Origin of the sequence: Methanobrevibacter sp., assembly GCF_045220775.1 — an archaeon.
GTDB lineage: Archaea > Methanobacteriota > Methanobacteria > Methanobacteriales > Methanobacteriaceae > Methanocatella.
Map to the genome: position 1 here is coordinate 1 of NZ_JBGUWC010000024.1, position 55,535 is coordinate 55,535.

Sequence of the window (55,535 nt, forward strand, 5' to 3'; positions counted from 1 at the left end):
GGGGTTATGGTGTAACCTGGCATCATCTGGGACTCCAGTTGTCTTTGAAGAAATATACGCGTAACTGAACAGTATCCGTTGTGATGAACAATTGGAGTACTGAGGCAAGAGAAATCCCAGGATCGGGGTTCAAATCCCTGTGACCCCATTTTTATACAAATCTTTTTTTCAAAAATTTTAATTACTTCTGTAACAATATTATCTTTTATGTCAGAGATTATTTTTATCATGGGATATAATTACGATTCGAATTGTTATTTAATTAATGAAAACACTTTAGTGGATACTGGAGCGGGTCAAAATAAGGATTATTTGTTCTCAAAACTTCGTGAAAATGGTGTTGAGCCAGAAGACATTGAATTGGTTGTAAACACTCATTGCCACTTTGACCATATTGGAGGCAATCACTTTTTCCCTAATGCGAAAATCGCTGTTCATAAACTTGATGCAATCCCTATTAGAAATGAAGATACTTTAGGCACAGCGGGATCTGCTTTTGGTTTTGAGGGTGTAAATAATTCAAGAGTGGATATTGAACTTGAAGAAGGCGATAAAATTGGCGATTTTGAAGTTATTCATACTCCTGGTCACACTAGTGGTGGAATCTGCTTGTGGGATGGTGAAAATCTAATTTGTGGCGATACGATTTTTGCTGGTGGCGGAGTTGGTCGAATGGATATTGGCGGAAATTATGAGGATATGAAAAATAGCGTTGAAAGATTAACAAAATTAGACGTTAAAAATATCTATCCTGGCCATGGCCCAATAGTAGAAAAAAATGGAAAAGACCATATTAAATTGTCTTATTCCTTTTTATAATTATTTTTCTAGTTTTTTGGAAACTTTTTTAAAGTTTCCTCTTTTTACAAGAACGGTTACTTTTTCTCCTCTTGTAATTGTTTTATCTGGCAGAGGAATTTCTAATTTTCCATTACTGTCATAAGTAGAGATGATAATGTATTCCTTAGTAGGGGTGATTTCTTTAAAGCGTTTTCCTACAATTTTGTCGTTAGTTATTGTCATATCTAATATTTCAGCATCCCCTTCACCGAGGGTCATTATCTCTGCAGCGTTTGGTCTTGTAACTAATTTTTGCAATTGCGCTGCAGCAGCGGTTTCCGGGCTTATTACATGATCAATTCCAACTTCCTTAAATGCTTCTTCATGGTCAGGGTTACTTACACGGGCAATGATATGCGGGACATCATATTTTCTAACTAAAATACATGATAGCAAGTTTGCCTCGTCATTACCTGTTGTTGCAATGAAGTAGTCTGCATCCTCAATATTCGCTTCTTCAAGTAATTTTGAACTTGTTCCATTTCCATAAATAACCAATGCATCAAGTTCTGCTGCAACTTTCTCACACAAGGTTTCATCATTTTCAATTAATGTAATGTCTTGCCCATTGTCAATCAATAAGCTTGCAAGTGCGCGTCCTACACGGCCTCCGCCCATAATTATAATATACATAACAGTCCCCCTTTACTAATGACTAATCAATATTTATTTTTATAGATTATAAATTTTATCATTTGAAAACTTCGAAAAATGCTCTTACAGTAATTAATACAGGGTAAATTTCTAACCTTCCAGTCCACATGTCAATCATGCACACTACCTTTACAATTGGATTTAAGGTAGTATTTATTATTCCTAACTCCAGACCGTTATTTCCCTGAAGGGACATTGCTGCAAATAAACTGTTGAATGGGTCGTATCCGAATAAGCATAATAAAGCCCAAGTAAACATGATAAACATCAAATATAACGTAATGTAGTTTCCAGCTTGGGATATTGCTTTTTCATCTATTTTACGTCCATTTAATTTCATGGACACTACCCTTCCTTCAGGGGATAGGATTTCTCTGACATGCTTGTATATTCCTTTAAAGAATGTTATCATTCTAACAAGCTTTATTGCACCTACAGTGGATCCGTTAGACCCTCCAATTAACATTAAGCACATTAAACATATTATCATGAATGGCGGCCAACTGGCCATTACTTCTACTGGCGAAACACTTGCTCCGGTTGTAGTGATTGCAGACACGACAGTAAATAATAGCTCTATCGGAACTATGTTTGTTAAAAAGTACAGCATTAATGTAACGAACGCAATTAGACAGATTATCACTTTGAATTGCAAGTCTTCAATTAATGATTTTCCTTTACTTTTAATAATCTTGTAATGAACTAAGAAGCTTGTTGCGCCCAGTATCATCAGGACAATTGTAATGAAGTAGATTAAATCGCTTTGATAGAAGCCCATATTTGCATTTTTAACATTCATCCCTCCTGTTGAGATGATGGTGAATGTATTGCAGATTGAATCGAATAAAGGCATTCCCGCTAGGATGTATAACACAATTCCCAGAACGGTATAAATGGCATAAATTTCCAGTGTTTTTTTAAGAGTTGATTTAATACTTGGTTCGAGACGCTCTTCACGGGCTTCTGAGTTATATAACTTGGATGTAACTGATCCGGGTTTTGTAAAAACACCAATAACCATAACTACAACCCCTAAACCACCAACCCATTGTTCAAGAGCTCTAAAAAATAGTATGCTGTGAGGCAATACTTCAACATTTGAAAATATTGTAACTCCAGTACCGGTTAAAGCGGATACACTTTCAAAAACAGCATCAATGTATGAAATGTTTGTTGCAAGCGTTATAACAAGCCCCCCAATAAGGCCTGCCCAAAACCATGCAAAAGATGAAATCATCATCCCATGCTTAAGTCGCATTTTTTTGGTACGGGTATTCTCAAAATATTTAGTTAAAGCAAATCCAAAAATTATTGAAATGGCTCCAGGAATTATGAAACTGATAATATCAAATTCAAAATAAATCAAATCGATTATTAGGGGGATAAGGCACATCAATCCAATCCCAATCATAACATATCCTGAATCTTTTGCAACAATCAACAAATCGCTTTTAGTAACATACCTCATTATTCTAATAATTTGAATAAATATCTATATAAATTTATAAGTATTGAAGATTATAACTATTATAAACTATGGATAAAAAAACAGTGATTCTCTTGATTGTAAGTGTTCTTGTCCTTTTGGGAATGCTATACTTTGTGGGAATTGACGAGGTTATTGCGGCTTTAAAGATGGCTGATTTGAATCTTATAGCTTTAGCTATTGGTGCTCAGGTTTTTACTTATTTTTTATACACTTGGCGTTGGAAAATCCTCAATAAGATTGCAGGAATTGATGCAAGCTTTAAAAAGTTGCTCCCAATGGTTTTAGTGGGTCTTGCAGTTAATAACATCACTCCTTCCGGACGTGGCGGTGGAGAACCTGTAAGGGCATATCTTCTGTTTAGAGATACAGAAGGAAGTACATTTGACGAAACATTTGCCGCTGTTGTTGCTGATAGGGCATTGGATACATTCCCATTCGTATTATTGGCTGCAATCACAATCTCTTCCATGGCGTTGTTTTTCGATTTTGATATATGGCTTTTGGCCGTAATGGTTCTTGCAGTAGTGGTTATATTGATGCTACTTTTTGCAATTATTTATATGTGCATTAATCCTGGCTTTGGAATGCGAGTTGAGGGTTGGATTCTTGCCCTTGTGAGAAGATTCTATAAGAAAAACTCTGAGTCTGTAGAAAATTCAATTCATGATGCAATAGTTGGTTTTCAACATACTATGATTGTATTGATGTCAAATAGAAAAGGTTTGGCTTATACTCTCACATTATCTTTTGCGATATGGATTTTTGAAATCCTGAGGGTTTATTTGGTATTTTTAGCATTTGGTGCAGATATTAACCTAATCGTCATTGGTGAAGTATTTATTGTGTCCTGTTTGGTAGGTATGATTCCGCTTCTTCCGGGTGGTTTAGGTACAGTTGATGGATTGATGATTCTTCTTTACTCTGCAGCAGGCATTCCAGCATCAGTAAGTGCAGCGGCCACTGTTATTGAAAGGCTGATTTCATTTTGGATGGCTACAATGTTGGGTATGGCTGTTTTACCATATTTCGGATCTTCCGTTTTAAATAATATCTCATTAACAGGTTCACCTGAAGAAATTGAAGAATCTGTTGAAAGCCAACCAAATGATTAAATAGAAAACTTTATTTTTATTCATAATCATAAATTTTATTATCACAAAAAACAATTTTTTTTTGAAAAAATTTTTGGTGAAATTATGGAAATTAATGGCGTAGAAATTAAAGATACTTATGCAGAAGGTTTTGGAATTAAGGTAACTAGAATCTTAGTTACAGCGGCAACCGCAAGATTAGCAAAAATCGCAGCTACTGAAGCAACTGGTTACGGAACTTCTGTTATTGGATGTCCTGCAGAAGCAGGTATTGACTGCTATGTACCAGCTGAATGTACTCCTGATGGAAGACCTGGTTATGCAATTATGATTTGTCAAGGTAGTAAAAAAGCACTCGACCACGAATTGATGGAAAGAATTGGTATGTGTGTCTTAACTGCTCCTACCGCAGCAGCATTTAACTTACTTGAGTCAGAAGAAACTTTAAAAACAGGTAACAAATTAAAATTCTTCGGTGACGGATTTGAAAAAGAATGTTGCATTGACGGAAGAAAAATCCACTCCATCCCAATCATGTCCGGTGACTTCTTAGTGGAATCAGAATTCGGATACAAAGATGGTGTAGCTGGAGGAAACTTCTTCATTTTAGCAAAAGACCAAATTACTGGTGTTAAAGCTGCAGATTTAGCAGTTAAAGCTATTTCTCAAGTTAAAGGTGTAATCACCCCATTCCCTGGAGGTATGGTTGCATCTGGTTCTAAAGTAGGATCCAACAAATACTCCAAATTCTTAAACGCATCCACTAACGAAAAAATGTGCGTAACCTTAAAAGGAGAAGTAGACTCTGATATCAGAGACGATGCTGATGGTGTATTTGAAATTGTTATTGATGGTGTAGATGAAGAATCTGTAAAAGCAGCTATGAAAGCAGGTATTGTTGCAGCCTGTTCAGTCGACGGCGTACTTGAAATCAGTGCAGGTAACTTCGACGGTAAATTAGGTGCTTACATCATGAACTTACAAGACTTATTCTAGAGAGTTCAACTCTCTTCTTTTTTTTACTTTTTTTCGCCTTAGGGACTTATTATATATTTTATACTCATTTTTATAATATTGCTTTATATATTAATTGCAATTATAATTTAATTGTTATTCAATTAAACTTGGATATTCGTTTTTAATAAAATTGGAAAAGATATAATGGCTGATGAGAGTTCCGTGTCTAATGTTCAAAAAAATTATTCTGAAGTTATTAATAATAATCCCGTAATCAAACATTATGTTAAGGGAATGTCTCGCTTTTTGATATTGTGGATCATTAAGTATAATAAGTGCATTCATGGCTATGGGATTTTAAAGGAATTGGATAAGTTTTTTGAAATATTCATAGATGAAATGTCACTGAAAAAGTCAAATCCCAGTAATATCTATCCTATATTAAATAAAATGGAAGAATCTGGCATAATCGACAGCGAATTAAGAACTAAAAACAATAAGAAAATCAAGTATTTCAAAATCACGGAAGATGGGGAATATGTCTTAAACTACATTTATTCCCGATTCGATATCATTCACAATTCAAATCAATGGAAATTGCTGTTCAGTGATATGGATTAGGTTTAGAAATTTTTACAAATCTAACTTTTTTTTAAAATAGTATTATTATGTTAATAATACTGTTTTAAATTTATTTATGAATAAAGATATAATAATATTTGTGAGTTAATGAAAGAATATTATTAATATTTCTTTCCCAAAATATTGTTAAAAATGAGTGAGGGTTTGAAATAACTTTTTAACCATTAATTAAATCATTATTTGGCATACTTTTTTCTCTTGCTTGTTTTTATAATTTTTAGATTAGTGATTCGTATGAAGTTTAGTTTAAATAATACAATAAAAATTTTCTTAGTTATTTTAATTCTTTTTTTATGCATTAATATGGTTTCAGCTTCGAATATTACTGATGAAATTTTAGAAATAGATTATACTTTAAATGATGAAGATTCCATATCAAATGATGTTGAACAGCTAAGCATATCTGAGGAAAATCAACTTGAAGATACTTATAAGCCTATAGGAAACACTTTTAATGATATTCAAACAGCAGTTGATAACTCGAAATCAGGGGATATAATAGACCTTGAAGGTGAGTATGTTAGTTATGGTAATTCAATTATAATTAATAAAGATTTAACAATTCAAGGATCAAATAACACGGTTCTAAAAGCAAACGGTGGATCTAAGTGTTTTCAACTTATCAGCTATTCAAAAATCGTTTTTAAAAATTTAAAAATTGTAGATGCTAATCAAGCTATAGTCTCTGATTATAGTTCTGAATTTAGTTATAAAAACATAACCTGTATTAATTGTACTTTTATCAATAACGCCCATATTGAAAGTAGGTGGGATGAAGGTGGTGCTATCGAAACACATAATTCCTTGACAATTATTGATTGTAATTTTATTAACTGTTCTTCAAGTTTTGGTGGTGGAGCCGTATATTGTAATGATGGGTTCTTTAGTGGTTCGAATTTTATAAATAATTCAATAAGAAATTATTCGCAATTTAATCATAATTATGGAGGAGCTATTTTCGGCAATGAATTAACTGTAGTTGGTTGTAACTTCTTTAATAATAGTGCAGATCGGGGTGGGGCTATTTTTTGTGAGCAATATGAGTTGAATATCACTAATTGCAAATTCATTAATAATCATGCTAAAGCTTTTGGTGGGGCGGTATGTACATATTCAAAATTTGCTCCCAATTCAGGATATCAATTTGCTATCGCAAATTCTGAATTTTTGAATAATTCTGCAGATTATTTGGATACTGATTTGGTTGAATCTTATAAGATGGATTATTTAGATTTTGGATCTGGAAGCTTTTCTACTTATCATCATACATACACACAATTGAAATACTTAATTTCAAATTGCAGTGGTTTATATGTTACTCATTTAACTTCTGTCATTATCACTGCTCCGAAATTAACCGCTTCTTATAATTCTGGAAAAATTTTTAAGTTTACCATCACTGATAAAAAAACTAAAAAAGCCATGAAAAATTTCCCAATTTGTGTTAAAATCACAGTACCTAAAAAATTGTACAGTTCATGGCGTAAACTCGAGAAGAATTTTGATTTTGATACATGTCTTCAAGAATCAGCTAAATATTGGGTTATTTGCACAACAATTTACACTAATTCTAAGGGTATTGCAAGTTTAAAATTTAATCATGCTGTGGGTTCTTATAAAATTGAAGTATTCCCATCTTATGTAAACTATTCTGCAACTAAGATATCTTCAACAATTAAAATTAATAAAGCCTCCACAATCATCAAAGCCCCTAAAATAACTGTTAAATATAAAAAATCCAAATATTTCAAAGTAACTGTTAAAAATAAAGCAACAAAAAAAGTTGTAAAAAATATAAAAGTCAAAATCAAAGTTTTCACTGGTAAAAAATACAAGATTTACACAGTGAAAACTAATAAGAAGGGTGTTGCTAAAATAAACACTAAAAAATTAAGAAGAGGAACACATAAAGTAGTTATAACCTCTGGAAATTCAAAGTATAAAATTTCTGCAAAAAGTACAATTAAAATAAAATAATTGTGCTTGTTTTACTTTCAAGGTGAAATAATGTTTAAAAAATTTTTAATTGTTCTAATACTTCTTATCTTAAGTATTGGAATGGTTTATGCAAGTGATAATGTAACTGACGACTCGGTTGCGGATAATGATATTAAGATTGAAGTAAATAATGTTGATATGTGCTATAAGGAACAATCCCAACTGGCAGGTTATGTAAAGGATAATGATAATCACCCGATTGAAAATAAGACTGTTGACATTACGATAAATGGCAAGACTTATTCTAGGATCAGTGATGAATCTGAAAAAGTTAGTCTGGACAGCAATCTTAAGGCAAACAGTTATGATGCAGGCCTCCCAATAGATAATGCTACTTATATAAATTCAGGTGTTAATGTTAATAAAGCGCCAGTAACAATTAAGGCAAGCAATCTGAACGTTTATGTTGATTCTAACATATTTTTCAAGGTTAAATTAGTTAATAGTGCTACAAACAATCCCTTAAAAAATGTTAAAGTGTTGTTTAGAGTATATTCAGATAAGACAAAATATAAGGATTATTACTCAACTACTGATAAAAATGGGATAGCTAGCTTAAATAAGAACTTAAAGGTCGGCACATACACTATTTATACCTATGTTAAAGATCCATCAGTAGTTTCCAAGAAACTCAAATCAACTTATAAGGTTAAAGCCACTGCCGAGACAGGATGCTGCTCTTTTTATGTTCACGTAAGTAATTCCGAAGGTGTTGCAGGTTTTAGAAGAGATTCCACATATGCTGCAGATTTATACCTTAAAGTAGGCAAATGGTATGGCAGGACTGCAATAAAACAGTATAAAACAGCCCATACATATTTTTTCCATTCAATTACCACATCAGATGGATGGATGATGGGAACTGGAGGGGCAGATAATCCGAGCATCAACAAGGCCATTTCTAATCTTGCGGGCAAAATGGTTAAATCAGGCAAAATCAAAAAGTCTTATCTTAAGAAAATTCAAAGATATGAAAGAATGTTGGGAATAGGCCATTTTGCAATCAAAGCTCCTAATGGAAAATATGCAGTTGTATGGAAAAACGGCATTAAGATGGGCAAATTAAAAGCAGGCGAATATATTTGTGTTCCAAATTCTCCGTATTGCTTCCGACATGGTAATTTTGCAAAATTTAATACGGATCCTGCAAAAGCAGCTCTTAAAATCGGGGCTAGTGATGTATTTGGTGTAAACAGAAGGGACATCACAATTTACCACTGGAAAGCTACAACCAACAAGAATTACAAAACCACTTCAAAAGTCACTGTTTATGCCGCCAATGACAATGGTCAATTGATGGGAAGATACACTCCTCATTTGAAAGACAATATCCACTTTAAAGGCAAATTTATCAGTAAAAATAAGCTTCCGAAAACACCTAACATGATGAAATTAGGAAATCACAGTTTTGGAAATATTGATAAATTAATTAAAACTCCAACAACTATTAATGCACCCGGTGTTACTAATGCATTTAATACAACCAAATACTTTAAATTAACAGTTAAAAATAAAAAAACTAAAAAAGCACTCAGTGGAATTAAAATCAATGTTAAATTAGCATCTAATAATTTTACTAAAACATATGTTCTTATGACTGATAAGAATGGTATTGCCAAATTGGATACTAAAGACTTGGTTACAGGCAACTACAGTGTGGTTATAGCTCCTGCAAACAATAAATATTTGATATCTGGTAAAAGTACAATTACAATTAACTAATTGTACTTATTTTATATTTTTTCTGGTTATTTTAGCTATTTCTTTATTAGTCAGGTTTTTACCGATAATCTCTTCCTGTTTTTCTAAATCTTCCACCAATCTATCAAAAGTAGCCCTATCCGGCCCGGAAATCAGATGGGAATGAATATTATTCACGCTATCATATAAGTTTTCTAATGCTTCTTTTGCGGTAGCATGTGTTTTCAGATAATGATCATATTTTTTGCCGTCTTCCAAATCCATTGTTTTAATTTTACGGCTTAGAGGGGTTTCAATCCCCGGAAAATGATAATCTATTGTTTCTAATGTGCATCCATGTTTGACTATTACTTCAAATTCATCCAAAAGTTCTTCAGGGGCGTGTCTTACAGTCAATCTTAAGACATGAGGACGTGTTGATTCGTAATATAAGTTTTTCCCACCGATAACTTCCGGCGAAACGATTTTATCAGCACCAGCTTTTCTGAGACGTGGAATATTTTCCAATTTGCTGGCCCTTGAAACAATCCATGTGTCTTGGTTATTTTCGCGTATTGTTAAGACAATGAATAGATTGCTTACATCATCACCGATACTTATTATCACACTATTGCATTTTTCTCCAGCCAATTCTGAAATCAAGTCGTTTTCGGTAGCATCCGCCTGCAGCACAACAACAGAATCGCTTTCTTCAATACTCTCACAGACATCTTCATCTTTGTCAATCACTATCACGTTCTGATTTCTTTGTGTTAATTCTTCAAATACTATTTTTCCCACTCTTCCAAAACCGCAAAGAATATAATAATCATCCATATCGTCTATTGTCTTCATTTTTTTAGCACCCTTTGAATATTCGCTCATTTTTTCCTGAAAACTGGTTAACATTAAATTAAATACATAAGCAAATATTGCAACCCCTCCGATTGCTAAAGTGGTTGCAAATATCTTTTGAATTCCAGTATGTGGAGTATAATCCCCATAACCTACTGTAGCCATTGTAATGACTGCATAATAAATAGAATCAATAAAATCTAAACCCATTATAAGATGTGAACCGACTATTCCATAAATAAACAGTATTAAAATTAATATCAGTCCGCTTGCCACAAATCTTGTAGGTAATTTTGTTAAAAGTTTTAATGTAATTTTTCGCATATAATTTTTCCTTAAATTTAAGATAATTATATTTATATATTATACTTATATTTTAACTTAAGGTGATAATTTGGATCCTATTGATATGATGGTTACAGACCACAATTGTGAATATTTAGGTTTATCAAGGCTATGCCTAATGGAATCTGCTGGAAAGTCTTTGGCTGAAGAAGTAGGTAAAATTGCAGTGTATACATTTTCAAAACCAGTAAAAGTGGTGATTTTCACTGGTTCCGGAGGAAACGGTGGTGATGGTTTTGTTGCAGCGCGTTACCTATTAAACAGAGGCTATGATGTTGACATTTACATGTTGAAAGACAATATTCATTCTCGTGATGCAAAAACCAATCTTGAAATATTGCTGAATATGAAACCACGTCTGTCCAGGTTAAACATTTTTAATTTGAAGACATTTGAGGACATTAATAATTGTGAAGTTGCTAAATGTGAAGATTCAGAATTTATTATAATTGATGGTCTTTTAGGAACCGGAATTAAAGGAAACCTTCAAACCAACATCAGAAGAGCCATTGAAATTATCAACGAATCAAAAGGAATCAAAATAAGTGTTGATGTTCCTTCAGGAATGGATCCATTAACTGGCAATGTTGATGACTTGGCAGTAATTCCGGATTATACAATCAGTTTTCACAAAATAAAGACCGGAGTTAGGGATGCGGATGAAGAAGATGTTGGAGGTCTTGTGGCAGCGGACATTGGCATTCCATTCGAAGCGGAATACTTTGTTAATTTCGGAGACTTTTTAAGGCTTAAAAATAGAAATCCAAAATCACACAAGGGAAACAACGGTAAATTACTTATTGTTGGAGGAAATAAGGATTATGCGGGGGCTCCGGCCATTGCAGGGATGGCTGCAATTGGTGCCGGTGCAGATTTGGTTCATGTCATTGCACCTGAAAAGGCTGCCGAAGCCATCAAATCAACTTCGCCGGATTTGATTGTCAAATCTCTTGAGGAGGATAAGTTATCACTTAATCATGCTGATGAAATTTTAGAAGTCGCACAGGATATGGATGCTGTTTTGATAGGTCCTGGTGCCGGAATTGACGATGATACTTCTAAATTATTCAATGTTTTAGTCACAAAAGTCAAAAAACCAATCGTTTTAGATGCTGATGCTTTAAAGCAAGTTGAAATTTCACTAATTAAAAATCGTGATGACATTATATTGACACCACACATTTCCGAGTTCAAATCAGTCTTTAAAGTAGATAAAGACTTAAGATTGGACATTGATTCTTATGATTTTACAAAAGTGGATGAAAATATCACAGACTTTCAACAAATCACCCGTCAGATTAAGGGTTCTGTCATTGTTAAAGGCCAATATGATTTGATTTTATCTGGAACCAAATTTAAGATAAATAAAAGTGGCAATGCGGGCATGACTGTCGGTGGAACCGGTGATGCGCTTGCAGGCATTGCTGTAAGTTTGCTTTCACAAGGCATCAATGCATTTGATTCGGCCAGTTTGGGAGTTTTCATTAACGGTCTTGCCGGCGATGAGGCATTCAAAGAAAAGGGAAACGGCTTTTCAGCAACAGATTTGGTATCCTATATTGGAAATGTGATTAAAAATGGATTATGTTAAGGGAATTTTCAAAGCAAGGCCAAACAGGTTCGTTGCGGAAATTGAAGTCGATGGCAATCTAGAGATTGCCCATGTTCCAAATACGGGAAGATGTAAGGAACTTTTGGTTGATGGTGCAGCGGTTTGGCTTAAACCGTCCGACAATCCAAACAGAAAAACAAAATATTCACTTCATTTTGTAGAGAACAAAGGAGTGTTGGTATCACTTTTCTCACAGCAAGCCAACAGTATTGTATATGATGCAATCGTAGATGGTAAAATAAAGGAGCTTTCAGGTTATGATTATCATCAAAGAGAAAAAACGGTTGATAATTCAAGAATCGATATATACTTGGCAAACCGTGAGGATGATTGCTGTGGAATGAACTTTCTTATTGAGCCCTGTTATGTTGAAGTTAAGGGTGTCACATTAATCGTTGATGGTGAAGCAAGATTTCCGGATGCCCCTACTGAACGTGGTGCAAAGCACCTAAAAGAACTAATTAAACTTAAGGAAGAGGGAAATAGATGTGTTGTGTTTTTCCTAATCCAACATCCTATCGGCAAGTTTTTCAGGCCGAACTGGGAAAATGATCCTGTATTCAGCCAAACCCTAAACGAAGCTTACGATGCGGGTGTTGAAATTTTGGTATATAGATGTGACAATCACCTTGAAGGCATTGAATTCGTTCCGGAATCTCTAGATTTTGATTTGGGACAAAGTTTCGCCGATGGCATCGTTAATGACAAGTGATGCAAGATTATCGTAAGGTGTTTCACTTTTGTTAATTAATACTAAATTTTTTCCTTTAAAATAGTTTATTAGCCCCGCAGCAGGATAAACCACCAGGGATGTTCCTCCAATTATCAAAGTTTCTGCATTTTGAATATAATCGATTGCAAAGCTTAAAACGGCATTGTTTAAAGGTTCTTCGTATAATACAACATCAGGTTTGACAACCCCTCCGCAATCACACCTTGGAATCCCATCACTTTCTAAAATATAATCCAAGCCATATTCTTTATTGCAGATTTGACAATAATTTCTGTGAATGCTTCCGTGAAGCTCTAAAACTTCCTTGCTTCCTGCTTTTTGGTGAAGCCCATCTATGTTTTGTGTAATAACAGCCTTTAATTTTCCTGCCTTTTCAAGATTGGCTAATGTGATGTGGGCAGGATTAGGCTCTGCATCTTTAAAAATAAGATTTTCTTTATAGTAATTGAAAAATTCTTCAGTATGGTCTAAATAATAGCTGTGTGAAACTAGATTTTCAGGAGTGTCACCATATTTTTCTAAGCTTTTAAAAATTCCGCTTTCAGATCTAAAATCCGGAATTCCACTTTCAGTTGATACGCCTGCCCCTCCAAAAAATATGATATTGTCTGAAGAGTCAATAATCTCTTGTAATTTATCAATTTTAGACATAATTTTATTTATATTTTTGATTAATATTAATTTTTTTTCTCAATTTGTAAAATAAAGTTTTAAATATTTTACTTAATATATTATTAATAAATTGTTACTAACTTAATGAGGAGATTCATGGAAAACAATAATTCAAATTTGGACTGGATGGTCTACTGGTCATTTAAAGGTCATAATCCTCGTAGCAGCCAGGTAAAACTTATCAACAAGATTAATTGGGCTATTGGAGAGGGTTATAAAAATATTATTTTGGAAGCTGGTACCGGTACTGGCAAATCTGCAATCGCAACCACTCTGGCTAATATGTATGATGATTCTTATATCCTCACAATGACCAAGCAACTTCAAGAGCAGTATATGGATGATTTTGACGATATGCTTGTTGAGATTAAAGGCAAAGGGAATTATAAATGTAATTACAGGGGATCTTGTGATTTTTGCATTAAGGAAGAATACAACTTAAGAAAATGTGATGATTGTGATTTTAGACTTGCTTTAAAGAGGGCTAAAGAGTCTGAAAATGTAATTACTAATTATGATTTTTTCTATTATATGGGAGTTGCAAATAAACTCTTTGATTCTCGGGAATTGCTGATTTTAGATGAAGCTCATAATTTAGAGCGTAAGATGTTAATGTTGTCTTCGCATGACTTAAACAGGGAATATATTGCAACTAAATTTGGTATAGACATATTTGCTCCAATCATGGATGGAAGCAAATCCATGACAAATTTAAAAAAGAATTCCCAGTATTGGATTGATTTATGCGATGAATTAGTTTCAAAATGTAAAGATAACATCAAAGAGATAGAAGGGGAACATAAAAATGATGTTCAAGTAACATTGGATGAATTTGAAAATAACCCTTCCAAATTTTCTAGTTATGACTTTATTGAAAAACAGAGATTGGAAACGGACATGAAGAGGTTTAACTCGATTAGTGTTGGCTTAACAACTAATGATTTAATTATTGATTTGCCTAATGAAAAAACCATCAAAGAAAATAATATGGACATATCCGCCGAGTTTAAACCGTTTTCAGTTTCTGATGATACTCAGGAGTTGCTTAAATTAGGAAATATTCGCATATTCCTAACAGGAACATTGGGCGATAAGAACAAGTTCTGCAAATGGAACAATATTGACCCTAATGAAACCTATTATATCTATGAGAAAAGTCCATTTGATGTGGAAAAACGCCCAATTTTCATTGATTTTGTTGGAAGAATGAGCGGAAAGCGAAGAGGAATTCCAAATTGGAAAAACAAAAAAGCCATTTCAAAAATTAAAGAAATTTTAGATAAGCATAGTGATGAAAAAGGTGTAATCCATACTTCAAGCAATGAACAGGCATTTTGGATTATGGAAAACTTGATAGATTATCCTTTAGTTTTTGTCGGTGGCAAGGACAGGAATGAGGTCTTAAGGGAATTCAGTGAAAATAAGGAGCGTAAAATCCTAATTGGTGCATCAATTAAAGATGGTGTTGACTTTAAAGGGGATTTATGCAGATTCCAGATAATATTTAAAGTGCCTTACCCTCAGTTAAACGAGCAAGTCAAGTACCGTAAGGATTTAGACAAATCATGGTATTTTTATCAGGCAGTAATGGCATTGATGCAGGCATATGGTCGTGGAATCAGGGATAAAGATGATTACTGTGTGATGTACATAATCGATTCCGATTTTGAAAAATTATTTGATTTTAATAAGAATTTTTTCAATGAATACTTCGCCGAAGCGATAAAAAAATAAGTAAAGTGATAGCTTGAAAGCTATCTGTTTAATTTTTGGAAGTTTGCTGCTTGAAGACCGTGGTATTTAATCATACCTTCAACTTCTCTTTGGTCAGTTTCTTTGTCTTCAAAGGTAATCTGTTCAATGCTGTGTAAGCTGAATGGAGATTTTCTGACTATTGGTTGGATTGAACCTTTAAAGAGTTTCATTACAACTTCTCCGCTTACTCTTTCTTGCATTTTGTCGATTGCTTGGTCAAGATCTTCTCTTAAAGGCTCTTGCCATAATGCACAGTAGACCAAATCAGCATATAATGTGGACATGTATTCAGCAAATCTTAACTCATCTGTGGTTAAAACCAATTCCTCTAAAGCTTGGTGAGCCGGAATCAATAGTTTTGCACCAGGGGTTTCATAGATTTCTCTGCTTTTAAGACCAATCATTCTGTTTTCGATGGTATCCACTCTACCGATACCATGGGCTCCTGCAATTTCATTTGCTTTTCTAATCAAATCAACCAATGGCATCATTTCACCGTTTATGGCTACAGGAATACCTTCTTCAAATTCTATAGATACCTTTTCAGGTTCGTCTTTAGCATCTTGCCAGGATGCGGTCCATTCATAAATGTCTTCCGGAGGTTCGTTTGCAGGGTCTTCTAAGACATCCCCTTCAATTGCTCTTCCCCAGAGGTTTTCATCAATACTGTAAATTTTATCATAGCTTAATTCGATACCTTTGGATTCTGCATATTCTTTTTCTTCAGTTCTTGTTAGATTCATTTCTCGGATTGGTGCAATTACATCTAAATCAGACATTGCAAGAATAACTGCTTCAAATCTGAACTGGTCGTTTCCTTTACCGGTACATCCGTGTGCAATAGCTGTTGCTCCTTCTTTTTCAGCTACTTCAATGATTTTTTGAGCAATTAGTGGTCTTGCAAGTGCAGTGCTTAATGGGTATCCTTCATATTCTGCATTTGCTTTAATTCCGCGTGAGATGTATTCGTTAGCAAATTCTTCTTTGGCATCGATGTTGTAGTGTTTTAGTCCACCGATTTTTGATGCCATTGTTTTTGCTTTTTCCATTTCTTCTTCGCCTTGTCCAACATCTACGCATGCAGTAATTACTTCTACATCGTATTTTTCTTCTAATAATTTAACGCAAACAGAGGTATCTAATCCGCCACTGAATGCTAAAACTACTTTATCAGCCATAATTAATCACCGTTAAATAATTTAAATAAGAATAAGTTTTCATTTAATATTTTATTGTTAATACTATTTATAATTTAAAAAATATATGGCAGAAGAAAAACTCTTAATTGAGGAGATAATTGAGGTTGAAAGTTATATGGAGTTTGAAAAATAAATCTCAATTAAGAGTTATGGACTAAGTATTTTTCATACTTATTTAATAGTTGAACTTCATGGTATATAAAAGTTTAGGTATACCTAAATTTTTATCAGCAAGTTTTCATCTTCAACAAATTTAATCAACCTTGCATATGTTGGGTTGCTGATTAGGGTATCCTTATGTCCTATTATGATTAGTTTTCGTTTAGCTCTTGTAATTGCAACATTTAATCTTCGCAGATCCCTTAAAAATCCAATATTTTCATTATCATTGCTTCTGACTGTAGAAATAATTATTATTTCTTTTTCCCTTCCCTGAAAACCGTCAACGGTCTTGACCTCAACAGGGGTTTTGTCTTGTATGATTTTAACTTGATCTGCATAAGGACTAATTATTCCAATATCTTCCTCACTAATTCCTGCAGCCAAATAATCATTAGCCAAATTCACTGCTATATCTGCTTCTATTCTATTTATAATTGATTTTGAATCTTTTAAGTGAGACTCGCCGTAATCGTCAATGTTGGAGGTGTCAATAAAAAGCAATGGCTCTTCATTGTTGTCAACTCCAAGGAGGTCATCTAGAGTTATTCTATCAACACTGGAATCGCTTTTTAGGCTGCTGTTATAGAATTCCCTGTTTGGAAACTCCATAAGTGTTTTATTCATTCTGTATTGGACGTTCAATAATTGGGATTTAAACGGATATCTTCTAATCAACTCTTCGAACAATGTTTTTTCTAATGGATGCGCCTTTTCACTGATGATTGTTGGCGGAAGTTGCTTATGGTCTCCTGCAAGAATGAATCTGTGTGTTTTGGATATGGGGATTAGGATGCTGGGGATTGTAGCTTGAGATGCTTCATCAATGATTGCAACATCAAATTTAGTTCTTGCAATTGATTCAAGAGCTGCAGAGGAGTTTGTTGATAATATTACATTGCTCTGCTCAATGATATCACGAATCATTCTGTTTTCTATTCTTTTTATTTCATTATATGTTTCATCAATCTCTTGATTGATTGCAATCCATTGTGCCATTGATTTCATTTGGTCGGGGCTTATTCCACGACCTCCTTTTCCTTTTGAGGCATTATACAGTATGTCATAATCCCCATAACCTCTCCTATACTGAGGGGTCGGTTTTGTGTAAACTTTTCTTTTTTCTATTAGTTTGTCAATTTTTTTGTGAATCTTTTTAGTTTTTTTGTTTAATTCATGATTTTCAACTTTATATGCTAAAGTTTGTGTAATATTGTGCTTTGAAACTCTTTGAGGATGACCTAATCTTGTTAAGTTTAATTTTTTATTTTCCATTAGTCTCTCTAGGATATTGTCGACGGCAGCGTTGCTTTCAGCTGTAGCCAATACTTTATGTCCCTGTCTTGTTTCTTGGGATATTAGCTCGACCAGGGTTCTGGTTTTTCCGGTTCCAAAGGGGCCATGAATCAAAAAGAAGTTTTCGCATGAAAGTGCATTTTCAATGGCTGTTTTTTGAGATTCATTTAATGATTGGTCAATATATGAAATGTAAGGCACGGGTCTGTTTTTTTTAGGATTCCTATCATTCAACATATATTCCAGGGCATTTTTTCCTTTTAGACTTAAATGGTTTAGATTATCTTCCATTCTCCTAAATGTAATGTCATTAGCATATAAGTCAATGCGAACTTTCTTTTTCAATGCCCATTTAGGAACCCTTTTATCGAATGCGACTTTTATAAATCTAACTCCTTTTTCTGTTACAGTGCCTGTCAAATCACTTCGCAGCGGATTGTCTGTACTGATTAAAACCATGTCTCCAACTGATATTTCTGTTTCAATTTTCTCAGACCTTCCGAATTGAACAATTTGCATTCCAAGTTCTGTTCCTTGGCGTTTTCCTTTAACTTTGTTAATGGCTCTCCCTAATTCTTCTCTTTTTTGTCCTGACATTGTACTGATTTCACGTGTCATCAAGTCAATTTCAGCATCTCTTTCATAGTTGACGAGCGTAATTAAGTTTTTAATATACTTTTTCATTTTCATACTTATTTTTAAATAAGAGTTTCACAGTATAATTAATTATGTATTTTGAAAAGATTGAGCAATTTGGAAATTTTGAAATGGGATATATTTCCGATTTTTCAGGAGGCTATATTTCAAGAAACAGAAACCTTTTTGAAAAATTGCAATTAAGCAAATTGACTCAATTTATTTTGGAAAAATCAGTTTTCGGAACACCTATTTTTAAATTAGGTGATGGAGGAAACAAAATACTTGTTCTATCAGGAATTCATGGAAATGAACTGTCTCCACAGATTGCAAATGTTAATTTGTTAAATGAACTCGTTTTTAAAGAGTTTAACCATACATTATATTTTATCCCATTTGCATCCCCAAAATCAACAATGAATAATGAGAGAACATTCAATTCAATGGATTTAAACAGATCCGCCCATATTAAAGATTCTTTAAGCAATTTGATAATTCAGGCCATCGTTGATTTGGAAATTGATTTTGTAGGTGATTTTCACTCTACTGCCTATAATTCAAATCCCGGTTTCGAATCAATCTTTTCATCAAAATCTCCAACTCCTGAAAGCTTTTTAATTGCAAATTATATTGCTCGTGATGTGGGTTCTGAAATGATATCAATTGATTATGCGGGTTCCTCTTATAAAGGCGCTGTTGAGGATGTTTGTAATTTAAAAAGAATTCCGGCAATTACTGGTGAAGTATTGTGCCCATTCGGTAATGTTGCAAGAGGCAGTGTTGAGAAGTCTTTTTCTCAGATGGAAAGCTTCTTGTCTTATTTTGGAATTTGATTACTTTTCAAATGCTCTTGGATTAATTACTTTTAATGATATGATAAATACTTTTAATTAAGGTGATTTTAGTGTCGTCTTATAAGGGTCATTCGATATTTGCATTTCTACTTGCATTGATGTTTTTTCATAGTCCTCTACTAATTGCTTTGACGTTAATTGGTGCAAATATCCCTGACTTTGATCATGAATTCAAGATAGAGCATGTTTATAAGATGATTATTTTGGGGTTAATAGTGTTTATTTCGCTGTATATCCTCAAATTACCTTATTATATTGGTTTAATCATTGTTTTTCTAGGAGCTATATTCTATTTTTCAGAGCACAGGAGTTTTACCCATTCGATTTTTGGAGTTTTGACATTAACTTCGGCCGTTAGCTTAATACTGATTTGGGGTTTGGAGTTGATTATGAGCATTACAACATTGGATAACAATTATCTGATTTTAGCCATTTTGATTGCACTTTTAAGCTTTTTGTTTTTAAATAAAAAGCTGTTAATGGTTTTCTTGCCATTTTTCTTCATCAGTTTATTTTTAATTCCAAATGGTGATGTTTCATATATTGAAATTGTTTTAGGATTGCTTTTAGGGCTCTTTTCACATATGGTTTTGGATTCATTTACGCCAGCAGGAGTTAAGATTTTTGCTCCAGTTTCTTCAAAAAAAGTTTATAGGAACTTTGGATTATGCATAGTATTTATTTTGGTTGCTTTGGCCATAATAATCCATGCACCATTTCTTTTTAATCTATTTGAGGATTATATCTATATTGCTGTAGGTCATATTGTATGAATTTGCATATAATTTTTCTATCCATCAACATCTTATTTTAATTTTGATTTAGACTATAATTTTTTCTTTATTTTTATTATTTCGATACGGGATTGTTCATTTAATTTTTTCAGAAATTTTTTTAATAAAAATTTGCCAATTAATCATATTTTTAAAAAAATGCATACATTTATAATAAATAATCATGATAAATATTAATATTATTATATAGTCAATATTTTTTGACTTTTATTTAAATAATGAAATGGAGCTTGTTTAATGTTTTTGACTAGAATTGGTTATGGAATTATTTATTTCTTAGACCTTATTTATGAAATCATTAAATCAACAATAGATGTTGCATTTAATGGTGTTATGAGGAGAAATATTGATCCTGTAGTTGTTGACATTGAAACTGTTTTAGAGAGACCGGTTTCACAAACAATTTTAGCTAATAGTATTTCTTTAACCCCTGGTACCTTGTCTGTTGATTTGGACAGTGAAAATAACATTATCAAAGTAGCTACTATTTCTCCAAGAAGTAAAGAGGACATTATTCCTTTTGAAAAGTATATAAAGAAAATGTTAGAATAGAGAGACTCTACATTTTCTAAGTAAAATAATCGAGTGAGATAGTATGGATATATTGTTTATTTCAAAATATATTGTGGTTTTTGCATTAATGATAATGATGCTGGCTGCTTTAAGAGCAAGTGCATATAAATCCACATCAATGGGGCTTTTAGGAAGCTCTGTAGTAGTAAATGCTTTTGCTGTAGCATTACTGCTTGTCGGCGATTTATATAATCTTGGATTCTTTAGAGATATATCATTAGCTTTAATATTCTTTGGTTTTGTAGGCACAATTGCGTTCGCTGTTGTTTTGGGAGGTGATGACGGATGATAGAATATGTTCAATCAGCCCTTCTTATCATAGCAGCTATTTTGACTATAATCTCTGCAATTGGTTTTCTCAGTTTGGGAAAAGAAACCAAGAATGTTGTCTATGCAAGGATTCACATTATAGGTATTTTTGATGTTGCATGTATTATTGCAATGATTGCAATAGGCCAATATCTGCTTGCTGGAATTTACTTCATTCTAGCGCCGTTTATAGCACATGCAATCGCTAATGCTTATTGGAAAAAAGAAGATAGAGAAAATAATTTAGATTTACAGAATGTTGAAGTGGAAGTAGATGAAAATCATCCGTTTTTCCATCCGAAAGAAAAAATGCAAGCTTTAGAGAGCGAAGATTCAGAGAAACTTAAGGCGGATGAAAGATTTTCAGTTACTACATTAGAAATTGACGAGGATGAGTAAGATGTTAGAGTTTGTATTATGTATAATTATAGTTTTAAGTGCAATTCTTGCTCTTATTCAGAAAGATTTGCTAAAGACAGCAATTTTAACAGGATTTTCAGGTGGGGCTCTTGCAGTTCTTTTCCAAATATTATTGGCGCCTGATGTGGCTTTGACTCAAGCCATTGTTGGTGCAGCAATCATTCCTGTATTCATTGCTTTAGCCGTTAAGAAAACTCAAAGGGAGGATAGCTAATGGCACAGACACAACTTGCGATATTATTGACATCAGTTGCGTTGGTCGTTATAGGACTTTACTCAGCAATTTTTGTGGATAATATCATAAAAAAGATAATTGGTATTAGTTTTATCGAAGAAGGTGCTAATCTGTTCATTGTTGCCATTGGTTATAAAGCTGGTGGTGTCGTGCCGATTTTGATGCCTGAAATGGACACATCATGGTTCGCATCAAATGCTGCTTATCCATTGCCTTTCGGTTTAGTACTTACCAGTATTGTAATCGGTGCAAGTACTTTGGCGGTCATGCTTGCTTTAGTAATGGTTCTTTATAGAAGATATGGTACTTTGAGCACAAAAGTGATGTTGGCAGATACATCAAAACAGGAGGAATACAATGAATGAATTAATCCCACTTATGGTTATTGTTCCTTTGATGTCTGCATTGCTTATCAGTGCTTTTTCAAAGTTCAACAAGGCAACAAAGATTTTCGCATTTGTTGTAGCAATATGTCTTCCGTTGATTCCGTTGTTGTCCAATTATGGCCTGCATTACTTTGGAGGATATGAGCCTATCCTGGATAATGTGACAAGTTTCGTATATCATCCTGCAATTACCTATTCATTTACTTTCTTGCAACAGATATTCATTGCAATGATAGGTCTTTTAACATTTTTAGTTATATTCATCTATTTAACTAAATATAAGGAAGTTTCCGGACCATATTTATTCTTATTGTTCTTAGGTACAGCTGCAGTTACCGCAATGCTATTGACTGATGATATATTCCACATGTTCGTATTCTTTGAGATACTGGCGCTTGCACAGGTAGGTATTGTTGCAGCTTCTTCAATTGATTACAGTTATGAAATGGCTTTAAAATATATGATTTTAGGATCAATCGGTTCTCCAATCATGCTTTTAGGAATTGGATTCCTATTGGCTTTAACAGGTAGTGTAAATGTTACTGATATTGTCACTGCTGTTCACAATGGTTTGGTTGATGCTACCTCTCCAGTATTTTTAACTTCACTCGGATTAATATTCTTTGGCTGGTTATATGCCTCAGGGCTACCACCTTTCCATACTATAAAATCTGGAATTTATTCAAAAGCCGAACCTCATGGAGCAGCATTGCTTCAGTCATTTACAGTCATATCCATGATTTCAATCGTATTGATTATGCATAGGATTTATTCCACATTACCAATATTTGAAGTCCTCATAGTATTCTTCTCTATCTTGGCTATGATATTGGGTGTCTCTCTTGCACTTACCCAAACAGACTTCAGAAGAATGATTGGATTTTTAGCTGTTGGTGAGTTAGGTTTCATCGGTTTAGGTATCGGTCTTGGAACCAATTATGCGATAACTGCAGGGTTGTTCCAAGCGTTGAACGAAATTATAATTACTGCATTATTATTCATTGGATTTGGTGCAATCGTCAATGCAACAAATGAAGTGGATACACGCAAGCTAGGAGGGCTTCTGGCATATCATCCGAAAGTAAGTATCATGCTTTTGATTGCTGGTTTGGCAATGGCTGGTGTTCCTCCATTAAGCGGATTCCAATCCAAATTAATGCTTGTTCAAGCATCTTTAAGTTGCGGATTCCCTGAAATATCTATTTTGGCAATCATGGTAAGTATAGCCACATTTGTAGTATTTGTAAAAACATTCTATGTGATGTTTTTAAGACCAAAACCAAAAGAATTGGAAGTTGAAGGCAAGGAAGTTCCTCGTGCAATGATTTTTGCAATGGGAGTATTATTAATTCTTGTTATAGGATTAGGTCTGTTCCCGGACATGGTTGTAAACGGAATTTCTAGCTTTGTAGGAGGGATATTATGAAACTGTATGATCAGATATTCGATGTTGTAAAACAATTCAAAAAATTGTTTTCACCAGGCCCTGTAACCAATGCAGATGTTTCAGGAAGCATCACAGCAGAGATATTCCTGATTGTATCATTAGTTCTATCTGCAATACTGCTAAGGCATGTCAATGTTTTGCTTGCCGGATTGGTCACATTAATATTGGCAATCGTTTTGATTTCTAATATTCCGCTTATTCCTAAGTTCAAGATTGAACAGGAAGATTCATTGGAGAAGATGATATTCTACGCAGTCATAACACTTTCAATTATTGTCGTATTCATGTACTGGGGTGGTAATCTTGTCTGATAAAACAACAATTCGCAATTTGATTGCAGCAGTGCTGGCGGCAATATTTTCTGTTACTTTATTTGATGCAGTATTCCATCTAAGTAGCATGATTAACCCTGGTGTAAGCAATATTTACAATGCTTTGGGAACTCAAATAGCTCCAAACCTTGTAACAGTTGTCATTTTTGATTTCAGAGCATACGATACATTAGGAGAATCAATCATATTGTTAACTGCGGGAATAGTAGTATTACTTATATTTGGTAGAGGATTATTGGGGGATAAAAGATGAGTCAAGGCAGTGTAATTTTAAAATTAATATCTTTACCAATTTCAATCCTTTTAATTTGTTTAGGTATAATGACCATCCTTGGAGGACATATCACTCCTGGTGGAGGTTTCCAAGGTGGTGCAATGATAGCTAGTGGAATTATATTGTCTGTTCTTGTTTATGGAATCGGCAACTCTCCATTAGAATTGTCCCACTTGTATATTGAAGTATTCGAGTCAATTGGAGCATTAGGTTTTGTCATATTTGGTTTAATAGGGTTATTCGTAGGAGGATTTTACTTATACAATTTCGGAACAGATTTGTTAAATGTTGTTCCGGCAGCAATTCAAACTGCTTTCCACTATCCTGATGTAACCAATGCGGGAATTATTCCATACCTCAATATATTTGTTGGTTTGAAAGTATTTGTAGGTTTATCCTCAATTGTAATAGCATTTGCAGGATTTAAGAAAATAGTAGAGGAGGGTGAATGATGTTAAGTTTAGGACCAATAATATTTGGATTAATATTGGGCGTTGTCATCGGATCACAAATTAAACTCAATCATGTTGACGCAAAATTCACTACAGCATCATTTATCGTAATACTGATTGCAGGAATCATTGTAGCATGGCAATCTGGTAATTATCCGTTTTACACAGACTTGCCGATTTCCACTGCATTCTTATCTGCATTAATAGGAATTTTTGTAGGCAAACTACTATTTGCAAGGAGTAAATAAGGAGTTTTTATAATGTTTTTAACAACTAATACATGTGAAGGAAAAAGAGATTGTATTAAACAGTGTCCTACAAAAGCTATTAGATACATCAATGGAAGGGCTTTCAGTTGTCTTACTTGCGGAATATGTTATAAAAACTGTCCTAATGGAGCAATATTCCAGAATAGCTATGGTGGATATGTTGTAGACAGGGCCAAATGTAACGGCTGTGGAATGTGCATGTACAATTGTCCTACAAACAACATTACAATTGAAGACGGAATCGTTTATGGTATCTGTTCACGCTGTGGAGTATGTGCAGAGACCTGTTCAAATCGTGTTGACGGATACGAACTCGAAAAGGCAAAACAACTTACATTGATTGAGTCATTAATGATTTTGCATCCTCCGTTGGATAATGTTCCACACAAAAAAGAATCTGAAGTTAAGGAAGTCACTAGAAATTACTTCGGAACTGACACAGAAAAATGTATTTTATGTGGAAGATGTGAAGAGTATTGTCCGTTAGGTGCCATTCATGTAAAGATTGATAGGGATGAAGGCATTTGTCGTGAATGTAGAATCTGTAGTGATGTTTGTCCGAACGATTCAATGAATAAGCATCAAATTGTGAATAAAAGTTCATGTACACTTTGCCTTAACTGTATGAAGGCATGCCCTAACAATGCAATTTCTGTCGAGGACTTTGAGATTATCGTTAATAAGTTAAATCAAAAACCGTCAGGTTCAATTGTTTCATGTTTAAACTGCGGATTATGCGCCGATTTATCTGAAAATGAGTCGCTTAAAAGGGTTGAAGGCAAGCTAAGATATGATCCTTCAAGCGATACTGAAAATACAACTCATGAAATCGCAATTAATTCATGTCCAATCAATACATTGCGTGAAGACGATGAAATGTTTATCTATGATGAGTTTAATGATGAAGAATTGCCTGCATTGGCAGGATTTTGTGTATCATGCGGAAAATGTGTACAAGTCTGTGATGAAGCGGGCGCACGCCAGTTCATGACTCATTCATGGGATGGACAAGTATCAGACGATTGCATAAGCTGTGGAATCTGTGTTGAAGTATGTCAGGAAGACGCAATCACATTGCATAGGGGAACAATCGCTGTTGATTTGGATAAATGTATCCTATGTGAAAACTGTGCAGTGCATTGTCCGGTTGATGCCATTCCAAAATCAACATTGTATAAAAATGAAATCAAGGATGGATTTAATTTCATTGAGCAAAAATTATGTATGCACTGTGGATTATGTCATAAAACCTGTTCATATGATGCAATCGAGGAAATTGATGGTGAATTTATAGTAAACGAAGAGAAATGTACATATTGTGGAGCATGTAAGAATGCATGTCCTGCAAGAGCATTCTTATTCGAAAGAAACTTTAAAGATTCAATAGAGGGTATTTAAATGAGGAACTTAATTAGAATAGCTTTGGAAGGAGCTTTTACCAACTTTAAAAGAATCTTTTTTGCAGCTGATAGGGTTACAGATATGGAGTTGAGAAGACAGATATCAACACTTTCAGTTGAAGTGGATGACAGAGTTGATGAAAAAGCTTGTATTGGATGTTCTGGTTGTGCTAATGTATGTCCAACAGGAGCAATTGAAATGAAACCCTTAGCAAATCCTGTTACATTAACTGAAAATTGGACTAAAGATAAAGTACCTGAAATTAATCTTGAAAAATGCGTAGTATGTTACTATTGCCATGATTTCTGTCCTATATTTTCATTGTATGGACAAAAAGGAACCGTACATCCAAGTTGCGTTGGTGACCAGGAAGTTGAAATTTCAGAATTCCTTGATCAACCATTTAAAATATCTGATGCCAAGCTTAAGGTTATTGCACAGTACTTATCAGATAATACTGTATTAAAAAATAGAGAGGAAGGTGATTAGATGGGAATTAAATCATTTTCAAGAGCAAGAGCAATACATGTCATGTTGGTTTATACTGGTGGATGTAATGGATGTGATATTGAAATTGTAAACTCCATATTATCACCTAGATTTGATGCTGAGCAATATAACGTGTTCTTAACTTGGAATCCTCGTGAAGCGGATGTACTTGTCGTTACAGGACCAGTTACACATTTGAATAGGAAACCATTAGAGAAAATTTATGAAGCCATTCCTAATCCGAAATTAGTTGTGGCTGCAGGAAGTTGCGCTTTAATGGGTGGAGTTTATAAGAATTGTTATGGTGACATTCCTTCTGAAGAAATTGAAGGGCCAGTTGAAAATATCATACCGGTGAATGCAAAGATTCCTGGTTGTGCCGTAAGGCCTCAGGATGTTTTGGCTGGAGTCGTATCACTTTTACCTATATTATTGGATGCGGACTGAGAGGGGGATTAAATGGATAAAAAAGTACCAAGAAGCAATATAATTGAAACGGAAATTCCAATGGGTACAGTTCACCCCGCTGCATTGGAGCCATATAGGGTAAGGTTTTTTGTTGAGGATGAAATAGTGCAGGAAGCCGAAATCACTATTGGTGTTAATCATAGGGGTATTGAAAGAATCATGGAAGGTTTGCCGGTTCAAAAAGCAAATGCGCTTACAGAAAAAATCTGCGGAATCTGTTCCAATTCACATATATGGAATTCATGCAGAACCGCCGAAATAGGTTTGGGCATTGAAATTCCAGAAAGAGCGGAATATATTCGTGTGATTATGGGCGAACTTGAACGTTTGCATTCACATTTCCTGTATTTGGCTCACGGTTGTGAAGTATTGTCCCATGAAACATTTTCAATGAGAGTATTCTACTTAAGGGAAATTGTTATGGAACTGCTTGCAATGATTGGAGGTAACAGAGTTCAATACGGTTGTTCTGTCTTAGGAGGAGTAAGGCCAAGATGTGAATTGGATGAAGCAAAACTATTAAGGCTAAAAGAGGACATGGATAAAGTTGAGGAAGGCCTTACAGATTTCGCTAACAGGTTCACAGCAGATCCAATTGTAATGTCAAGGATTACTGGAATTGGAGTATTGCCGCAAAAACAAGCTATTGAGCTAGCAGTAACCGGGCCAACTTTAAGGGCTACCGGTGTTGCAAGGGATTTGAGAACAACAATGTTCGAATATGATAATTTTGATTTTAATGTAGTTACCCAACCTGACGGGGATGTAAAATCCAATTTATTGATGAGGGCATTGGAGTCTTTTGAGTCAATAAAAATCATCAGACAAGCTATTGCAAACATTCCTGAAGGCAAACTGGTCAATCATGACTGGGAAATGGTTGATACTGATATAACTCAAAGTTACATTGAAGTTCCAAGAGGAACCTTATATCATTCTTATGCACTTGAAAGTGGAAGAGTAAGGCACTGTGTTATAAGAACTCCATCAATGGCAAACATTGGTGCAATGCAATATGCTTGCATTGGAGATCAAATCACAGATGCCCAATTATGTATCGTACAATGTGACCCTTGTTTCACTTGTACGGACAGAGCAATTGAAATAATTAGGAGGTAGAACATGTTTGAAAATACATTAATAAATTCAGTCCTTGCAGTAATTCTTACAGTGCTAGTCTGTTTTGTAATTTCAACACTGCTTCCAGGAATCGAAAGAAAATACATTCATGCAAGAATTCAGCAAAGAATTGGGCCGCTGGTAATTGCTCCGGGAATCATGGCTCCATTGAAATTCATATTTAAGGAAAATGTGGAAATTTCATCTCCTGTTCCTAAGTTATACAAGATATTGCCAATAATCTGTTTCATTGTGGTTTTATGCGTACTTATTGCGTTAACTCCACAAGCTTATCAGATTCCGGCACTTTCAAGCTTAGTGGCAATCGTTGGATTTTTGAAAGTAGAAGAGATATGTTATGTGTTAATGGGCGCATTGTCTAAATCTGTAATGTCTTTGAGGATGCCGTTCCCTGATCTTGCAAAAGGGGCAGCACATTTGAATGTTCAAAGGTCATTTGTTGAAGATATCAGTGCAAAAAGGTCTCTTAGGATGATTACATACGGATCTTTCCCATTGTATTTGGCATTATTTGCTCCAGTGACTGCTGCCAGAAGCATTTTCTTACAGGACATTGTCAGATATCAACAAATAAATGGACCATTCTTGTTTACTGTATCCGGTGCAATAGCAGCTATCGTATTTTTCATAGGTTACATGATTATATTGAACGAGTATCCATTTTCAATTATTAAAGCAAAATCAGATGTAATAGAAGGACCATATATGGAATATGCTGCAAAGTACAGATCAATCGTATATCTTACAAGAGGATTTTTCATGTTTGTACTCGGTTGTATCTTTTCAGTATTGTTTATTGGAATCCCGCCAAGCATATTATCATGGGGAATTTTAGTCAATATAGCTGTTGCATTGATATTCGTGTTCATGATGGGAATCTTATCAGCATTCAGCCCGGTATTTACAAATAGGCAGCTATTGCCGACAATATTGGGTGCAACATTGCTGGGAGTATTATCAATCGTACTTGGACTATTATAGGAGGAATTATTTATGAAATTTGTTATGAGACCGTATCACATGGTAAGTCTTGGAGGATACATTGTTGAATGGGATTTTCCTTACAGAAATTTAATAGTGGTAAATAAGACCTCTGAACCAATCAAAATTGAAATACCCGTATTCCATAAAGAATGGATTCAAGAGCATAAAGACTTGGGTCTTGAGGTAATCCCAGTCACTGAAGATGACAATTATTTAAGCATGTGGAAAAGAGCACATGCAGAACTTGATAAAATAAGGCCAAAAAATGAGTGATTATACATTAACTATTAAAGCTGACGAGAAAAAAGGCGTTTTGGATGACATTACCGATGTTATCACGGAGCATGGTGCTAACATTAGCTATGTTCATCTTTTCGTTGAGAAGAATAATGTCGGTTCCATCAATCTGGAGCTGGAGCATGTCGAAGACATCGATGAACTGGTTTCAGATTTGAAAAGCATTCCTGAAATAAAAACTGTTGAATTGCACGGTTCTCAGCTCGACATTTACGGAAAGCGTATAATCATCATCGGTGGTGGAGCACAGGTATCTCAAGTGGCTATGGGTGCAATCACTGAAGCCGATAGGCATAATATACGTGGTGAACGCATAAGTATAGATACGATTCCATTGGTAGGTGAAAAGGCATTGGCTGAAGCCGTTGAAGCCATTTCAAGATTGCCTCGTGTAAGCGCTTTGGTTTTGGCAGGTTCCCTCATGGGCGGCGAGATTACGGAAGCAGTCAAAAAGGTTAAGGAAGAGGGTGATTTGGTTGTTATTTCTCTAAACATGCCTGGAAGCGTAACCGAATATGCTGATTTGATAATCACTGATCCTATCCAAGCAGGTGTTCTGGCCGTAATGTCTATTGCGGATACTGCTGTTTTTGATATAAATCGTCTCGGCGATAATATTAAGTTCTAAATTCATGTTTATGGACATATAGGGAGTTTTTTAACTCCCTTTCAATTTTTTGTTTTCAATTTGTAAACTTGCTTTCATTTAAAAGTTAAGTTTATATATTTTTCTTTCCATAATATTACATACCATTTGTATGGCGATGGGTTTTAACCCTCTTAATTCAAAGTGGAAAACTGAATAAGGATTTTGCTGAATTTTTTAATCCTTATTCTACTAATTATTTTTTTTTTAAAAATATTCTTAAAATAAAGATATTGAGTTTAATTAGAAATCAGATATCAAATACATATTAAAACTTCATTTTCTTTGGATTGCTGATTTCCTCGAACTAAAAAACTATAAACTTTTCTAATGACTAATTAAGATCTCAATATCTACATCAATAGGGCGATAGTTAGTATGTTACTGTGGTAGGTAACCACAAGAAATGTTATTAGTAACATTATTTTCATACGCTACACCTCCGTTGTGAATAAAAATAGATTTTTTCATTCATTATTCAAAGTAGAAGTTGTTGTTAGTATTTTAGGAGGTGTAAATCAATCTTTCAAGCAAATATCTTTATATTCACATTTACCGCATTTTTTATTATTCTTTTTAACGTTGGGAAGTCTTTTGTTGTCAGTTATTTCCTTGACTTCACGAATCACGTCAAACAATCCTTTTCTAAGATTGACATCCATTACGACGGGTCTTCTGTCACCTATCTTTTCATAATCAACAAAGCCGACAAAGACTTCCGTGTCAAACTCTTCTTCAAGAAGTATTGCATATGCCACCAATTCTATGGCATCCTGGTCCCAAACTCCTTTAAGGGGAGGATTGGAGCTTTTGATGGCTACGGGATAGTATTTTCCATCGATTATTTCTATCTTGTCGCACATTCCAATAAGTTCAAGCCTGGAATCCTTCAGCAAATATGAATACATACAATTCGGGAAAAACATGTCTATTATTTCAAAGGCATGCTTATCCAATATTGTCATTGCCTGTTTTGTTTTTAGGGCTTTGATTTTAATGTTGAAATATGAATCGGCAATTATATCGCTGATTTGCTCATCATCGATTCCCAAATTCATGGATTTGATGGAATCTGCTGTGCTTTCAATGTATGAATTGATGTTTTCAGACAATATGCTTTCAATTTCAATCAAATTCATTTCCTTTTTGATTTTGCGCATATTTTTCTGTATCAAATCTTGGATGTCAATTTTAAGCTTTTTAATCTCGATTGCGAGCTGGTAATCTTTGTTTTCCTCTACATCAATATGATTCTGGATGTAGAGCTTCATCGGACAATACATATGTGTTTTAATCGAAGATATGTTCATCATAAAATAACCTCTAAAATTAAGTAATATTACTTTAAAATTAATGATATAAATAATTAGAAGTTATAGATGATGTAAATTCTTTTAAATAAAATAAAAAAAGGAAATAGCTATTTATTTAGCTATTAAAGATAAATTTTAAACATCGTAGTAATGTTTGTTTATTGCAGGCAATTTTGCAAAGACAATCGGAACCACTATCAGCAGTACAGTCAATATTGTCATTATGGTTGCACTAAGCCCATCTGCATTAATTATTGTTGAATAAACCCCTTGTCCCCAAAGACCGAATATGCATATAGGTAAAATGTATTTGATAACTGTTTTCCAGGTTTTGCCCACTTTAATGGTTGAATTGTTGTTCAAGGTTTCAATCAAGTCATCAAACTTGTAAATCCAACCGAATATTATGCATTCAAGAAGTATCGCAAAGAGCAGAGCGAAATTGTTTAAGTATGCATCAAACACTCCTAAAATTGTGCTTCCGGCACCTGTTGCAAAGATGGTGGAAACGAAAAATCCAACAATGCAAACTACGGTTGCGGTCTTTTTACGCTCAATAAGGAATTTTTCCGAAATGGAATAGCATACTCCTTCAAGAAGCGCAATGACTGAAGTGATTCCCGCAAACAATATGCACAGGAAGAATAATGGACCAACGATATATGCAACATCACCCATTATATTGAATACCTGTGGGAAAACTACAAATGCAAGGCCGGTTCCTTCTGTTACAAGTTCATTGAATGGTATTCCACTTGAAAGTGTCATGAATCCTAAGATGGAAAATATCCCAATGGAGTTAAACACTTCAAAACCTGAATTTGAGAATGCTACGATTAAGGCACTGTCAACCAGTTTGGAGCCTTCAGGAAGGTAGCTTGCATATGTCATTGCAATTGCCATACCTAAACTAAGTGAAAACACGATTTGTCCGAAAGCGGCTAACCAAACATCTAGATTGGTTAGGGCGTTCCAATCAGGAGTAAATATCTGTGAGTATCCAATTGATGCACCGGGCAATGTCAATGAGAATGCAACAATACCCACAACAATCAAACAAAGCAGAGGCAATAGAATTTCACTTGCACGCCCAATTCCATCATTCAAATCTCTTTTAAGGATGAACCATGCAATAAACCAGATGGCAAATACTGATGCAAGCACTGTCGGAACGATTTTAAACAGCCCAGACATTGAGTCTGTTGCTTGAAGGACATTATTTGCAAAGTATAAATCAGGATTTGAACCCCATGCTTTTGTAAGGCTTAAGAATATGTAAATCAAGTCCCATCCGACAACACAAACGTAGTATGTTGTTATCAAAAACACGATTAGCAGGATAAACCATGCTACTGGCTCTAATTTTTTACTGACTGAGAACAATATTCTTGCAAGTGACCTTTTAAATTTAAAACCGACGGCATATTCTACGAGAACAAATGAAATTCCAAGGAGGAATAATGATACGATATAAGGAATCATGAATGATCCTCCGCCGTTGGAGTATAAGACATTCGGGAAACGCCAGATATTTCCAAGACCAACAGCAGAACCAATCATTGCCATCATAAATGCAAGAGTACTGTTCCATTCTGATTTTTTCTGTTCTGTCATTTTATCACGTTAATATTATTTTGGTGTTTTGGGTTTAAATAATATTACTTTATAAATAAATTCAATGGCATCGGAGACAAACATGAATATAATTAAATTGAAAGATGATGATGTAGTTTCTTTCAAGAAACATTTGCAGGAAGCCTTTCAGCAGGGTTACGAGTCAGTATATGGTAAATGCGAAGAACTGGTTCTGCCTGAAAAGGACATTGATGACTGCTTGAATAGGCAAGACAGTCATGCTTTTGAAGTAGTTAATCAAGACAACGAAATCATTGGAGGTGCCGTCATCACGATTAATGAAAAGACAAATCACAATAATCTGGATTTCCTATTTGTTAAAGTTGGCATCCAAAGTCGGGGATTGGGCCAGTCAATCTGGAAGGAATTGGAAAAAATGTATCCCAATACGGAAGTATGGGAAACTTGCACTCCGTATTTTGACAAAAGAAATATTCATTTTTATGTAAATAAGTTAGGATTTCATATTGTGGAGTTTTTCAATGAGAAAAATCCTGATTTGAACAATCCCGACGATAACTTTTCATTGGAGGAAGGCATGTTCAGATTTGAAAAAATAATGAAAAATAAGGAAATCAATCCTTAATTCACATCTAATTTAAGAATAAGTCTTCAATATCTGGGGGATGTTAATGTTAACAGTAATAACTCATTATTTTTTGATGTAATCTATTTTTTACCTTATTTTTTAATTAAAAACGGTCTATTATGTATTTATTTTAAATACAATATTCATTATATATATACATATCTATTGATTAGATAATCAATAATTTTAATTGAGGTTGTTTAAAATGAAACATAAAAAGGTAATGCTGGTAGCCTGTTTGCTGCTAGCTATTTTAACAATAGGTTCTGTTAGCGCTATTGAAGATACAACAATCTCTGATGATGCAGTTGAGTTGTCTCAAGATGTAGATGATGCGCTAACAGTTGAAGATTCTCAAGAAGAGGCTCTTGAAAATCAAGTTGAGGAAAGTATTGCAAGTGATGATGCAGATGATGCGTTGTCATACGATGCAAGTGATCTTAATGTTGAAGGTTTATCAGTAGGGGATATTAGTATATATGTTAGTGATACAGTTTCTGCCGATTATGACTATATTGCGTGGGTCGGTGATGATGATTATTTAGATGGTAAAGTTATAGTTACCATTGATAATAAGACATATTATAATAAGGAATTTAATAGAGCAGATGCTATTTGGGATGTTGAAATCCGTGCTGGTGATTTGGATGGTATAAATGTATTTGCTGAAGATTTCCTAGGCAATCATACAGTTAAACTCACATATGGTGGTCTTACTGAGGAAAAGTATGTTCCATTTATCTTTGAACCGTATTTCATACAGCCTAACTCTGCGGCTATTGGCGAAGTATCATATATTGTTTTTAATGCACCGGGCAATTTTAAAGGAAGTGTAACTTTGTATAATGCAGTCTACAATGACACCACTCATGAATATGAAGCCGGTACAAAAATATTAACTCATTCAATCAGTGCTTCTTCAAGTGAGGTGCCATTGCCTGTATTAACAAAAGAAGATGACTATTATTTTATTGTAAAATATACAATTGATGGTAAAAACTATACAGAGATTTTTGATGTGTATGTCTTTAAAAACTCACCAGATGTATCGTCAAACATCTCCGAAAGTGAAATTAATATTGGTGAATCTTTAACTATTACAGTAACAGGTCATAATGCGGGTGATATAGGTTTTTGTCTTGATGGGGAATACATAGGCGCAGATTCATTTGATAATAGCACTGCTGTGAAACGTACATTTTCAGGTTTAACAGAAGGCACTCATCTTATTGAAGTCTATGGAGTCACTTTAGAATACGAAAAATATTTCGTTGTGAAAGTAAAGAAAAATATTGCTAATGCTAATGTAAAATTATCCAAAACCGCTTTTACATATAATGCAAAAGTCCAAAAGCCAACTGTTACTTTAACTAATGGTGCTGTTCTAAAAGAGGGCGTTGACTATACTCTCAAATGGTCAGCTTCACCTAAAAACGTCGGAACATATACCGTTATAGTTACTGGAATCGGTGCTTACAAGGGAACTACAAAAGCAACCTTTAAGATCAACAAGGCTGCTAATCCTTTAAAAGTCAAAGCCAAAACTGCTAAAGTTAAACTCTCAAAACTTGAAAAGAAAGCACAGAAACTTAAAGTAACTAAAGTGGTCAAGTTCACCAAAAAAGGCCAAGGAACATTAACCTATAAAAAAGTAAAAGGTAACAAGAAAATCACCATCAACAAAAAAACAGGTAAAGTCACTGTTGCCAAAGGCCTTAAGAAAGGAACCTATAAAGTGAAAGTAAAAATCAAAGCAAAAGGTAATGCCAATTACAAAGCATCCACCTTTAAAACTGTGACTTTTAAAATAGTAATTAAATAGAGTTTAGGGTCTAATCCCTAGACTTCTTTTTCTTTTTTAGAAAACATTTAATATCCTAAGCAGGGCTCTCTTTAAGCTTCAAGTACTCATCGATAGCTTCACGGGTGGTTCCAACAACAAGCCTGTAGTTTCTGAATTCGCCGTTTACAATGACCTTTTCCACTTTTCCTTTAGCTATTACATGCTCACCGTCAACCACTTCGCCTGCGTAAGTGTGTGTAAATGAAACAACTTCAGTCAAATCAACATCCACACCATCAAGGACTTCAACATTTTCGATTGTGTAAAGTGAGGGGTTATCGAATGCTCCAAGAGCGCTTACGATATCGGCTTCAATCTGTGCAATGCCTTGAGGCTCATAAACGGTATCTCCCCAAGTTCCTTCGATTTCATCATAATCTTTGGTAGCTAGAATGTCAAATAAGGTCCCGTTAATGGTTCCCCTATTCGCTTTTCTGTTTTCATACCATCTGAACTCTTCTTTGGTCAGGCTTTCATCAAACATCCTTTTATCGTATACGAAATCCCAGTAATCGTTGGTAATTCCCTGAACTGTGATATGTTTGTCCACTTCCTCGATGTAGACTTCTTTTCCACGGTGTTCCTTAAAGGCGGCTATTGCCCTTCTGTGGTTGTCAAGGCCATAGACTACAAAGTCCAAATCTGAAACGTCATCCTTTTGAAGTCCCGGCAGGATTGAGCCTGAAATCCCGAGATGGTCATATGGGATGTCCGCCATGAAATGGAAAAAGTCGGCAACGTCCATCAGTTTTGCAATCAGTTCTGGATTTTTGACTTCTCCACCGCTTTCAAAAGTCTTTTTAAGACCTAAAAGCCTATTTTCAGGTTTGATTATCCTCACGACTTTGTCTAGGGGAACGCCCATCATTTCAACATTTGTAACATTGCTGAAATACAAATAATCAGGATGATTTTCCCTTAAATATGTGTAAGCTTCTTCAGATCCTACTTTCCGGTATCTTTTCCCGTCCTTTTCACGGTCTCCGTTAGGGTCAGGCACATATCTTAAAAATGAAATCACTCTGTCTTCCGGATGAATGTAATTGGTTGATGCGAAATATAAATCATCGCTTGTGTAAATGAAGTCTCTTGTTCTTACTTGTTCCATGGTTTTATCTCCTGATTTTAACTTTGATTTTTTCATTAAATAATATTTGTCATATAAATTTTGAGTTCATTTTATAAGCTTGTAACTACTATATAGAATAGTATAATTATTTATTTAGGTTTTATCATGACAATTACTCATAAACATATTAGTGAAATATTCGAATATGATGGAAGCCAGATTAATCCATCATGGGCTTTCCAGGAATTCGGAATCTACGGATCTTCAATCATAACCTGGATTGGTCCGGTCAACATTACTCCAGATAATTTAAAAGACTTTGCAGATGTAGGCTTGGAAATCAAATCAAATCATATGGTCAACTTCATCTGCGAGTTTTTCGACCAGCAGCCTCCGAACATGAGGATTGCATATCTTAGACAAAGGCTTCTTGTAATGATTTTTAGAGAGATTTTAACAGAATATGGCGTTAATACAACCCGTGAAGGCGATGACATATTCGTTGATGAGAGAAAGCTATCCATATCAATAGCCAGTGTGTCCTTAAGCTCCGCAAAGATTCACTTTGCACTTAACTTGGAGGACAAAGGAACTCCTGATGATGTTGATACAATCGGTCTTTATGATATTAAAGTAAATGACGAGCAAGTTTTCACAGAAGATAATTTATTAGAATTAATTAATGAAACAGTAAACAGATTTATAAGCGAATTGGAAACAATTGAAAATGATATAAGTAAAACAAAGGTGTTAGGATGAAAATATTAATTAACGGTATTCAATCTAATTTAAGATTCTCTTCAGCTCACATAATTCCAGGTCATGAGTCCTGCGGTTATATTCATGGCCATTCATACTTCGTTGATGTTGAAATTGAAGGGGAAAGAGCTGGCAATTTTGATTTTGTTGTGGATTTCAAGGATGTCAAGGCAATCACCAAGGCGATGTGTGATGAACTCGATCACAGAATGTTGATTCCAGTCTATAATGAACTGATTGACATTAAGGACTTTGACAAGGATAAGGATTCAATCTTTGATTTGAAAAAGGAATTGACAGTAAATTTGAAAATTGACGGTAAGGGATACTCCTTGCCCTCAGTGGATTGCGTATTCTTGCCTCTTCCTTATACTTCCGCAGAAGAATTGTCCAAATTCTTTGCAGAAACACTGGCTAAAAAGCTATCCGAAGATTATGACAATATAGAATATGTTTCTATTTGCGTCAATGAAGGAATCGGGCAGGGTGCAGTTTACAGGAAAGATCTAGAATGAAAGCTCCAATCATTGAAATCTTCTCTTCTTTTCAAGGTGAAGGGTTGTTAATAGGGGAAAGACAGATTTTTGTCCGTTTTGCAGGTTGTAACTTGAACTGCAGTTATTGCGACACCAATGATAGTAAATCCGAAAAATCAGGAACATTGATGACTCCCGAAGAAGTTACGGAGGAAATTAACAAACTCATCACTCCTGATTGCAAGACCATTTCATTTACTGGAGGTGAGCCTAGCCTATATCCTGACTTTATTTCAGAGGTTAGCAAGAACTTTAATTTAAATATCATGCTAGAAACAAATGGGACTTTACCAGACAATATTGATTTGATTGATAAATTAGATATTGTTTCTTTAGATATTAAGCTACCTGAACATTTTGACGGTGATTTTGACGATGAAATTTTTCTAAATGAGATTAAATCACTAAATTTATTAATGGCGAAGTCCATAAATGTATATTGTAAAGTAGTTATATTGCCATCAACAAAAATAAAGTCATTTAAAGAGGTAGTTGTAAAATTATCAGAAAATATTTCAAGCAAAAGCAACCTTAAAATAATTATCCAACCTTCTAGTCCGTTAGGAGAATGGAAAAACATTAATTTTAGATTATTCGAGTTTTCCGAAGTTGTTGGGCAATATTTTGAAGTTTCCACCATTCCTCAAATCCATAAGATTTTGGATATTGAGTGATTTTGTTTTTAATATTTTGATTTTATTTTATTGATAGCGATTGTAGATTAGAGGTGTGTAAATGAAAGATAAAACATCCATTAATAGAAAATCAAATACAGGTGCAGTTGAACACGAAACAAAAGTTCACGATAGAGAAGGGGACATAATGGCTATTGCAACCAAAGATGTTGTGTCAATCCCTCCAACTAAATCTATCAAAGATACTGCTAAAGTAATGATGGAACATGAATTCAGAAGGTTACCAATTTCAGATCCTGGTTCTGGTAAGTTATTAGGTATTGTTACAGTAATGGATATATTAGATTTCTTTGGTGGAGGAAAAAAATTCAACATTATTGAGAAAAAATATGAAGATAACTTCTTAGCTGCTATTAATGAACCAGTTAAAGAAATTATGACTCGTGATTTGATTACATTATCCAATAAAGCTTCTATTGGTGAAACTATTGAATGTATGTTAGACCACCAATTAGGTGCTATTCCTCTTGTTGACGCTGATGATAAACTTGTAGGTATTGTAACTGAAAGGGATATTGCATTGTCCTTGGCAGGTATGGCTGGTAAAGATACTGTACAAGATTACATGAGCGCTAAAGTGTTTACCACCACTCCCGGAACTCCTCTTGAAGGTGCATGTAAAATCATGGTAAGAAACGGTTTAAGAAGAATTCCAATCGTTGGTGGTGAAGCGGATATTTCTAAAGCAGCTAAAAAATTATTAGGTATATTAACATCTACTGATGTTATTAGATTCTTAAATGCAAAAGAATTGTTTGATCATTTAAATTCTAATTTAGCAACCGATGTGTTAAAAACAACAATTTCTGAAATTATGGTTAAAGACCCAATAACTGTTGAACCGAATATGACTATTGGCGAATTATGCGAATTATTTGCTGATGAAAATATTGGTGGAGTTCCAGTTGTTAAAAATGATGCTGTTGTTGGAATTATAACTGAAAGAGATGTCTTAAGAGCAGTTAAAAGATTATAAACACAAATAGGAGATGATAATATGCAAATTAAGAATTTGATGTCTGAAGAGTTAATCACTGTAGACAAAGATCAAAATCTTTCTGATGCATTAAAATTGTTACGTAAACATAATGTTTCTCGTTTACCTGTAACTAATCATAAAGAATTGGTTGGTATTATTTCTGAAAGAGACATAGCTAATAAGCTTGGATCTTCAAAAGCTGAAAATATGCCTGCATCAAGATTCCATATTTCATCTGTAATGGTTAAAGATGTAATTACAGTTCCTGAAACAATGCAATTAGCAGATGTAGCAAAAATAATGTTGGACAAAGGAATAGGTTCTGTTCCAGTCATGAGAGGGGACGAAATGGTAGGAATTGTTTCCAAAGCAGATTTCGTTACTCTCGCTGTTGGAATTGCATTTGATAAGATTGCTGTAAAAGAAATAATGTCAAAAGAGGTAATTGATGTTTCTCCAGCAGATAGGCTTGTTCACGCAAGAAGGAAAATGCTGGATAATAATGTTGGAAGATTACCTGTAGTCGACGATGACAAACTTGTAGGAATGATAACTTCTAAAGATTTGATGAGGGCATTCATCGACTTTAGAAAAAACGTTCCTGAAAAATATCAAAAATCTCAAATCAAAGAGGTTTTAGTTGAAGACATAATGTCTTCCAATCCATGTTATGTTTCAAAAGAAATGTCAATAACTGAGGTTTCAAACATAATGATGGAAACAGGATTCAACGGTTTGCCTGTTATCGAAGACGGCAAGCTTGTTGGAATCATAACACAAACTGATATATTAAGGCTAATTGAAAAATTAGAATCTTAATTATCTTTTTTTTTATTTTTTTTTGAGGATATTAACATGCCGCTAATTTCATTTTTAGGACCGAAAGGAACTTTCACACATGAGGCTGCAAGCATTATTGGTGATAATCTAATCCCATATTGTACTATTCCGGCAGTTCTTGAAAGTGTTGTAAATGATGAATCATTATATGGCGTTGTTCCAATTGAAAACTCAATTGAGGGGCCTGTTGGAATTACATTGGATTCTCTAGCAAATAAATTTGATTTAAAGATTTTTAAAGAAATCATTATTCCAATCAATCAAAATTTAATTGTAAATCCGGGCACTAAAATGGAAGATGTTGAAGACGTATATTCTCACGCTCAAGCCATAGCCCAATGTCAGGAGTTTATCAGTCAGAATAATATTCAACCGCATTACGCAATTAGCACTGCAAATGCCGCTAAAAATATTATTGGAGATAAAACTAAAGCGGCAATAGGCAATTCAATGGCTGCAGAATTATATGATTTAGAAATTCTAAAACATGATATCCAAGATACTGACAATAATGAGACAAGGTTTGTTGTGGTTTCAAAAGAGGATCATGAGCCGACCGGCAGGGATAAAACTTCAATTATATTTTCTATCTATGAGGACAAACCTGGAGCATTATATGATGTTTTAGGAATTTTTCAAAAGAATAATATTAACTTGACCAAAATCGAATCCAGGCCTTCGAAGAAAGGTTTGGGCAGATATTTATTTTTCATTGATTATATCGGCCATCGAAAAGATGCTATTTTTGAGGACATTATAAATGAAATTGATGAAAAAACTTATTTTTTAAAAATTTTAGGTTCCTATCCTCAAATGTAGGCAAACTTTAAATTAATGTTTTAGTATAAATTATATTATAATAAATTCAGGGAGGGTAACTATGCCGAATGATAGAGATAAACTTCTGCAGATTATGGATAGTTTAGAATCTGATTATGCAGATGGTAAGATTTCTCCAGAAAAATATAGTTATTTCAGGTCTAAGTATGAAGATAAATTAAATTCTATCGATGCAAAAGAAGCTACTCGTAGAATAAGGTCTATGCAAGGCAAATCTTCTTATGACCCTAAAGAGAAAAAAGCTAAAAAACCCGCCAAAAATAATAAAGAAAAAGAACAGGATTTAGTTCAAAAATATATTATCAATCCTAAAAAAGATGATGCCAAATATAATAAAAAAGAAAAGGAATCAATGGACAGTGGTACCTTTAAATTGTTATTATTGTTGATTTTAGTTTTAGGATTTACTGTTGGCGTAGGCTATGGTGTTTTTAATTTAGATTTTGACAACATATCTGAAACAACTACTGTCGCTATTGTTACTGATACTGCATTCCCTGAAATTGATGAAGTTGTTGTTCAAAATACAACACCGACCACTTCATATTACAATTACACAAGCGAAGATGATTCAAGCCATAATGATGATGTTGAAACTACTGAAGACATGTCTTATAGTTCGGATTACTCATCAAGCAGTTCTTCGGATAGCGGATATTACAGTAGTGATTCTTCTAGCAGTTCTTCAAGCAGTAACTCATATAGCAGCGATTCTTCTAGCAGTTCTTCAAGTAGTAGTTCTTCTAGCAGTAGTTCTTCAAGTAGTGACTATTCAAGCAGTAGTTCAGAATCAAGTGAAGGAGGCAGTGAGGAATAGTGAAACTATCCTTAATTAAGGTGATTTTATGAAAAATGATGTTTTAAAAAAGAGTATTTTAATTATTTCACTCATAATAGTCCTTATTGGTGTTATTTCATGTATTAGTGCTGCAGATAATGTTGACTCTTCTGAAGTTACTATGTTAACTTTATCAAAAGGAGGATTGCTTATCCATTATCCTTCTAACTGGGGATATTCGGAGTCCACTTCAAATTATTCTATTATGGCAATATCCAAACTGGATTCAGTTGATTCATCCGGTGTTGGCCAGGTCAACATTAACTTTGAGAAAAAACCTCTTGAAGGGGAATTTTATACTTATGTAAATGATACATATAAATCAATGCAAGGAGATTCCTCCTATGACCTAATATCCTCCGGAGGAGTGATGGTTGGAAATGTTAATGCAGTTGAATATATTTACACTTCCAATCAAGATGGAGTTGAAAAAGAACATAAGGCTGTTTGGTTTGAAAAAGGTGGACAAGCTTATGTTTTATTATACAGCGCACCACCTCAAGATTTCGAAGATAATCTGTATATCTTTGATTATATTCTATCAGATATCCAAATTACCTAATTATTTTTTATAGGTGTTTTTATGATTGTACTATGTGTTACAGGAAGTATTGCAGCTACTGAATCTATTAAATTAGCTCGTGAGCTTAGGCGCAATGATGTTGAAGTAAAATGTTTCATGAGCGAGGCGGCTTGTGAAATTATACATCCCAACGCTATGGAGTTTGCTACAGGCAGTGAAGTTGTAACAAAATTGACAGGAAAAATCGAGCATGTTAAATATTCCCAGGAAGATTTGATATTGATTGCTCCAGCCACTGCCAATATAATTTCTAAATTCGCATACAAAATTGCTGATGACCCAATTTCCACTCTTTTAATCACGGCTTATGGTCATGATACACCAATATTGTTTGTACCGTCAATGCATGATTCAATGTATAAAGCTATTAAAGGCAATATCGAAAAGATTAAAGAGGAAAAATCAGCTGGCTTTATTAAACCAAGAATGGACGAAGGAAAAGCTAAATTCCCGTCTAAGGAAGATATTGTCCTCGAGTCATTAAGAACAATTAATTTGAACAAGAAGGATTGATCGTATTAAAGGCAAAAAAATTTTAATCAGTCTTGGAGGAACATACGAACCTATTGACTCGGTTAGGGGGATTACCAATAAATCCTCTGGGAAAATGGGTTTGGCGCTTGCAAAGGAAGCTTACATTAGGGGTGCCGATTTAACTTTGGTAGTTGCTAATGTCAGTATTGAAATCCCTTCAGTTTTCAATGTTATCCATGTTGAAACAAGTAGCGAGATGAATGAAGTCGTTTTAAGTTTAGTTCCTGATTTTGATATTTTCATAGCTACTGCTGCAGTTTCCGATTTCGAATTCAATGAAAAATACGATAAAAAGATTGATTCTGAGAGTTCCTTATTCTTGAATTTAAAACCAACCACAAAAATCATTCGAGAAGTTAAAAAGATTAATCCGGATATATTTTTGGTGGGATTTAAGGCGGAATTTAACATTTCAAAAGAGGATATTATTTGCTGTGCTAGAAAACAGATTGAACAGGCAGGTACTGATTTGGTTATAGCAAATGATATTTCTAAAAATGGGTGTCATTTTGGATCTGACAATAATGAAGTGTTGATTGTTGATGATGAGGTTATATCTGTTCCTTTAGCATCTAAAAGAGAAATCGCAAAAATAATTTTTGATATAATTTCTAAAAAGATATAGATTCATATACATTAGCATATCATATTGCTGTTTTTCATATACTTGCTTAATGCATTCTTATTTTACGTGGCATTATTATTATTAATATTTGAATAACTTCATTTTAATGCATTGTCAAATCAATATTTGTTGCACTTCAAGTTTTCCATATTTCAGTAGTCATCAAAAAAATTATGTCGGACAAAACTCTTTTGTATGGGGCTAATTTTTTCAAAACTTTTTAACATCAATTTTATTTTAAAGTTGTAAAATTGTATTCAGTTGAAAATTAATTTTATTGTTTCACTTCAAATGATTTAAATTTTTAATTTTATATGTAATTTTATATTGGAATATAAGCTCATTGAAGTAATACTTTTTAGAATAAAATAAGCAAATTCGTCTAAAAAAATAAATCTTTTAAAAAACAGTATTTTAATAAAATAAGTTCATGCCTTTAGGCTTTAGTTAAATGGAGTGATTAATAGAGTGAATCAACCTAAAGGACGTTTCAATGAACTTTTATTTTATTTGCATTAGCATATAAAATATTTAATTTTCTAGTATAAAAAGGTATCTAAGTATTACTTTTTAGCGAATTTTGTAGTAATTTTTTATATTTCTCAGAGCTATTTTTTCTCTGATTATCACTTGCAAAACAGGTGATTTTTTTTAAAAACTTTTCTTTCATTGACAATGCATTATTGCCTTTTTTGTACTTGTCTTATTCCATGATTTGATTAATTTTAAAAACTTTATATTATGTTTTCTTTTAATATTTTTTTGATTTCAATTTAAGATTTTACATGTTCTTATTTTGGAGAGTTTTATTTGTAAAATTAATGATTGTCTTTTTCATCTGGTGTAATTTTCAAAGGGGTTAATTTATGTAATTTATGATGCTTTGATATTTATTGGAGTAGTGTGATGATATTTTTTTGGCTATGGATTAGTATTCTTTCTTTTTGGCAATGTCCTAAAAAATTAAATCAATTTGAATCTTTTGATTTTTATTTAATGGTGGAAAATTTATTTTTTTTAGCAAATTATTACAATCAGGTCAATTTTATCAAGATCCTCATTGAGGGTATTTTGAAAATAAAAAAAGAAGGGTGGTAGATGCGTGTTGTACCTACTTGATTTTAATTTTAACATTTTTAGTTGCTTTATTGTAATATTTGTTTCCTTTATATTTGATAACTGCTTTGTAAGTTCCTTTTTTAGTTAATTTGGTAATTTTAAATGTTGCTTTGCCTTTGCTGTTGGTTTTTGCAACGTATGTTTTACCTTTAACTTTTAAGGTAACTTTCACTTTTTTCATTGCTTTGTTTTTGCTGTTTTTCAAGGTAATTGAGTATTTTTTTGTTTTTTTAGCTCTTTTGAATGTTTTTGCTTTAACGGTTATTTTTGTTTTCTCTTTATTGATAGTAATTTTAACAGTTTTGCTTATTGGGCTGTAATTACTATTTTCAATTTTAATAACTAGGTTCTTTTTACCTGCTTTAGCAGTTTTTAAGATTTTTGCAGTTAACTTTATTGAAGCAGCTCCATTTTTGATGGTAGATGTTCCAATGTTTTTGCCGTTTAATGTGAATATTACTTTAGTGCCGTCAGTTACATTTTTGAAACTAACTTTGTATGTTCCACCATAGTTAATAGCATATGCAGCATTTTTCGCATTAATTGTAATGTCTTTTTTATTTACAGTGAAATTAACAGGAATTTCAGATCTTGATACGTTATTGTCAATGTATGTAACATTTGCATTGTAACTTCTAGCATATAATCCTGGAATAACAATTATTCCAATTCCATCTTTCACATCAGCACCATATTCAACATTATTGACCTCAACAACTACTTTACCGATGCTCAATAGAGATATGACACTACTTTTTACTTGAACTTTAATGTTGATATTGTTACCGTAAACAACATCTTTAACTTCAAGAATATCCATGCTTATTGTATCATTTACTAATTTAGCATCACTTGAAACATTATTTAAAGTTAATTTGCTTCCTGATTTAACATTAATACAATTTTCACTATTGCTGATGAATCCAGAATTGCTGATTATGAGATTTCCCTTAGTCGAAATTGCTCCACCCTCCTCAGCGTTATTGTTTGTGAAAATAGATTGGTTGATTGTTCCATTCCTATTAAAGTAGATTGCTCCTCCACAATATGAAGCGTAATTGTCAGTGAAGTTAATATTATAAAATTCACCAAAACCAAAAATGTAGACTGCACCACCAGAATTGTCAATTGCGGAATTGCCAGTAAAATTACAATTACTAATTTTTACATTATCATTAGATGAAATTGCTCCTCCATTGAACTTTGCGGTATTATTATTGAAGTTGGAATTCTCTACAATTCCACTTTTCCAAAATTCAATTGCCCCTCCAATTCTTGCAAAGTTATCTTTGAAATTACAACTGTCAACTTCAAGGGCACCATAAACCCATAATGATCCACCATTTTGCGCTTCATTACTGTTGAAGAGAGAATCTTTAATTGTTCCATCCATCCACAGGTAAACTGCACCCCCATAATAACCACCAGTATTGTTTACAAATTTAGAGCCGATTACAGTTCCATTAGCATTAAAACAAATTGCTCCTCCACAACTATCATCAGCATCATCTGCTGAATTGTTTGTGAAATTAGAGTTAATGACTGCTCCGCTATTATTGAAATAGATTGCGCCTCCTGATTTAGCATGATTATTTTTAAATGCGACATTTTCAATAACTCCTTCATCAACAGCTATCTCACCACCATATTCAGCAGAATTTCCAATGAATTCGCCATTAAAGACTATCTCTTCTAAGTTTTCTAGGAAACTGGCTCCACCACCAAAAGTGGCATTATTGTTAATGAAATCACCATTAAATGTTATGTTGTGGGGAGTTTGTCTGTAATTTACAGCTCCACCACACAAAGCAGCAGTATTATTGACAAAATCACAATCGAATATGCTATTGCATGAAGTATCCTTAAATGTTATTGCTCCTCCATTTCCAACTTCAACACTAATCTTTCCCAAAGCAGAGTTGTTAATGAAATAACCAGTGAATTCATTGTTATTAGTGGTATTGTAGAAAAAGATTGCTCCACCGCAGGATTCTGCTACATTGAATCTGAAATCGCAGTTGAATCTATTGTTGTTTGCTTTTTTGTAAAAAAAGATTCCTCCGCCATAGAGTGCATAATTGTTCATGAAAATGCTTTCGAAACTATTGTTTTCGGCCAAACTGTAGAAAAATATTGCTCCTCCACTGGCTTCAATTGCACTATTATTATAAAAGTCGGCAGAAATTATGTTATTGGATGATTTAGCTTGGAAACATAATGCTCCACCAGTTCTTTCAGCCACATTACCTTCAAAATAACCAGCAATTATGATGTTGTCAGTTTCATTGTTAAAGAATACTGCACCTCCTCGAGTAGCACCATTATTAATAAAAGTTGAGTTGATGTCACAATTAGAAATATTTCCATCAGTTCCTTGCCAGTAGATTGCACCACCATCAGATTTTGCTGTATTGTTGGTAAACTGAGAGTTGTTGATTGTTCCATTATATGCATACCAGTATATTGCACCACCATTATCTGCTTGGTTATTGGCGAAGCTAGAGTTGTTGATTGTTCCATTATTTCCATACCAGTATATTGCACCACCATTATCAGTAGCATTACCCTTCATGAATTTTATATTTTTCAGTATAACATTGTTTGTTGTAATATTGAATATTCTTGCAAGTCCTGCTCCATTGATTGTGTGTCCTTGTCCGTCAATAGTGAAATCGGGTTTGTCAATTATAATTCCATCAGTATAATTTAAATCCTTTTCGGGGTTATAAGTATAATTTTTTGTTAATTGTATTGTGCTTGTTGTTGAGTTGGCAATTTCCCCATTTAAAGTTGAAAAATCGCTAATCTCATTTTCTCCATCTGTTAATTTTTCTTCAGCATATAAATTGGTTTGTGCTACTATTTCATTAGCATTTATGCCATCTTGTGCTATTATTTCATCTGATGTATTGTTATCTGTTGCGCTTATGCAAGATAAACTTATTAAAGCAAATAAAATTATCGTAGCTACAATAACTTTATGTTTAATAAAAATTCCTCCCATTGTATAAAAAGATTATATAATATTGATATTTTAAATAGAATATATAAAACTTATTTTTTTTTAGGATAAATTTCAATGATAAAAAAAGGATATTAAATAACTACAAAAAGTGTATTTTGCATGTGAAATATGGTATTAGATAATGGGATAGCAAAAACTTGATATATTTTAATATCTATTTTAGTATTACTTTTTTGGTGTTTTTGTAGTAATTTTTTATAGTTCTCACAGCGTTTTTTTTCTGATTTGATTGTGAAAAATAGCTATTTTTTTTTAAAAATTTTTTTCCACCAATAATGCAATATGGTCTTTCTCGTATGGTTCCAGTTTTACTTTTTCAATAATCTTAAAACCTTTCTCTTTCAATTTCTTCTCTTGTTCCTTGAAAATCTTTTTAGGTTTTTGTACTACATCAATACTTCTAGCCTTAATCATTAAAAGTCCAACACCTTCATCCTTTGAAAATATATTCATATTTTTCATAAACAATTCACTTTGTGTTGGTTGGGCAACATCACAGTACACTAAGTCGACCTTTTCGGCAATGTTGAGATATCCTTTAGGTTTGGTTGCATCACCTAAAATCGGAGCAATATTAAGCCTTTGGCGTGAGAGTTGAACCAATTTCTTGGCTGTTGTCGGTGAAAATTCAACCGCATATATTCTCCCATTGATTACAATATCAGAAATATGTGAAACTGTTGTTCCGGTTGATGCACCAAGGTACAATACTTTTGAAGCCTCCTCAAGTTCCAAATTTTTTAAGCCATTTAAAAGAGCAGCAGATAATTTTGAACGTCTAGGATTCCAGATTCTATATTCAACATCATCTTCAATTAATTCTTCACCGTAAACTGATATTCCAGGATTCAAATTTTTAGTAGCGATGTTTCCATCTTTAAAATAAACATTCATGCTCTATCTCCTCTTTTTATTTTTCCTACCTTTTTTCTTACTTTTTTTGGATTTAGACTTTTCTTCTTTCCTTTTTTTAGCTGTTTTATTTGGAAACGGATTGTTCTTTTCTATTTCTTCTACTTTTAGTTTAAATTCTTCAAAAATATTTTCATCAAAGGTCTTTGTGAATACGTCTCTTCTGACAGCCAGGGATATCATTCCTGCAAGCATTCTTGCGATTTTTCCACGATTCCACCATTTAGCACCCCTCACTTGTGGATGCTGATAGATTAATCCGTATTTAGGTGGTCGGTCTCCGCTTTTCAAATGTCTGAACAATGCTTTTTCAGCACCCATTATCTGAACGGTGCTTGAAGGATACATTGCAAGCCTTTTCAATCCTCCTGAATGGGAAATCAATTTGGCTCCCAGTGAAGATCCAACCAGCAGTCTCAAATTTGGAGCAATAGCTTCCATTTTTTTATCTACATACTCCTCAAGGTTTTTCCTTGTTTTTTGAAGTTCATAAATGGAACTTGCATAATTGTTCATTATTTCCAGGTCTTGGGGATTGATGTCTTCATCTATATCAATAATTTCGCTTGGGAATGCATCTGGTTTGGATTCGATAATCTTGTCTTTTGTCTTGTTTTGTGAAATCAGTTTGATGTAGGTTTCATTATTTTTAATGGTATCCATTTCAGGGAAATATAATGCATACCATTCCCTGATTCTTTCAATTAACTTGGAAATGCTTTCGTCAATTTCATCAATGGAATTGATGGCCTGAATCAGGTGTTTATCTTCGGAGGCTGAAGCCTTTTTGATGTTGTATATTGCCAGATTTCTGTAGATTTCAGTAATTCCTTCATTATCAAGCTCAAATTTATCATAGTTTCCTCTTAGATAGTCTCCGCCCTGATTAGGTGTTTTTATGGTAATTTTATCATTGTCATAATCGGACAATCTTTTATTGGATTCAATAATAATTTCATCATAATCTTGAGATACTTCTTCAATTATTTCCAGTTCCTCATCAACTATTTTTTTATCATTGATATCGGCTAGTTTCTGGATTATTCCATCTCTTGGAAATAACTTTTCACAAATCAATTCATTTTCATTATCAAATGCGTAAAAACCTTTAACGCAGTAAGTAATATAGCATTCCATAAGATTAAATATTCTTTTTATTTTTAATAAGTATTGTCATGATGAAAAGATTTAATTCATTTGAAATTTAAATTAAATTCATTGAATTATTTCTATTTTTGGATTTGTAATCATGTCAGAAGAAAGAATAAACGATTTGAAATATGAGTTGGAACTGAAGAATGCGGAAATCGATGAGCTTAATATGGAGCTTCAGGATAAAATCGAAGAGATTAACAAGCTGAAATTATATTCCACTAAATTAAAATATGAAAAGAAAAATCTAGAGGATAAACTGGATACTAAAATAGATTATGATAAGGCCATGCTTAAGGAACTTGATGATCTATCCGAAAAAATTAAGGAAAAAGAAGTTATAATTGAGGATAAGCAGGATCAAGTTAGATATTTAAGGTCGTTAATCGATGATTATAAGGTTCAATTGAATTCCAATAGTGAAAATTTAGAACTTCAACTTAAAAAAATCACAAAAACATATGAAGATTTGCTAAAACAAAAAGACTCAATAATTGAAAAACAAGATGAGGAGATTGCAAAACTAATCAAATCCAAAGAAGAAATAATCAAATCCAATAAAACTAATCTAATAAGTTTAAAATTACAAAATGAAAAATATCAGGAAATAATTGAAAAATTAACAAAAACTAATTAAATAATTAATTACAAAGTTGATATTATGTTGAAAACAGATATTTGCGGAGTGGAATTTAGAAATCCTTTGATGTTGGCAGCAGGTATTATGGGGAGCAATGCTTCATCAATGAATTGGATTTTAAAATCAGGCGCCGGAGGAGTTGTTTCAAAATCATTTTCTCTTAATCCTCATCCGGGTTATGTTAATCCGACAACCGTTGCAGTTGAAGGAGGAATTATCAATGCAATTGGGCTTTCAAATCCAGGGGTTGAAAACTTTAAGGAAGAATTGAAAAGGATTGAAAGGGAAAATAATGTGGTTATAGCTTCAATCTATGGTGCGACTCCTGATGAATTTTCAAAATTAGTCGAAGATGTTCAGGAATTTGTTGATATGATTGAATTAAATATCTCTTGTCCTCATGCTATGGATGGTTACGGCGCATCAATCGGGCAGGATTGCAATTTGTCCCATACTATCGTTTCAGCTGCAAAGGATGCTGCTGAAGTTCCGATTATCGCTAAATTAACCCCTAATGTGACTGACATCACTGAAATTGCAAAAACCTGTGAAGATGCGGGGGCGGATTGCCTATCTTTAATCAACACATTAGGTCCCGGCATGAAAATCAACATTGATGTTGCCCATCCGGTTCTGTCAAATAAATTTGGAGGCATGAGCGGTCGTGCAATTAAGCCAATTGCCATAAGTAATGTTTATTCTGTTTATGAAGCTGTTGACATTCCCTTGATTGGCGTTGGTGGAATCTATAGCTGGGAAGATGTTGTAGAGTTTATTTATGCAGGGGCAAGGGCAGTTCAAATTGGTACTGCAATTATGGATGAAGGCGTTGAAGTATTCAGCCATATTAACGAAGGTTTGGAAAGATTCATGGTTGAAAAAGGATTTTCATCCATCGATGAGATGGTTGGACTTGCACATGGGGAGTTGTAATTATGATTAATGAACCGAAAATTGTTGAAATTAAAGAAGTTATTGATGAAACTCCTACAATTAAAACCTTTAAATTTGATTGGGATATGGAAGCATTGGGAAGGCCAAATCCAGGTGAATTTGTAATGGTCTGGAATTTCAAAAATGAAAAACCAATGTCAATTGCCCAGATTAACGATAATGAATTGGCTATCACAGTAAAAAATATCGGCGAATTCACATCTCAATTGCATGATTTGAAAATCGGAGATAAGATAGGTGTTAGAGGCAGCTATGGTAACGGTTTTAACAATTCTTTTGAAGGCATGAATATTTTAGCTATTGGTGGGGGCGTTGGTATGGCACCTATTAATGCGATAGCTTCTGATTTGCTTGAAAAAGGAAATAATGTTGATATTGTTTCTGCAGCAGTTACTAAAGATGAATTGCTATATGCGGATTCGCTTGAAAAGTTAGGTGCAAACATTCATCATTGTACTGATGATGGAAGCTTTGGATTTAAGGGATTTGCAACAGACTGTACAGTGGAGTTACTTAAAGATTCAACTTATGATTATGCATTTGTATGTGGTCCTGAGATAATGATGAAAGGAATATTTGATATCCTTGAAGATGCATCCATACCTGCACAATATTCTCTTGAAAGATACATGAAATGTGCTCTTGGAGTATGCGGACAATGTTGTGTTGACAGTGAAGGTTGGAGAATCTGCGTTGAAGGGCCTGTTTTTGAAAATGACAAAATAAGAAAAATCACAGAATTTGGAAAATATAGAAGAGACGCTTCCGGTGTAAAATATTAGTTAAGGTGATACCATGGCATTCGACATTAAGGAGTATTTAACTCCCCCGGTTTTATTGATCATTTTCTTGCTAGTCCTCTCGTTAATGTTCATTTTCCCTGTGTTAAACATGATTATATTGGGTGCTGTTTTGGCATATATTGTTAAGCCCGTAGCTTGCAAAATCCAAACAAAATTAAAATACTCATCCATTTCAATTTTGATTGGTATGGTTGTTGTTATAATTCCGCTAATTCTGTTGTTTGGATACATTACATTTGAAATTTCTTCGGTTATCTCATCAATGCTTGCAAACAGTTCCTATAGTGGTGTTAATGAATCAATTTCACAAATGTTAACTTATTTGCCATTAAATATTGATTCTTCTTCACTTACTACATCATTAAATTCATATGTCAAGGATATTGCAACATTTATCCTAAACTATTCAGTAAGTTTCTTTGGTAAATTTGCCAATATCATTTTAGATTTATTTATCCTTGTATGTTCAGTATTCTATTTTGTTCGTGATGGAGATAAATGTTTAAGCTTTGTTAAAGATTTTGTGCCTGACAATTCAAAAGGTTTCTTTGATAACACTGTAGAATCAGTTAAGGATGTATTGAAGAGCATATTTTTCGGTCACTTTTTAACTTCAGTAATCATAGGAATCTTTGGATGTATCGGTTATACTATTTTAGGATACCCTTATGGAGTATTTTTAGGGGTTATAACTGGTATTTTACAATTGATTCCAGTTTTTGGGCCTTGGCCAATTTACTGGGCATTGTTCTTTATAGATATAGCTTCCGGAAACTATCCACGGGCAATAACTGTTTTATTATTCGGATTCTTCCTCAGTAGCGTAGACATGTATATCAGGCCTGCCCTTTCAAGTCATTATGCTGACATTCATCCTTTGATTTTATTAATTGGATTTTTATCAGGTCCTTTGGTTTATGGAGTTGTCGGATTCATTATCGGACCTTTAATTTTGGGAATAACATATGCTGTATTGGACAGTTATAGAAAGGAATATCTTCTTGGAGATGGCTAAATGCAGAGGAATGTTGTAATTTTAGATATAGATTATGTTACTTATGAGGATAAACCTGTAATTAGGCTATTTTCAAAGGATGGGGACAAGAATGTAGTTTTGATAGATGATACTTTTGAACCTTATCTATATGTTTTATCTGATGATGTAAATGAATGTGTAAAAGAAATCGAAGATAATTTGGATGATGTTTTCATTGAGAAAGTTATTAAAAAGGATTTCCAAATCGAAACGGAATTCTTAAAAGTCACTTTCAAACATCCCCAAGAACTTGCAAAAAAAAGGGACACCTTAAGGGATTTGGATAGTGTTATTCAAATTAGGGAGTTTGATATTCCATTTTACAGAAGATATCTGATGAATCGAGATGTTATTCCAATGACTGAAGTCACTGCAACAGGAGAAAAATTGGATTCCTTTTTGGATTTGGATTCATCAAAGCATGATGTTGAAATAATTAAGCTAACCGAAGATTTAAAACGTAGTGATGTTAATCCACAGAATTTCCGTATTTTAAGCTTTGATTTGGAAGTCAGAAATCCTCATGGGATGCCAAATTCAGAAGAGGATGAAATCATTATGATTGGTGTGGCAAGTAATTTTGGCATTAATCAAGTTATTTCAACCAAAATAAATTCATCTGATAGGGAAAACTTTGTAAATCAAGTTTCATCAGAAAAAGAGATGATTGAAGAGTTTGTAAATATCATTAAAGACAATAATGTTGACATTATTGTCGGATATAACTCAGATAATTTCGATTTCCCTTATCTTAAGGATAGGGCTAAAATATTAGGAGTTGATCTGGATATTGGAATGGATGGATCAGATATTCGATTTATAAGAAGGGGTTATGCAAATGCCGCATCTTTTAAAGGATTGATTCATGTTGATTTGTATTTGGTAATGAGAAGATACATGACCCTTGAGAGATACACTTTAGAAAGGGTCTATTATGAGCTGTTCGGTGAAGAAAAGATTGATGTTCCAGGGGACAGAATTTGGGAATTTTGGGACAATGAAGGTGAAGAGTTGGATAATCTATTTGATTATTCACTGGATGATGTCGTTTCAACTTTAAAAATAGCTGAACAGACCTTACCGCTTAATTTAGAACTTACCCGTATTATCGGTCAACCTTTATTTGATGTTTCCCGTATGGCAACTGGTCAACAGGCAGAATGGTTTTTAGTAAAACAAGCCTATTTTGATGATGAAATTGTTCCAAACAAACAGGGAGCAAACTTTGCCAATAGGGCAGCGGCAGAAGATAATGAAGGAGGATACGTAAGGGAACCCGAAAAGGGGTTGCATGAAAACTTAGTTCAATTCGACTTTAGAAGCCTATACCCTAGCATTATCATCTCAAAAAACATATCCCCTGATGTAATGGTTTTAGGGGATGTTGAAAATGAAGAGGATTATAATATTGCTCCTGAACATGGACTTAAGTTTAAAAAGGAACCCCAAGGATTTATTCCATCCGTTATTGATAAGATTTTGCAGGAACGTTTCAGGATTAAACGTGAAATGAAAGCCTGTGAAGATGAAACCGAAAGGAAAGCTTTAGATGTACAGCAGCAAGCCATTAAACGCCTTGCAAATACCATGTATGGTATTTATGGGTTTCCTCGATTTAGGTGGTATTCATTTGAATGCGCTAAAGCCATTACTTCTTGGGGAAGGCAGTATATCAAATCATCAATAAAAAAAGCAGAAGAATATGGGTTTTATACAATATACGCTGATACTGATGGTTTTTATGCAAAATATGTAAAAGAAAAAAAGTAAGAGAAAATTAATTCTCTTTAAATTTATTTTTTAGTTATTTTTATAGTTGATTTCGCAGCTTTT

The 55,535-nt window shown here is 33.7% G+C and carries 57 protein-coding genes and 1 tRNA gene; 46 read left to right on the plus strand and 12 right to left on the minus strand.

The window, feature by feature from the left end; translation table 11 throughout:
• Positions 1–148 (plus strand) — tRNA-Trp (locus ACJROP_RS01015).
• Positions 149–228: 80 nt separating this feature from the next.
• Positions 229–819 (plus strand): MBL fold metallo-hydrolase, encoded by a 591-nt coding sequence (locus ACJROP_RS01020; RefSeq protein ID WP_406533656.1) that lies wholly within the window; start codon positions 229–231, stop codon positions 817–819.
• Here ACJROP_RS01020 and ACJROP_RS01025 read toward each other — a convergent pair whose 3' ends face one another.
• Both ACJROP_RS01025 and ACJROP_RS01030 read right to left on the minus strand, forming a co-directional pair.
• Positions 820–1,473 (minus strand): potassium channel family protein, encoded by a 654-nt coding sequence (locus tag ACJROP_RS01025; protein WP_406533657.1) that lies wholly within the window; start codon positions 1,471–1,473, stop codon positions 820–822.
• 58 nt (positions 1,474–1,531) lie between these two features.
• On the minus strand, positions 1,532–2,962 hold the full coding sequence (locus ACJROP_RS01030) for a TrkH family potassium uptake protein (RefSeq protein ID WP_406533658.1): 1,431 nt from the start codon (positions 2,960–2,962) through the stop codon (positions 1,532–1,534).
• Between the two features lie 68 nt (positions 2,963–3,030).
• On the opposite strand from ACJROP_RS01030, the gene ACJROP_RS01035 reads away from it, so the two are divergent.
• The 5 genes from ACJROP_RS01035 to ACJROP_RS01055 all read left to right on the plus strand — a co-directional run bounded on the left by ACJROP_RS01035 (position 3,031) and on the right by ACJROP_RS01055 (position 9,393).
• A complete protein-coding gene (locus tag ACJROP_RS01035; RefSeq protein ID WP_406533659.1) occupies positions 3,031–4,095 on the plus strand; it encodes a UPF0104 family protein in 1,065 nt (354 codons plus the stop codon).
• An 84-nt stretch (positions 4,096–4,179) separates the two neighbouring features.
• The gene (fhcD, locus tag ACJROP_RS01040; protein ID WP_406533660.1) at positions 4,180–5,070 is read left to right on the plus strand and encodes a formylmethanofuran--tetrahydromethanopterin N-formyltransferase; all 891 of its coding nucleotides are present in this window, start codon (positions 4,180–4,182) and stop codon (positions 5,068–5,070) included.
• Between the two features lie 165 nt (positions 5,071–5,235).
• Positions 5,236–5,652: a PadR family transcriptional regulator gene (locus ACJROP_RS01045; RefSeq protein ID WP_406533661.1), complete on the plus strand. Its 417-nt coding sequence runs from the start codon at positions 5,236–5,238 to the stop codon at positions 5,650–5,652.
• Between the two features lie 255 nt (positions 5,653–5,907).
• Entirely contained in the window at positions 5,908–7,650 is a 1,743-nt protein-coding gene (locus ACJROP_RS01050) for a hypothetical protein (protein ID WP_406533662.1), read from the plus strand.
• 30 nt (positions 7,651–7,680) lie between these two features.
• Positions 7,681–9,393, plus strand: coding sequence for a hypothetical protein (locus ACJROP_RS01055; RefSeq protein WP_406533663.1), 1,713 nt, complete (start codon positions 7,681–7,683; stop codon positions 9,391–9,393).
• Between the two features lie 6 nt (positions 9,394–9,399).
• Here ACJROP_RS01055 and ACJROP_RS01060 read toward each other — a convergent pair whose 3' ends face one another.
• Complete coding sequence (locus ACJROP_RS01060; protein WP_406533664.1) at positions 9,400–10,530, minus strand: NAD-binding protein; 1,131 nt, start codon at positions 10,528–10,530, stop codon at positions 9,400–9,402.
• A 70-nt stretch (positions 10,531–10,600) separates the two neighbouring features.
• Between ACJROP_RS01060 and ACJROP_RS01065 the strand changes: the two genes are divergently transcribed.
• Together ACJROP_RS01065 and sfsA are read left to right on the plus strand one after the other, a co-directional pair.
• Positions 10,601–12,142 (plus strand): NAD(P)H-hydrate dehydratase, encoded by a 1,542-nt coding sequence (locus ACJROP_RS01065; protein WP_406533665.1) that lies wholly within the window; start codon positions 10,601–10,603, stop codon positions 12,140–12,142.
• On the plus strand, positions 12,129–12,875 hold the full coding sequence (sfsA, locus tag ACJROP_RS01070) for a DNA/RNA nuclease SfsA (protein WP_406533666.1): 747 nt from the start codon (positions 12,129–12,131) through the stop codon (positions 12,873–12,875). Before ACJROP_RS01065 ends, sfsA begins: the two co-directional genes overlap by 14 nt.
• Here the strand turns inward: sfsA and ACJROP_RS01075 are convergent.
• The gene (locus ACJROP_RS01075) at positions 12,822–13,547 is read right to left on the minus strand and encodes an NAD-dependent protein deacylase (protein ID WP_406533667.1); all 726 of its coding nucleotides are present in this window, start codon (positions 13,545–13,547) and stop codon (positions 12,822–12,824) included. The genes sfsA and ACJROP_RS01075 overlap by 54 nt on opposite strands.
• A 117-nt stretch (positions 13,548–13,664) precedes the next feature.
• Between ACJROP_RS01075 and ACJROP_RS01080 the strand changes: the two genes are divergently transcribed.
• Positions 13,665–15,302 (plus strand): helicase C-terminal domain-containing protein, encoded by a 1,638-nt coding sequence (locus tag ACJROP_RS01080; protein WP_406533668.1) that lies wholly within the window; start codon positions 13,665–13,667, stop codon positions 15,300–15,302.
• A gap of 20 nt (positions 15,303–15,322) precedes the next feature.
• Here ACJROP_RS01080 and ACJROP_RS01085 read toward each other — a convergent pair whose 3' ends face one another.
• Both ACJROP_RS01085 and ACJROP_RS01090 read right to left on the minus strand, forming a co-directional pair.
• On the minus strand, positions 15,323–16,501 hold the full coding sequence (locus tag ACJROP_RS01085; RefSeq protein WP_406533669.1) for an argininosuccinate synthase: 1,179 nt from the start codon (positions 16,499–16,501) through the stop codon (positions 15,323–15,325).
• 237 nt (positions 16,502–16,738) lie between these two features.
• Positions 16,739–18,667, minus strand: coding sequence for an IGHMBP2 family helicase (locus tag ACJROP_RS01090; protein ID WP_406533670.1), 1,929 nt, complete (start codon positions 18,665–18,667; stop codon positions 16,739–16,741).
• Positions 18,668–18,705: 38 nt separating this feature from the next.
• Between ACJROP_RS01090 and ACJROP_RS01095 the strand changes: the two genes are divergently transcribed.
• The 19 genes from ACJROP_RS01095 (at position 18,706) to ACJROP_RS01185 (ending at position 30,365) form a co-directional block, all read left to right on the plus strand.
• Positions 18,706–19,446, plus strand: coding sequence for a succinylglutamate desuccinylase/aspartoacylase family protein (locus ACJROP_RS01095; protein WP_406533671.1), 741 nt, complete (start codon positions 18,706–18,708; stop codon positions 19,444–19,446).
• A 71-nt stretch (positions 19,447–19,517) separates the two neighbouring features.
• Positions 19,518–20,240, plus strand: coding sequence for a metal-dependent hydrolase (locus ACJROP_RS01100; protein WP_406533672.1), 723 nt, complete (start codon positions 19,518–19,520; stop codon positions 20,238–20,240).
• 258 nt (positions 20,241–20,498) lie between these two features.
• Positions 20,499–20,813 carry a monovalent cation/H+ antiporter subunit E gene (locus ACJROP_RS01105; protein WP_406533673.1) on the plus strand — a complete coding sequence of 105 codons (315 nt, stop codon included), beginning with the start codon at positions 20,499–20,501 and terminating at the stop codon, positions 20,811–20,813.
• 43 nt (positions 20,814–20,856) lie between these two features.
• Positions 20,857–21,123, plus strand: a complete 267-nt coding sequence (locus ACJROP_RS01110) for a hypothetical protein (protein ID WP_406533674.1) — start codon at positions 20,857–20,859, stop codon at positions 21,121–21,123.
• Complete coding sequence (locus tag ACJROP_RS01115; protein WP_406533675.1) at positions 21,120–21,542, plus strand: cation:proton antiporter; 423 nt, start codon at positions 21,120–21,122, stop codon at positions 21,540–21,542. Before ACJROP_RS01110 ends, ACJROP_RS01115 begins: the two co-directional genes overlap by 4 nt.
• The gene (locus tag ACJROP_RS01120; RefSeq protein ID WP_406533676.1) at positions 21,535–21,777 is read left to right on the plus strand and encodes a DUF4040 domain-containing protein; all 243 of its coding nucleotides are present in this window, start codon (positions 21,535–21,537) and stop codon (positions 21,775–21,777) included. The genes ACJROP_RS01115 and ACJROP_RS01120 overlap by 8 nt, the downstream gene beginning before the upstream one ends.
• Positions 21,777–22,163: a cation:proton antiporter subunit C gene (locus tag ACJROP_RS01125; protein ID WP_406533677.1), complete on the plus strand. Its 387-nt coding sequence runs from the start codon at positions 21,777–21,779 to the stop codon at positions 22,161–22,163. The genes ACJROP_RS01120 and ACJROP_RS01125 overlap by 1 nt, the downstream gene beginning before the upstream one ends.
• On the plus strand, positions 22,156–23,610 hold the full coding sequence (gene ehbF / locus ACJROP_RS01130) for an energy conserving hydrogenase EhbF (protein WP_406533678.1): 1,455 nt from the start codon (positions 22,156–22,158) through the stop codon (positions 23,608–23,610). The genes ACJROP_RS01125 and ehbF overlap by 8 nt, the downstream gene beginning before the upstream one ends.
• A complete protein-coding gene (locus tag ACJROP_RS01135; protein WP_406533679.1) occupies positions 23,607–23,942 on the plus strand; it encodes a hydrogenase in 336 nt (111 codons plus the stop codon). Before ehbF ends, ACJROP_RS01135 begins: the two co-directional genes overlap by 4 nt.
• Positions 23,932–24,216: an EhbH gene (locus tag ACJROP_RS01140; protein ID WP_406533711.1), complete on the plus strand. Its 285-nt coding sequence runs from the start codon at positions 23,932–23,934 to the stop codon at positions 24,214–24,216. The genes ACJROP_RS01135 and ACJROP_RS01140 overlap by 11 nt, the downstream gene beginning before the upstream one ends.
• Positions 24,213–24,689, plus strand: a complete 477-nt coding sequence (locus tag ACJROP_RS01145; protein ID WP_406533680.1) for an MnhB domain-containing protein — start codon at positions 24,213–24,215, stop codon at positions 24,687–24,689. The genes ACJROP_RS01140 and ACJROP_RS01145 overlap by 4 nt, the downstream gene beginning before the upstream one ends.
• The gene (locus ACJROP_RS01150; protein WP_406533681.1) at positions 24,686–24,937 is read left to right on the plus strand and encodes an energy-converting hydrogenase B subunit J; all 252 of its coding nucleotides are present in this window, start codon (positions 24,686–24,688) and stop codon (positions 24,935–24,937) included. The genes ACJROP_RS01145 and ACJROP_RS01150 overlap by 4 nt, the downstream gene beginning before the upstream one ends.
• 12 nt (positions 24,938–24,949) lie before the next feature.
• The gene (locus tag ACJROP_RS01155) at positions 24,950–26,356 is read left to right on the plus strand and encodes a 4Fe-4S binding protein (protein ID WP_406533682.1); all 1,407 of its coding nucleotides are present in this window, start codon (positions 24,950–24,952) and stop codon (positions 26,354–26,356) included.
• The gene (locus tag ACJROP_RS01160; RefSeq protein WP_406533683.1) at positions 26,357–26,848 is read left to right on the plus strand and encodes a 4Fe-4S binding protein; all 492 of its coding nucleotides are present in this window, start codon (positions 26,357–26,359) and stop codon (positions 26,846–26,848) included.
• The gene (locus ACJROP_RS01165) at positions 26,849–27,295 is read left to right on the plus strand and encodes an NADH-quinone oxidoreductase subunit B family protein (RefSeq protein ID WP_406533684.1); all 447 of its coding nucleotides are present in this window, start codon (positions 26,849–26,851) and stop codon (positions 27,293–27,295) included.
• A 12-nt stretch (positions 27,296–27,307) separates the two neighbouring features.
• The gene (locus ACJROP_RS01170; RefSeq protein ID WP_406533685.1) at positions 27,308–28,435 is read left to right on the plus strand and encodes a nickel-dependent hydrogenase large subunit; all 1,128 of its coding nucleotides are present in this window, start codon (positions 27,308–27,310) and stop codon (positions 28,433–28,435) included.
• 3 nt (positions 28,436–28,438) lie between these two features.
• Entirely contained in the window at positions 28,439–29,437 is a 999-nt protein-coding gene (locus tag ACJROP_RS01175; RefSeq protein WP_406533686.1) for a respiratory chain complex I subunit 1 family protein, read from the plus strand.
• A 12-nt stretch (positions 29,438–29,449) separates the two neighbouring features.
• Positions 29,450–29,713, plus strand: a complete 264-nt coding sequence (locus ACJROP_RS01180) for an energy-converting hydrogenase B subunit P (RefSeq protein WP_406533687.1) — start codon at positions 29,450–29,452, stop codon at positions 29,711–29,713.
• Positions 29,706–30,365 carry a DUF5612 domain-containing protein gene (locus ACJROP_RS01185; protein ID WP_406533688.1) on the plus strand — a complete coding sequence of 220 codons (660 nt, stop codon included), beginning with the start codon at positions 29,706–29,708 and terminating at the stop codon, positions 30,363–30,365. The genes ACJROP_RS01180 and ACJROP_RS01185 overlap by 8 nt, the downstream gene beginning before the upstream one ends.
• Positions 30,366–30,901: 536 nt before the next feature.
• Here the strand turns inward: ACJROP_RS01185 and cas4 are convergent.
• Positions 30,902–31,696, minus strand: a complete 795-nt coding sequence (cas4, locus tag ACJROP_RS01190; RefSeq protein ID WP_406533689.1) for a CRISPR-associated protein Cas4 — start codon at positions 31,694–31,696, stop codon at positions 30,902–30,904.
• Between the two features lie 135 nt (positions 31,697–31,831).
• The gene (locus ACJROP_RS01195) at positions 31,832–33,310 is read right to left on the minus strand and encodes a sodium-dependent transporter (RefSeq protein ID WP_406533690.1); all 1,479 of its coding nucleotides are present in this window, start codon (positions 33,308–33,310) and stop codon (positions 31,832–31,834) included.
• Positions 33,311–33,392: 82 nt separating this feature from the next.
• Here ACJROP_RS01195 and ACJROP_RS01200 point away from each other — a divergent pair, with 82 nt between their 5' ends.
• Together ACJROP_RS01200 and ACJROP_RS01205 are read left to right on the plus strand one after the other, a co-directional pair.
• The gene (locus ACJROP_RS01200; RefSeq protein WP_406533691.1) at positions 33,393–33,917 is read left to right on the plus strand and encodes a GNAT family N-acetyltransferase; all 525 of its coding nucleotides are present in this window, start codon (positions 33,393–33,395) and stop codon (positions 33,915–33,917) included.
• A 208-nt stretch (positions 33,918–34,125) separates the two neighbouring features.
• Entirely contained in the window at positions 34,126–35,742 is a 1,617-nt protein-coding gene (locus tag ACJROP_RS01205) for a hypothetical protein (protein WP_406533692.1), read from the plus strand.
• Positions 35,743–35,797: 55 nt separating this feature from the next.
• Here the strand turns inward: ACJROP_RS01205 and ACJROP_RS01210 are convergent, their stop codons facing one another.
• On the minus strand, positions 35,798–36,871 hold the full coding sequence (locus ACJROP_RS01210) for a DNA polymerase subunit beta (protein WP_406533693.1): 1,074 nt from the start codon (positions 36,869–36,871) through the stop codon (positions 35,798–35,800).
• Positions 36,872–36,997: 126 nt separating this feature from the next.
• Between ACJROP_RS01210 and ACJROP_RS01215 the strand changes: the two genes are divergently transcribed.
• The 10 genes from ACJROP_RS01215 to ACJROP_RS01260 all read left to right on the plus strand — a co-directional run bounded on the left by ACJROP_RS01215 (position 36,998) and on the right by ACJROP_RS01260 (position 44,061).
• Positions 36,998–37,591, plus strand: coding sequence for a DUF366 family protein (locus ACJROP_RS01215; protein ID WP_406533694.1), 594 nt, complete (start codon positions 36,998–37,000; stop codon positions 37,589–37,591).
• A complete protein-coding gene (locus tag ACJROP_RS01220; RefSeq protein ID WP_406533695.1) occupies positions 37,588–38,106 on the plus strand; it encodes a 6-pyruvoyl trahydropterin synthase family protein in 519 nt (172 codons plus the stop codon). Before ACJROP_RS01215 ends, ACJROP_RS01220 begins: the two co-directional genes overlap by 4 nt.
• Positions 38,103–38,801 carry a 7-carboxy-7-deazaguanine synthase QueE gene (locus ACJROP_RS01225; RefSeq protein ID WP_406533696.1) on the plus strand — a complete coding sequence of 233 codons (699 nt, stop codon included), beginning with the start codon at positions 38,103–38,105 and terminating at the stop codon, positions 38,799–38,801. Before ACJROP_RS01220 ends, ACJROP_RS01225 begins: the two co-directional genes overlap by 4 nt.
• Positions 38,802–38,862: 61 nt before the next feature.
• Positions 38,863–39,798, plus strand: a complete 936-nt coding sequence (locus ACJROP_RS01230) for a CBS domain-containing protein (protein WP_406533697.1) — start codon at positions 38,863–38,865, stop codon at positions 39,796–39,798.
• Positions 39,799–39,819: 21 nt separating this feature from the next.
• Positions 39,820–40,620: a CBS domain-containing protein gene (locus ACJROP_RS01235; RefSeq protein WP_406533698.1), complete on the plus strand. Its 801-nt coding sequence runs from the start codon at positions 39,820–39,822 to the stop codon at positions 40,618–40,620.
• Positions 40,621–40,656: 36 nt separating this feature from the next.
• The gene (pheA, locus tag ACJROP_RS01240) at positions 40,657–41,460 is read left to right on the plus strand and encodes a prephenate dehydratase (RefSeq protein WP_406533699.1); all 804 of its coding nucleotides are present in this window, start codon (positions 40,657–40,659) and stop codon (positions 41,458–41,460) included.
• Positions 41,461–41,521: 61 nt separating this feature from the next.
• Complete coding sequence (locus ACJROP_RS01245; protein ID WP_406533700.1) at positions 41,522–42,298, plus strand: endoglucanase; 777 nt, start codon at positions 41,522–41,524, stop codon at positions 42,296–42,298.
• A gap of 28 nt (positions 42,299–42,326) precedes the next feature.
• Entirely contained in the window at positions 42,327–42,881 is a 555-nt protein-coding gene (locus ACJROP_RS01250; RefSeq protein WP_406533701.1) for a hypothetical protein, read from the plus strand.
• Between the two features lie 21 nt (positions 42,882–42,902).
• The gene (locus ACJROP_RS01255; RefSeq protein ID WP_406533702.1) at positions 42,903–43,415 is read left to right on the plus strand and encodes a flavoprotein; all 513 of its coding nucleotides are present in this window, start codon (positions 42,903–42,905) and stop codon (positions 43,413–43,415) included.
• 25 nt (positions 43,416–43,440) lie between these two features.
• Entirely contained in the window at positions 43,441–44,061 is a 621-nt protein-coding gene (locus ACJROP_RS01260; protein ID WP_406533712.1) for a phosphopantothenoylcysteine decarboxylase, read from the plus strand.
• Positions 44,062–45,172: 1,111 nt separating this feature from the next.
• Here ACJROP_RS01260 and ACJROP_RS01265 read toward each other — a convergent pair.
• The 3 genes from ACJROP_RS01265 to ACJROP_RS01275 all read right to left on the minus strand — a co-directional run bounded on the left by ACJROP_RS01265 (position 45,173) and on the right by ACJROP_RS01275 (position 50,254).
• Positions 45,173–48,184 (minus strand): hypothetical protein, encoded by a 3,012-nt coding sequence (locus tag ACJROP_RS01265; RefSeq protein WP_406533703.1) that lies wholly within the window; start codon positions 48,182–48,184, stop codon positions 45,173–45,175.
• Positions 48,185–48,457: 273 nt separating this feature from the next.
• Positions 48,458–49,099, minus strand: coding sequence for a fibrillarin-like rRNA/tRNA 2'-O-methyltransferase (locus ACJROP_RS01270; protein ID WP_406533704.1), 642 nt, complete (start codon positions 49,097–49,099; stop codon positions 48,458–48,460).
• Positions 49,100–49,102: 3 nt separating this feature from the next.
• Positions 49,103–50,254: an NOP5/NOP56 family protein gene (locus ACJROP_RS01275; RefSeq protein WP_406533705.1), complete on the minus strand. Its 1,152-nt coding sequence runs from the start codon at positions 50,252–50,254 to the stop codon at positions 49,103–49,105.
• A gap of 112 nt (positions 50,255–50,366) precedes the next feature.
• On the opposite strand from ACJROP_RS01275, the gene ACJROP_RS01280 reads away from it, so the two are divergent.
• From ACJROP_RS01280 to ACJROP_RS01300, 5 genes are read left to right on the plus strand one after another with little or no spacing between them, the layout of a single operon-like run.
• Positions 50,367–50,906, plus strand: coding sequence for a coiled-coil domain-containing protein (locus ACJROP_RS01280; protein ID WP_406533706.1), 540 nt, complete (start codon positions 50,367–50,369; stop codon positions 50,904–50,906).
• 24 nt (positions 50,907–50,930) lie between these two features.
• Positions 50,931–51,842, plus strand: coding sequence for a dihydroorotate dehydrogenase (locus ACJROP_RS01285; protein WP_406533707.1), 912 nt, complete (start codon positions 50,931–50,933; stop codon positions 51,840–51,842).
• A gap of 2 nt (positions 51,843–51,844) precedes the next feature.
• A complete protein-coding gene (locus ACJROP_RS01290) occupies positions 51,845–52,645 on the plus strand; it encodes a dihydroorotate dehydrogenase electron transfer subunit (RefSeq protein ID WP_406533708.1) in 801 nt (266 codons plus the stop codon).
• Positions 52,646–52,658: 13 nt separating this feature from the next.
• Positions 52,659–53,681: an AI-2E family transporter gene (locus ACJROP_RS01295; RefSeq protein ID WP_406533709.1), complete on the plus strand. Its 1,023-nt coding sequence runs from the start codon at positions 52,659–52,661 to the stop codon at positions 53,679–53,681.
• Positions 53,682–55,472 (plus strand): DNA polymerase domain-containing protein, encoded by a 1,791-nt coding sequence (locus ACJROP_RS01300; RefSeq protein ID WP_406533710.1) that lies wholly within the window; start codon positions 53,682–53,684, stop codon positions 55,470–55,472.
• Positions 55,473–55,535: the final 63 nt, after the last annotated feature.

Coding starts and splice junctions, on each gene's coding strand:
- ACJROP_RS01160 (WP_406533683.1), top strand. CDS start 26,357: ATGAGGAACTTAATTAGAATAGCTTTGGAAGGAGCTTTTACCAACTTT.
- ACJROP_RS01285 (WP_406533707.1), top strand. CDS start 50,931: ATGTTGAAAACAGATATTTGCGGAGTGGAATTTAGAAATCCTTTGATG.
- ACJROP_RS01095 (WP_406533671.1), top strand. CDS start 18,706: ATGTATTTTGAAAAGATTGAGCAATTTGGAAATTTTGAAATGGGATAT.
- ACJROP_RS01270 (WP_406533704.1), bottom strand. CDS start 49,099: ATGAATGTTTATTTTAAAGATGGAAACATCGCTACTAAAAATTTGAAT.
- ACJROP_RS01080 (WP_406533668.1), top strand. CDS start 13,665: ATGGAAAACAATAATTCAAATTTGGACTGGATGGTCTACTGGTCATTT.
- ACJROP_RS01045 (WP_406533661.1), top strand. CDS start 5,236: ATGGCTGATGAGAGTTCCGTGTCTAATGTTCAAAAAAATTATTCTGAA.
- ACJROP_RS01250 (WP_406533701.1), top strand. CDS start 42,327: ATGAAAAATGATGTTTTAAAAAAGAGTATTTTAATTATTTCACTCATA.
- ACJROP_RS01090 (WP_406533670.1), bottom strand. CDS start 18,667: ATGAAAATGAAAAAGTATATTAAAAACTTAATTACGCTCGTCAACTAT.
- ACJROP_RS01115 (WP_406533675.1), top strand. CDS start 21,120: ATGATAGAATATGTTCAATCAGCCCTTCTTATCATAGCAGCTATTTTG.
- ACJROP_RS01125 (WP_406533677.1), top strand. CDS start 21,777: ATGGCACAGACACAACTTGCGATATTATTGACATCAGTTGCGTTGGTC.
- ACJROP_RS01180 (WP_406533687.1), top strand. CDS start 29,450: ATGAAATTTGTTATGAGACCGTATCACATGGTAAGTCTTGGAGGATAC.
- ACJROP_RS01200 (WP_406533691.1), top strand. CDS start 33,393: ATGAATATAATTAAATTGAAAGATGATGATGTAGTTTCTTTCAAGAAA.
- ACJROP_RS01300 (WP_406533710.1), top strand. CDS start 53,682: ATGCAGAGGAATGTTGTAATTTTAGATATAGATTATGTTACTTATGAG.
- ACJROP_RS01275 (WP_406533705.1), bottom strand. CDS start 50,254: ATGGAATGCTATATTACTTACTGCGTTAAAGGTTTTTACGCATTTGAT.
- ACJROP_RS01075 (WP_406533667.1), bottom strand. CDS start 13,547: ATGTCTAAAATTGATAAATTACAAGAGATTATTGACTCTTCAGACAAT.
- ACJROP_RS01185 (WP_406533688.1), top strand. CDS start 29,706: ATGAGTGATTATACATTAACTATTAAAGCTGACGAGAAAAAAGGCGTT.
- ACJROP_RS01035 (WP_406533659.1), top strand. CDS start 3,031: ATGGATAAAAAAACAGTGATTCTCTTGATTGTAAGTGTTCTTGTCCTT.
- cas4 (WP_406533689.1), bottom strand. CDS start 31,696: ATGATGAACATATCTTCGATTAAAACACATATGTATTGTCCGATGAAG.
- ACJROP_RS01230 (WP_406533697.1), top strand. CDS start 38,863: ATGAAAGATAAAACATCCATTAATAGAAAATCAAATACAGGTGCAGTT.
- ACJROP_RS01215 (WP_406533694.1), top strand. CDS start 36,998: ATGACAATTACTCATAAACATATTAGTGAAATATTCGAATATGATGGA.
- ACJROP_RS01030 (WP_406533658.1), bottom strand. CDS start 2,962: ATGAGGTATGTTACTAAAAGCGATTTGTTGATTGTTGCAAAAGATTCA.
- ACJROP_RS01210 (WP_406533693.1), bottom strand. CDS start 36,871: ATGGAACAAGTAAGAACAAGAGACTTCATTTACACAAGCGATGATTTA.
- ACJROP_RS01050 (WP_406533662.1), top strand. CDS start 5,908: ATGAAGTTTAGTTTAAATAATACAATAAAAATTTTCTTAGTTATTTTA.
- ehbF (WP_406533678.1), top strand. CDS start 22,156: ATGAATGAATTAATCCCACTTATGGTTATTGTTCCTTTGATGTCTGCA.
- ACJROP_RS01175 (WP_406533686.1), top strand. CDS start 28,439: ATGTTTGAAAATACATTAATAAATTCAGTCCTTGCAGTAATTCTTACA.
- ACJROP_RS01255 (WP_406533702.1), top strand. CDS start 42,903: ATGATTGTACTATGTGTTACAGGAAGTATTGCAGCTACTGAATCTATT.
- ACJROP_RS01170 (WP_406533685.1), top strand. CDS start 27,308: ATGGATAAAAAAGTACCAAGAAGCAATATAATTGAAACGGAAATTCCA.
- ACJROP_RS01225 (WP_406533696.1), top strand. CDS start 38,103: ATGAAAGCTCCAATCATTGAAATCTTCTCTTCTTTTCAAGGTGAAGGG.
- ACJROP_RS01110 (WP_406533674.1), top strand. CDS start 20,857: ATGGATATATTGTTTATTTCAAAATATATTGTGGTTTTTGCATTAATG.
- ACJROP_RS01105 (WP_406533673.1), top strand. CDS start 20,499: ATGTTTTTGACTAGAATTGGTTATGGAATTATTTATTTCTTAGACCTT.
- ACJROP_RS01245 (WP_406533700.1), top strand. CDS start 41,522: ATGCCGAATGATAGAGATAAACTTCTGCAGATTATGGATAGTTTAGAA.
- ACJROP_RS01120 (WP_406533676.1), top strand. CDS start 21,535: ATGAGTAAGATGTTAGAGTTTGTATTATGTATAATTATAGTTTTAAGT.
- ACJROP_RS01025 (WP_406533657.1), bottom strand. CDS start 1,473: ATGTATATTATAATTATGGGCGGAGGCCGTGTAGGACGCGCACTTGCA.
- ACJROP_RS01290 (WP_406533708.1), top strand. CDS start 51,845: ATGATTAATGAACCGAAAATTGTTGAAATTAAAGAAGTTATTGATGAA.
- ACJROP_RS01165 (WP_406533684.1), top strand. CDS start 26,849: ATGGGAATTAAATCATTTTCAAGAGCAAGAGCAATACATGTCATGTTG.
- ACJROP_RS01020 (WP_406533656.1), top strand. CDS start 229: ATGGGATATAATTACGATTCGAATTGTTATTTAATTAATGAAAACACT.
- pheA (WP_406533699.1), top strand. CDS start 40,657: ATGCCGCTAATTTCATTTTTAGGACCGAAAGGAACTTTCACACATGAG.
- ACJROP_RS01155 (WP_406533682.1), top strand. CDS start 24,950: ATGTTTTTAACAACTAATACATGTGAAGGAAAAAGAGATTGTATTAAA.
- ACJROP_RS01085 (WP_406533669.1), bottom strand. CDS start 16,501: ATGGCTGATAAAGTAGTTTTAGCATTCAGTGGCGGATTAGATACCTCT.
- ACJROP_RS01265 (WP_406533703.1), bottom strand. CDS start 48,184: ATGGGAGGAATTTTTATTAAACATAAAGTTATTGTAGCTACGATAATT.
- ACJROP_RS01295 (WP_406533709.1), top strand. CDS start 52,659: ATGGCATTCGACATTAAGGAGTATTTAACTCCCCCGGTTTTATTGATC.
- ACJROP_RS01220 (WP_406533695.1), top strand. CDS start 37,588: ATGAAAATATTAATTAACGGTATTCAATCTAATTTAAGATTCTCTTCA.
- ACJROP_RS01195 (WP_406533690.1), bottom strand. CDS start 33,310: ATGACAGAACAGAAAAAATCAGAATGGAACAGTACTCTTGCATTTATG.
- ACJROP_RS01145 (WP_406533680.1), top strand. CDS start 24,213: ATGAGTCAAGGCAGTGTAATTTTAAAATTAATATCTTTACCAATTTCA.
- ACJROP_RS01150 (WP_406533681.1), top strand. CDS start 24,686: ATGATGTTAAGTTTAGGACCAATAATATTTGGATTAATATTGGGCGTT.
- ACJROP_RS01235 (WP_406533698.1), top strand. CDS start 39,820: ATGCAAATTAAGAATTTGATGTCTGAAGAGTTAATCACTGTAGACAAA.
- fhcD (WP_406533660.1), top strand. CDS start 4,180: ATGGAAATTAATGGCGTAGAAATTAAAGATACTTATGCAGAAGGTTTT.
- ACJROP_RS01055 (WP_406533663.1), top strand. CDS start 7,681: ATGTTTAAAAAATTTTTAATTGTTCTAATACTTCTTATCTTAAGTATT.
- ACJROP_RS01280 (WP_406533706.1), top strand. CDS start 50,367: ATGTCAGAAGAAAGAATAAACGATTTGAAATATGAGTTGGAACTGAAG.
- ACJROP_RS01060 (WP_406533664.1), bottom strand. CDS start 10,530: ATGCGAAAAATTACATTAAAACTTTTAACAAAATTACCTACAAGATTT.
- ACJROP_RS01135 (WP_406533679.1), top strand. CDS start 23,607: ATGAAACTGTATGATCAGATATTCGATGTTGTAAAACAATTCAAAAAA.
- sfsA (WP_406533666.1), top strand. CDS start 12,129: ATGGATTATGTTAAGGGAATTTTCAAAGCAAGGCCAAACAGGTTCGTT.
- ACJROP_RS01205 (WP_406533692.1), top strand. CDS start 34,126: ATGAAACATAAAAAGGTAATGCTGGTAGCCTGTTTGCTGCTAGCTATT.